The 54,337-nt window shown below is 68.4% G+C and carries 56 protein-coding genes and 1 tRNA gene (2 of these 57 cut by a window edge); 28 read left to right on the top strand and 29 right to left on the bottom strand.

Features of this window, described 5'->3' with window-relative positions; genetic code table 11:
* Positions 1-1,765, bottom strand: the 5' portion of a protein-coding gene (locus ACZ5V4_RS10440) for a molybdopterin-dependent oxidoreductase (RefSeq protein ID WP_464314794.1). It extends 194 nt beyond the left edge of the window; the window shows 1,765 of its 1,959 coding nt (coding positions 1-1,765); it begins with the start codon at positions 1,763-1,765; the stop codon falls past the left edge of the window.
* Between the two features lie 173 nt (positions 1,766-1,938).
* Here ACZ5V4_RS10440 and ACZ5V4_RS10435 point away from each other — a divergent pair, with 173 nt between their 5' ends.
* The 4 genes from ACZ5V4_RS10435 (at position 1,939) to ACZ5V4_RS10420 (ending at position 4,087) form a co-directional block, all read left to right on the top strand.
* Complete coding sequence (locus ACZ5V4_RS10435; RefSeq protein ID WP_464314793.1) at positions 1,939-2,646, top strand: AzlC family ABC transporter permease; 708 nt, start codon at positions 1,939-1,941, stop codon at positions 2,644-2,646.
* A gap of 111 nt (positions 2,647-2,757) precedes the next feature.
* Entirely contained in the window at positions 2,758-3,081 is a 324-nt protein-coding gene (locus tag ACZ5V4_RS10430; RefSeq protein ID WP_464314792.1) for an AzlD domain-containing protein, read from the top strand.
* Between the two features lie 78 nt (positions 3,082-3,159).
* Positions 3,160-3,357: a hypothetical protein gene (locus ACZ5V4_RS10425; protein WP_464314791.1), complete on the top strand. Its 198-nt coding sequence runs from the start codon at positions 3,160-3,162 to the stop codon at positions 3,355-3,357.
* Between the two features lie 40 nt (positions 3,358-3,397).
* Positions 3,398-4,087 (top strand): hypothetical protein, encoded by a 690-nt coding sequence (locus ACZ5V4_RS10420; protein WP_464314790.1) that lies wholly within the window; start codon positions 3,398-3,400, stop codon positions 4,085-4,087.
* A gap of 69 nt (positions 4,088-4,156) precedes the next feature.
* On the opposite strand, the gene ACZ5V4_RS10415 is transcribed toward ACZ5V4_RS10420, so the two are convergent.
* The 6 genes from ACZ5V4_RS10415 to ACZ5V4_RS10390 all read right to left on the bottom strand — a co-directional run bounded on the left by ACZ5V4_RS10415 (position 4,157) and on the right by ACZ5V4_RS10390 (position 11,875).
* Positions 4,157-5,077 carry a MerR family transcriptional regulator gene (locus ACZ5V4_RS10415; RefSeq protein WP_464314789.1) on the bottom strand — a complete coding sequence of 307 codons (921 nt, stop codon included), beginning with the start codon at positions 5,075-5,077 and terminating at the stop codon, positions 4,157-4,159.
* A gap of 2 nt (positions 5,078-5,079) precedes the next feature.
* Entirely contained in the window at positions 5,080-5,595 is a 516-nt protein-coding gene (locus ACZ5V4_RS10410; protein WP_464314788.1) for a cyclic nucleotide-binding domain-containing protein, read from the bottom strand.
* Complete coding sequence (locus ACZ5V4_RS10405) at positions 5,592-6,740, bottom strand: potassium channel family protein (protein ID WP_464314787.1); 1,149 nt, start codon at positions 6,738-6,740, stop codon at positions 5,592-5,594. Before ACZ5V4_RS10405 ends, ACZ5V4_RS10410 begins: the two co-directional genes overlap by 4 nt.
* Positions 6,712-8,541 carry a triose-phosphate isomerase gene (locus ACZ5V4_RS10400; RefSeq protein ID WP_464314786.1) on the bottom strand — a complete coding sequence of 610 codons (1,830 nt, stop codon included), beginning with the start codon at positions 8,539-8,541 and terminating at the stop codon, positions 6,712-6,714. The genes ACZ5V4_RS10405 and ACZ5V4_RS10400 overlap by 29 nt, the downstream gene beginning before the upstream one ends.
* A 51-nt stretch (positions 8,542-8,592) precedes the next feature.
* Positions 8,593-9,363 (bottom strand): hypothetical protein, encoded by a 771-nt coding sequence (locus ACZ5V4_RS10395; protein ID WP_464314785.1) that lies wholly within the window; start codon positions 9,361-9,363, stop codon positions 8,593-8,595.
* Positions 9,364-9,460: 97 nt separating this feature from the next.
* Positions 9,461-11,875, bottom strand: a complete 2,415-nt coding sequence (locus ACZ5V4_RS10390) for a Lon protease family protein (protein WP_464314784.1) — start codon at positions 11,873-11,875, stop codon at positions 9,461-9,463.
* Positions 11,876-12,029: 154 nt separating this feature from the next.
* Between ACZ5V4_RS10390 and ACZ5V4_RS10385 the strand changes: the two genes are divergently transcribed.
* From ACZ5V4_RS10385 to ACZ5V4_RS10355, 7 genes are all read left to right on the top strand, one after another.
* On the top strand, positions 12,030-12,707 hold the full coding sequence (locus ACZ5V4_RS10385) for a CBS and ACT domain-containing protein (RefSeq protein WP_464314783.1): 678 nt from the start codon (positions 12,030-12,032) through the stop codon (positions 12,705-12,707).
* 124 nt (positions 12,708-12,831) lie between these two features.
* The gene (locus ACZ5V4_RS10380) at positions 12,832-13,077 is read left to right on the top strand and encodes a hypothetical protein (RefSeq protein ID WP_464314782.1); all 246 of its coding nucleotides are present in this window, start codon (positions 12,832-12,834) and stop codon (positions 13,075-13,077) included.
* Between the two features lie 173 nt (positions 13,078-13,250).
* Positions 13,251-13,838 (top strand): manganese efflux pump MntP, encoded by a 588-nt coding sequence (locus tag ACZ5V4_RS10375; protein ID WP_464314781.1) that lies wholly within the window; start codon positions 13,251-13,253, stop codon positions 13,836-13,838.
* Positions 13,839-13,866: 28 nt separating this feature from the next.
* Positions 13,867-14,784, top strand: coding sequence for a DUF475 domain-containing protein (locus ACZ5V4_RS10370; protein WP_464314780.1), 918 nt, complete (start codon positions 13,867-13,869; stop codon positions 14,782-14,784).
* A gap of 80 nt (positions 14,785-14,864) precedes the next feature.
* A complete protein-coding gene (locus ACZ5V4_RS10365; protein ID WP_464314779.1) occupies positions 14,865-15,182 on the top strand; it encodes an EF-hand domain-containing protein in 318 nt (105 codons plus the stop codon).
* Between the two features lie 56 nt (positions 15,183-15,238).
* Positions 15,239-15,655: a response regulator gene (locus ACZ5V4_RS10360; RefSeq protein ID WP_464314778.1), complete on the top strand. Its 417-nt coding sequence runs from the start codon at positions 15,239-15,241 to the stop codon at positions 15,653-15,655.
* A 96-nt stretch (positions 15,656-15,751) separates the two neighbouring features.
* Positions 15,752-16,660 carry an ADP-ribosylglycohydrolase family protein gene (locus ACZ5V4_RS10355; RefSeq protein ID WP_464314777.1) on the top strand — a complete coding sequence of 303 codons (909 nt, stop codon included), beginning with the start codon at positions 15,752-15,754 and terminating at the stop codon, positions 16,658-16,660.
* Between the two features lie 12 nt (positions 16,661-16,672).
* Here the strand turns inward: ACZ5V4_RS10355 and ACZ5V4_RS10350 are convergent, their stop codons facing one another.
* Together ACZ5V4_RS10350 and ACZ5V4_RS10345 are read right to left on the bottom strand one after the other, a co-directional pair.
* Positions 16,673-17,449 carry a TIGR03943 family putative permease subunit gene (locus ACZ5V4_RS10350; RefSeq protein WP_464314776.1) on the bottom strand — a complete coding sequence of 259 codons (777 nt, stop codon included), beginning with the start codon at positions 17,447-17,449 and terminating at the stop codon, positions 16,673-16,675.
* Positions 17,446-18,408, bottom strand: a complete 963-nt coding sequence (locus ACZ5V4_RS10345; RefSeq protein WP_464314775.1) for a permease — start codon at positions 18,406-18,408, stop codon at positions 17,446-17,448. Before ACZ5V4_RS10345 ends, ACZ5V4_RS10350 begins: the two co-directional genes overlap by 4 nt.
* A 132-nt stretch (positions 18,409-18,540) precedes the next feature.
* Here ACZ5V4_RS10345 and ACZ5V4_RS10340 point away from each other — a divergent pair, with 132 nt between their 5' ends.
* Genes ACZ5V4_RS10340 through ACZ5V4_RS10330 form a run of 3 tightly spaced genes read left to right on the top strand, consistent with a single transcriptional unit; the run spans position 18,541 to position 21,108 of the window.
* On the top strand, positions 18,541-19,074 hold the full coding sequence (locus ACZ5V4_RS10340; protein WP_464314774.1) for an anthranilate synthase component II: 534 nt from the start codon (positions 18,541-18,543) through the stop codon (positions 19,072-19,074).
* Positions 19,043-20,326: a chorismate-binding protein gene (locus ACZ5V4_RS10335; RefSeq protein WP_464314773.1), complete on the top strand. Its 1,284-nt coding sequence runs from the start codon at positions 19,043-19,045 to the stop codon at positions 20,324-20,326. The genes ACZ5V4_RS10340 and ACZ5V4_RS10335 overlap by 32 nt, the downstream gene beginning before the upstream one ends.
* On the top strand, positions 20,323-21,108 hold the full coding sequence (locus tag ACZ5V4_RS10330; RefSeq protein WP_464314772.1) for an aminotransferase class IV: 786 nt from the start codon (positions 20,323-20,325) through the stop codon (positions 21,106-21,108). The genes ACZ5V4_RS10335 and ACZ5V4_RS10330 overlap by 4 nt, the downstream gene beginning before the upstream one ends.
* A 46-nt stretch (positions 21,109-21,154) precedes the next feature.
* Here ACZ5V4_RS10330 and ACZ5V4_RS10325 read toward each other — a convergent pair whose 3' ends face one another.
* The 4 genes from ACZ5V4_RS10325 to ACZ5V4_RS10310 all read right to left on the bottom strand — a co-directional run bounded on the left by ACZ5V4_RS10325 (position 21,155) and on the right by ACZ5V4_RS10310 (position 26,544).
* A complete protein-coding gene (locus ACZ5V4_RS10325) occupies positions 21,155-21,724 on the bottom strand; it encodes a hypothetical protein (protein ID WP_464314771.1) in 570 nt (189 codons plus the stop codon).
* 160 nt (positions 21,725-21,884) lie between these two features.
* On the bottom strand, positions 21,885-23,198 hold the full coding sequence (locus ACZ5V4_RS10320) for an ABC transporter ATP-binding protein (protein ID WP_464314770.1): 1,314 nt from the start codon (positions 23,196-23,198) through the stop codon (positions 21,885-21,887).
* A 3-nt stretch (positions 23,199-23,201) separates the two neighbouring features.
* Entirely contained in the window at positions 23,202-24,911 is a 1,710-nt protein-coding gene (locus ACZ5V4_RS10315) for an ABC transporter permease (protein ID WP_464314769.1), read from the bottom strand.
* An 85-nt stretch (positions 24,912-24,996) separates the two neighbouring features.
* Entirely contained in the window at positions 24,997-26,544 is a 1,548-nt protein-coding gene (locus ACZ5V4_RS10310; protein ID WP_464314768.1) for an SDR family oxidoreductase, read from the bottom strand.
* Positions 26,545-26,743: 199 nt separating this feature from the next.
* On the opposite strand from ACZ5V4_RS10310, the gene ACZ5V4_RS10305 reads away from it, so the two are divergent.
* Positions 26,744-26,820 (top strand) — tRNA-Pro (locus ACZ5V4_RS10305).
* Positions 26,821-27,052: 232 nt separating this feature from the next.
* Positions 27,053-28,957, top strand: a complete 1,905-nt coding sequence (locus tag ACZ5V4_RS10300) for an autotransporter outer membrane beta-barrel domain-containing protein (protein ID WP_464314767.1) — start codon at positions 27,053-27,055, stop codon at positions 28,955-28,957.
* Between the two features lie 634 nt (positions 28,958-29,591).
* Here the strand turns inward: ACZ5V4_RS10300 and ACZ5V4_RS10295 are convergent.
* A complete protein-coding gene (locus tag ACZ5V4_RS10295) occupies positions 29,592-31,649 on the bottom strand; it encodes a PAS domain-containing hybrid sensor histidine kinase/response regulator (RefSeq protein ID WP_464314766.1) in 2,058 nt (685 codons plus the stop codon).
* A gap of 373 nt (positions 31,650-32,022) precedes the next feature.
* On the bottom strand, positions 32,023-33,297 hold the full coding sequence (locus tag ACZ5V4_RS10290; RefSeq protein WP_464314765.1) for a chloride channel protein: 1,275 nt from the start codon (positions 33,295-33,297) through the stop codon (positions 32,023-32,025).
* Positions 33,298-33,830: 533 nt separating this feature from the next.
* Here ACZ5V4_RS10290 and ACZ5V4_RS10285 point away from each other — a divergent pair.
* From ACZ5V4_RS10285 to ACZ5V4_RS10260, 6 genes are all read left to right on the top strand, one after another.
* Entirely contained in the window at positions 33,831-35,717 is a 1,887-nt protein-coding gene (locus tag ACZ5V4_RS10285) for a CHASE2 domain-containing protein (protein ID WP_464314764.1), read from the top strand.
* Positions 35,714-36,406, top strand: coding sequence for a hypothetical protein (locus ACZ5V4_RS10280; RefSeq protein ID WP_464314763.1), 693 nt, complete (start codon positions 35,714-35,716; stop codon positions 36,404-36,406). Before ACZ5V4_RS10285 ends, ACZ5V4_RS10280 begins: the two co-directional genes overlap by 4 nt.
* 161 nt (positions 36,407-36,567) lie before the next feature.
* Complete coding sequence (locus ACZ5V4_RS10275; RefSeq protein ID WP_464314762.1) at positions 36,568-37,563, top strand: DUF4384 domain-containing protein; 996 nt, start codon at positions 36,568-36,570, stop codon at positions 37,561-37,563.
* A 38-nt stretch (positions 37,564-37,601) separates the two neighbouring features.
* Positions 37,602-38,075: an OmpA family protein gene (locus ACZ5V4_RS10270; protein WP_464314761.1), complete on the top strand. Its 474-nt coding sequence runs from the start codon at positions 37,602-37,604 to the stop codon at positions 38,073-38,075.
* Entirely contained in the window at positions 38,072-39,424 is a 1,353-nt protein-coding gene (locus ACZ5V4_RS10265) for a caspase family protein (protein WP_464314760.1), read from the top strand. Before ACZ5V4_RS10270 ends, ACZ5V4_RS10265 begins: the two co-directional genes overlap by 4 nt.
* 50 nt (positions 39,425-39,474) lie before the next feature.
* On the top strand, positions 39,475-40,074 hold the full coding sequence (locus ACZ5V4_RS10260; protein ID WP_464314759.1) for an Lcl domain-containing protein: 600 nt from the start codon (positions 39,475-39,477) through the stop codon (positions 40,072-40,074).
* Positions 40,075-40,087: 13 nt separating this feature from the next.
* Here the strand turns inward: ACZ5V4_RS10260 and ACZ5V4_RS10255 are convergent, their stop codons facing one another.
* From ACZ5V4_RS10255 to ACZ5V4_RS10240, 4 genes are all read right to left on the bottom strand, one after another.
* Entirely contained in the window at positions 40,088-40,651 is a 564-nt protein-coding gene (locus ACZ5V4_RS10255) for a DUF2085 domain-containing protein (RefSeq protein ID WP_464314758.1), read from the bottom strand.
* A 6-nt stretch (positions 40,652-40,657) separates the two neighbouring features.
* On the bottom strand, positions 40,658-41,413 hold the full coding sequence (locus ACZ5V4_RS10250) for a hypothetical protein (RefSeq protein WP_464314757.1): 756 nt from the start codon (positions 41,411-41,413) through the stop codon (positions 40,658-40,660).
* Positions 41,414-41,718: 305 nt separating this feature from the next.
* Complete coding sequence (locus ACZ5V4_RS10245; RefSeq protein WP_464314756.1) at positions 41,719-42,786, bottom strand: iron-containing alcohol dehydrogenase family protein; 1,068 nt, start codon at positions 42,784-42,786, stop codon at positions 41,719-41,721.
* 78 nt (positions 42,787-42,864) lie between these two features.
* Positions 42,865-43,446, bottom strand: a complete 582-nt coding sequence (locus ACZ5V4_RS10240; RefSeq protein ID WP_464314755.1) for an HAD-IB family phosphatase — start codon at positions 43,444-43,446, stop codon at positions 42,865-42,867.
* A gap of 118 nt (positions 43,447-43,564) precedes the next feature.
* Here ACZ5V4_RS10240 and ACZ5V4_RS10235 point away from each other — a divergent pair, with 118 nt between their 5' ends.
* Positions 43,565-43,852: a hypothetical protein gene (locus tag ACZ5V4_RS10235; RefSeq protein ID WP_464314754.1), complete on the top strand. Its 288-nt coding sequence runs from the start codon at positions 43,565-43,567 to the stop codon at positions 43,850-43,852.
* Here ACZ5V4_RS10235 and ACZ5V4_RS10230 read toward each other — a convergent pair.
* From ACZ5V4_RS10230 to ACZ5V4_RS10205, 6 genes are all read right to left on the bottom strand, one after another.
* Positions 43,849-44,244: a type II toxin-antitoxin system VapC family toxin gene (locus ACZ5V4_RS10230; RefSeq protein WP_464314753.1), complete on the bottom strand. Its 396-nt coding sequence runs from the start codon at positions 44,242-44,244 to the stop codon at positions 43,849-43,851. The genes ACZ5V4_RS10235 and ACZ5V4_RS10230 overlap by 4 nt on opposite strands.
* On the bottom strand, positions 44,241-44,498 hold the full coding sequence (locus tag ACZ5V4_RS10225) for a type II toxin-antitoxin system Phd/YefM family antitoxin (RefSeq protein WP_464314752.1): 258 nt from the start codon (positions 44,496-44,498) through the stop codon (positions 44,241-44,243). Before ACZ5V4_RS10225 ends, ACZ5V4_RS10230 begins: the two co-directional genes overlap by 4 nt.
* A gap of 107 nt (positions 44,499-44,605) precedes the next feature.
* Entirely contained in the window at positions 44,606-45,346 is a 741-nt protein-coding gene (locus tag ACZ5V4_RS10220; protein WP_464314751.1) for a hydrogenase iron-sulfur subunit, read from the bottom strand.
* The gene (locus ACZ5V4_RS10215; protein ID WP_464314750.1) at positions 45,343-45,912 is read right to left on the bottom strand and encodes a hydrogenase maturation protease; all 570 of its coding nucleotides are present in this window, start codon (positions 45,910-45,912) and stop codon (positions 45,343-45,345) included. The genes ACZ5V4_RS10220 and ACZ5V4_RS10215 overlap by 4 nt, the downstream gene beginning before the upstream one ends.
* A 100-nt stretch (positions 45,913-46,012) precedes the next feature.
* Positions 46,013-47,365 carry a Ni/Fe hydrogenase subunit alpha gene (locus tag ACZ5V4_RS10210; protein ID WP_464314749.1) on the bottom strand — a complete coding sequence of 451 codons (1,353 nt, stop codon included), beginning with the start codon at positions 47,363-47,365 and terminating at the stop codon, positions 46,013-46,015.
* Positions 47,366-47,370: 5 nt separating this feature from the next.
* Positions 47,371-48,303 carry an NADH-quinone oxidoreductase subunit B family protein gene (locus ACZ5V4_RS10205; protein WP_464314748.1) on the bottom strand — a complete coding sequence of 311 codons (933 nt, stop codon included), beginning with the start codon at positions 48,301-48,303 and terminating at the stop codon, positions 47,371-47,373.
* A 397-nt stretch (positions 48,304-48,700) separates the two neighbouring features.
* On the opposite strand from ACZ5V4_RS10205, the gene ACZ5V4_RS10200 reads away from it, so the two are divergent.
* Both ACZ5V4_RS10200 and ACZ5V4_RS10195 read left to right on the top strand, forming a co-directional pair.
* Positions 48,701-49,165, top strand: coding sequence for a DinB family protein (locus tag ACZ5V4_RS10200; protein WP_464314747.1), 465 nt, complete (start codon positions 48,701-48,703; stop codon positions 49,163-49,165).
* A gap of 19 nt (positions 49,166-49,184) precedes the next feature.
* A complete protein-coding gene (locus tag ACZ5V4_RS10195) occupies positions 49,185-49,649 on the top strand; it encodes an EVE domain-containing protein (protein ID WP_464314746.1) in 465 nt (154 codons plus the stop codon).
* A 70-nt stretch (positions 49,650-49,719) separates the two neighbouring features.
* Here the strand turns inward: ACZ5V4_RS10195 and ACZ5V4_RS10190 are convergent, their stop codons facing one another.
* The gene (locus tag ACZ5V4_RS10190) at positions 49,720-50,052 is read right to left on the bottom strand and encodes a hypothetical protein (RefSeq protein ID WP_464314745.1); all 333 of its coding nucleotides are present in this window, start codon (positions 50,050-50,052) and stop codon (positions 49,720-49,722) included.
* A gap of 142 nt (positions 50,053-50,194) precedes the next feature.
* On the opposite strand from ACZ5V4_RS10190, the gene ACZ5V4_RS10185 reads away from it, so the two are divergent.
* Positions 50,195-51,388 (top strand): anaerobic nitric oxide reductase flavorubredoxin, encoded by a 1,194-nt coding sequence (locus tag ACZ5V4_RS10185; RefSeq protein ID WP_464314744.1) that lies wholly within the window; start codon positions 50,195-50,197, stop codon positions 51,386-51,388.
* A gap of 62 nt (positions 51,389-51,450) precedes the next feature.
* Here ACZ5V4_RS10185 and ACZ5V4_RS10180 read toward each other — a convergent pair whose 3' ends face one another.
* Positions 51,451-51,732 carry a hypothetical protein gene (locus tag ACZ5V4_RS10180; RefSeq protein WP_464314743.1) on the bottom strand — a complete coding sequence of 94 codons (282 nt, stop codon included), beginning with the start codon at positions 51,730-51,732 and terminating at the stop codon, positions 51,451-51,453.
* A gap of 146 nt (positions 51,733-51,878) precedes the next feature.
* Between ACZ5V4_RS10180 and ACZ5V4_RS10175 the strand changes: the two genes are divergently transcribed.
* Together ACZ5V4_RS10175 and ACZ5V4_RS10170 are read left to right on the top strand one after the other, a co-directional pair.
* The gene (locus ACZ5V4_RS10175; RefSeq protein ID WP_464314742.1) at positions 51,879-52,331 is read left to right on the top strand and encodes an NfeD family protein; all 453 of its coding nucleotides are present in this window, start codon (positions 51,879-51,881) and stop codon (positions 52,329-52,331) included.
* A gap of 18 nt (positions 52,332-52,349) precedes the next feature.
* Positions 52,350-53,258, top strand: coding sequence for an SPFH domain-containing protein (locus ACZ5V4_RS10170; RefSeq protein ID WP_464314741.1), 909 nt, complete (start codon positions 52,350-52,352; stop codon positions 53,256-53,258).
* A 12-nt stretch (positions 53,259-53,270) separates the two neighbouring features.
* Here the strand turns inward: ACZ5V4_RS10170 and ACZ5V4_RS10165 are convergent, their stop codons facing one another.
* Together ACZ5V4_RS10165 and ACZ5V4_RS10160 are read right to left on the bottom strand one after the other, a co-directional pair.
* Complete coding sequence (locus ACZ5V4_RS10165; protein ID WP_464314740.1) at positions 53,271-53,687, bottom strand: Fur family transcriptional regulator; 417 nt, start codon at positions 53,685-53,687, stop codon at positions 53,271-53,273.
* Positions 53,688-54,337, bottom strand: partial view of a metal ABC transporter permease gene (locus tag ACZ5V4_RS10160; protein WP_464314739.1) — the 3' portion only. Its footprint extends 154 nt past the window's final position; the window shows 650 of its 804 coding nt (coding positions 155-804); its start codon lies beyond the right edge, outside the window — the gene reads right to left on this strand; it ends in the stop codon at positions 53,688-53,690.

Here is a 54,337-nt window from a genome sequence, read left to right as displayed (position 1 = left end):
TCTCGAGCCACGCCGGGGCGTCGTCCAGGAGACCCATGGAGCGCCCGGTGTCCGGGTGTACGCGGGCCTCGGCCAGGGGGGTATGCTCGGCCAGGGTCAGCTCCGAGCAGAGGTGCGCGGGGCTGCCCGTGGTGAGAAGGCGCAGGGGGTAGCCGCCGTCGCCCCCGGCCCGGGCCTGGGGCAGGGCCTCGCCGTCCGAGCCCAGGAAGCGGAAGCGGCCCGAGGGAGTCGGGAACGCGCCCTGCGCCCAGGGGACCATGGGCGCGTCCGGGTCGCGCAGGGGGCCGCGCCGGATGTCGTCCAGGGTGAACCCCTTGTCCAGGAGCGGCTTGCAGATGACCTCCAGCCACTGCTCGAGGGGCTTCACGTACTCCCCCGCGAAGGGGAAGCGCCGGGCCAGGTCCTGGTAGATGTCGAACTGGGAGCGGCACAGGCCCAGGGGTTCCATGGCCTTGTTCACCGGCCCCACGTAGTGGTGGCCGTAGGAGGCCGCCACGTCGTCCTCCTCCAGGAAGGTGGCGCAGGGCAGAAACAGGTGCGAAAGCCTCGCCGTGTCGTCCATGAAGTGGCCCATGTAGGCTACGAACTCCCGCGAGGCCACTGCCCGGGCCACGGCGTCGCTGTCCGGGGCCATGCACGCGGGGTTGGCCGCGCTGACCACCATCACGCGCACGGGCGGATCGGAAGCGCCCTCCAGGCCTTCGGCGATGCGCGCCATGGAGAGTTTGCGCCTGGGCGGGTGGAGGTCCTCGCCCCAGACGGACTGGTCGTAGGGGCCGTACTCCTCGAAGCCCTGGCTCACGCCGCCGCCGGGCACGCCGATGTTGCCGCTTACGGCGCAGAGCGCGTCGATGGCCCGCACGCCAATGTCCGCGTGCACGTGGCGGTGCAGGCCCCAGCCGAGCAGGATCGCGGCCGGGGTCTCGCGGCAGAGCGCCTTGGCCAGGGTTGCGGGCACGCCCGGGTCCACCCCGGCCAACTGGGCGTGCCCGGCCACGGTGCTCGAAAAGGCCAGCTGCCGCAAACCCTCGAAGCCCTCGGTGCGCGAGGCGATGAATTTCCTGTCCTCCCAGCCGTTCTCCAGGGCGGCCCGGATGGCCCCGAGGGCCAGGTGAACGTCCGCGCCGGGCCTTACCTGGACGTAGCGGTCGCAGAGCGCCAGGCTCTCGCTGGCCACGGGGTCGACGAGCCAGATGCGCCCGCCGTCCTTGCGCACCTTGGCCAGGATGCGCGTCAAGCCGAACTGGGTGGCCGCCGGGTTGCGGCCCCAGAGCACGACGGTGCTGGCGTTCAGGTGGTCGAGCGGGTCGTGGGACACGCGCCCGCCGAAGTCCCGGGCCATGGCCGCGAAGGCCGTGCCGCTGCACAGCGACCCGGCAAGCCCGGTGACCCCGCCCAGGAGCGCGTAGAAGCGGGCGTTAAGGAGCTTGAGCGCCGTGCGCTCGCCGTAGCCCTGGTAGTGCAGGACGGACTCGGGGCCGGACCGGGCCACGGCGTCCTTGAGCCTGTCCGCAAGCAGGTCCAGGGCCTGGCCCCAGCCGATGGGCCGCCAGGAGGAGCCCTCGCGCAGCATGGGGGAGAGCACGCGCTCCGGGCTGTGCACCCGGCGCAGATAGTCCTTCATCTTGACGCAACACCCGCCCTTGTTGACCGGGTGCGCGGGGTTGCCGCGCAACCCCGTGACGCGGCCGCCCTCCACGCAGGCCACGAGGCCGCAGGCGCTGGGGCAGTCCCGGGTGCAGGTGGTGACGATCTCGCTTTTCACTGTGATTCTCCAAATTTGTAATTTCCATACACCAAGTCCGTGCGGATCGCCAGCCTTGCCGCGCGAGGTACTTGCCCTGGACCAGCCGGGGGCGGGTGTCCGCCCCGGACCCGTCATTTAGCTTCGCTGGCTTCACCCTTGACCCTCCCACGGCTTGGGAGTAGCCACGCCGGATGCCTGAAACCCCTCGCCAGGAACGCTCGGCCCTGAGCCAGGCCCTGCCCATCGTGCTCGGATACCTGCCCGTGGGCTTCGCCTACGGCGTGCTGGCCGTGAAGGCCGGGCTGTCGCTGGCCAACACCGGGCTCATGTCCGTGCTGGTCTTCGCGGGCTCTGCCCAGCTCATCGGCGTGGACATGATCGGCGCGGGCGCGCCGCCCTTGTCCGTGATCGCCACGACGTTCATCGTGAACCTGCGCCATCTGCTCTTCTCGGCCGCGCTCTCGCCCTACCTTGCGGGCTGGCCCAGGCGGCGCATCGCGCGCTTCTGCTACCAGCTGACGGACGAGACCTTCGCCCTGCACGCCACCAGGTTCAACAATCAGCAACGATCCGTGACGAAGACCCTGGCCATCAACGCCCTGACCCACTCGGCCTGGGTGGCGGGCAGCGTCGCGGGCGCGGTGGCCGGCGGGTTCGTTCCGGACGTGAAGCCGCTCGGGCTCGATTTCGCCCTGCCCGCCATGTTCGCGGTGCTCCTGGTTGGGCAGCTTCTTAGCCCGGCGCACGTGCTGGCAGCCGTGCTGGGTGCGGGGCTGGCCCTTGTCCTCTCCCAGACCCCGGCCGCGCCCTGGGCCGTGCTCACGGCGGCCGTGGTTGCCGCCGGGGTGGCCTCGCTCACGCCCTGGACGCGCGCCAAGGGCGCCCAGGCCGGCCGGTAGGCGTCGCCCCGGCTCCCGGCCTCCGGGCGCAAAGAACGCGCGGACAACTGCCCGGCGGGAGGCGAACTCGCCGATTCGCGGCGGCGCGGTTGGCCCGCCAAAGGACTCACCATGGACCAAGGCACGATCTTTCTGACCATCCTCGGCATGATGGCCGTGACGTACATCCCCAGGCTCGTCCCGGCGCTTTTCTTCTCCTCGCGGCCCATGCCCGAGCCCTTGCGGCGCTTCCTCTCGGTTGTGCCCCCGGCGGTGCTGGGCGCGCTTCTGGCGCAGTCGGTGCTCCTGGACGGCGGGCGGCTTCACCTGAGCGCGGACAACGTCTTCTTCTGGGCCGCGCTGCTCACGGGCTTTCTGGCCTGGCGCTTCAAGGGGTTCTTCGGCCCGGTGCTGGCCGGGATGGCCCTGGTGGCCGGGGTCAGGCTTCTTTTCTAGACTCTTCTTCTCCCACTGTTGCGCGCCCCGGCCGGCCTCGTGTAGGATGGCCTCGAATCTTCCAGGAGGACCCAGCCCATGAGCATGGACCAGTTCACGCAGACGGTGGTCATTCGCGGCGATGAGTGCATGTACGACCCGGTGGCGGGCGTGGCCCTCATCCAGTGCGAGAAGTGCGGGCACATGAACCACGTGGAGGTGGAGGTGGTGGACGGCGAGGCCCGGTTCTACGGCTTTTCCTGCGAGAATTGCGGCACGTTCAATTCGCCCGACTGACACCCTTGCGGAGCGCCCCGCGCCGGGGTATCGCCCGGGCATGACCCACGAGGCTCACGCGACCGGGCGCGCTCCGCGCGTCCCACCGGGGTATCCAAAGGGCGAAGCCTTTTGGCCGCCGGAGGCTTCCCCTGCCTCGCGCCCCCGCGAACCGGGCGAACGGCGCGGCGAAGCCGCGCGCTCGAGCCCCCTTGCCCGTTCTCCGCGCGTCATCCCCGCCCTGCTCGCCGCCCTGGCCCTTCTCCTGTGCGCCTGCGCGCCCCCGCCCGAGGAGCGCCTGAAGCGCACGCGCATCCCCGCCGACCCCGCGCGCACCCTGGCGGAAATCTTCACGGCCTACCCCTTCTTCTCCACCGTCACCTGGACCTCGTATCCGCGCGACGGCGTGACCATGGCCCGGGTCACGGGCATCTTCGACCTGGACGCCCTGGTGCGCAAGACGTCGGGCACGCGGGTGTTCGCGGCCCGGGACCGCGCCGCGTTCGAAAAGGCCGGGGCCAACCTGGGTTTCGTGATGGAGTTCGCCTTGGAGAAGGGCGGCGAGCCCGCGCGCACGCTCATGAAGGCGCGCATCGCGGCCATGGGCTGGGAGCGTCCGGCGGAGCTTCCGGACGAGGCCGTGCTCATGGAGATCGTGCGGGGAGTGGCCGGGGAGGCCACCATGAAGGTGGTGCTGGACGCGGCGGACTACTGCCGCGAGTACGCGCCCACACGCCCCGGGCGCAACTGACCCCACGGCTCCCACGGGCTCCGCGTGCGCGACGCGATGCAGCCGCGTGCAGACCCGGGAAAAGGCGGGTCAGCGCGCGAAGGCGTCCTTGACCAGGCGCAGGAAGGCCTGGAGTGCGGCCTCGGTGGCGCGCTCGCCGTCCACCGTGAGCGAGGCCAGCCGGGCCACCGTGTTGCCGCGCGGGGTCGCGGCCTGGAGGAAGCGGTACTGCCTGGCCTGGCCGCCCGCCTCCACGGTGAGTTCCCACTCCCCCCCGTCGCGGGTCCAGCGCGCCGTGCGCCCCGGCCCGCCGAGCCCGGCGAGGTGGCGCTCGAAGCGCGCGAGGTTCAGGGCGCCCGAACCCGGAACCGTGACCCCCAAAAATTCCCCGTCTGCCGAAAGCACGGCCACCGGCAGGTCCAGAAGCGCCGCCGGAGGCCGTTCGCCGCCGGGCAACGGGGCGGGCTCGCCGAGCGCCGTTGTCACGGCCTTGTCCAGGCGGGGGCGCTCGACCCTCCGAGCCTGGGCGGCGGAAGGCCTGGGGGCGGGCGCGCGCGGCGCGGCCGCCGCCGGCCCAGCCTCGGCCATGCGGTCGGCCAGGGTGTCCAGCTTGGCCACCAGCTCGGCCAGCAGGGAGTGCGTCCTGTTCTGGAGCGAGAAAAGCCCCTCCATCAGGTGCTCCATGCGCGCAAGCGCGTCGGGCTGGGGATCGCGGGGCGGGAGCGGCGCGGCCCCCGTCCGCGCGGCAGGAACCTCGGGCGGGGGCGCGGCCTCGAACTCCTCCGACAGGCGGGCGCGCACGGCCTCCACGGAGAGCCCGCGCCCGAAGTGGTGCTTGATGCGCCTGCACAGTTCCAGGGAATCCGGCGCGAAGCGCATGGGCCTGCCCTGGCTGGCCACGCGCCAGAACTCCGGGAACTTGCGCCGGTAGCTCTTGATGGTGGTCACGGTGACGCCGAGCGCCTTGGCCAGGAGCTTGTGGGTCAGGGTGGGATCGGGCGGGGAGGCCATGGTCAACGCTTGTCGGCCAGCAGCAGGGCCAGGGCGGTGGTCAGCTTGACCACCTCGGAGTTGGAGGAGCGCACCATGTCCGCCAGGCGCGCGCACAGCGCGGTCAGGAGCTTGCAGCCGAGCGCGGGCTCGCGCGCCGCCAGGGAGAAGAAGGCGTCGCGGTCCGCCACGAGGAACGAGGACTCGGCCAGGGCCTCCACCGTGGCCGAGCGGGGGCAGTCCGACACCAGGCTCATCTCGCCGAACACGGGGCAGTTCTCCCCGGTGAGCGTGGCCAGCACCTTGCGGGCGTCGCGCGTGCCCAGGGCCTCCGCGTCCAGCCCGGGCAGGAGCATGGACTTGACCACGCGCACCCTGCCCGAGACCAGCACGAACATCTCCCGGCCGGGCTCGCCCTCGGCCACCACCACCGTGCCCGCCGGGTAGGAGCGCAGGGCGAAGAGCGCCTTGGCCAGCCCGGCCTCGCGGCCGTCCAGCCTCTCGAAGAGGCTTATGGATTCCCAGCGCACCTGGCTCATGGCGCGCGGTCCATGAAGAGGACCCCGTCGTAGCCGGAGAGGTCCTCCCCGGGGCCGGGGTTGAGCACCACCCTGTGGCCCTGCCTGCCCACGGCCGCGTCGCGCCCGGCGGCCTGGAAGAGCTCCATGATGTAGGCGTCCAGCGCCTGGGAAGCGTCCAGCACGTCCGAGAGGCGCAGCTCGCGCGGCAGCCTGCACACGGCCAGGGGCAATTCGCCCCCGCGCTCCATGCTCACGCGCACCAGGTCAGGCCAGCGCATGGCCTTTTCCTCGGCGGTGAGCGGCTTGAAGCGCACGAGCGAGCCGCCCTCCGCCCCGCCCGAGAGCAATCTGCCCAGCAGGTCGTGCATCACGGGGTGCGCGGCCATGAAGGCCAGAGCCTTTCCGGCCAGGTCCTCGCGGTCCATGACCCTGGTCGCGCCCGCGCGCAGCAGGTGCTCGCGGCTCGATTCGCGCAGGGATTCGGCGTAGAGGGTCACGCGCGGGGCCAGGCCCCGGAAGGTCAGGGCCGTGAGCACGCTGGCGTTGTCGGCCTCCTCGGGGTCGGCACCCTCGGAGGCCAGAATGTAGGCGATGCGGGCCTTGGCGGGGTTGGCGCGCTCAAGCGTGGCCCGGTGGGCCGGGTTGCCGCGCACGAAGGAGAGGTCTGGGCCAAGCCCAAGGGCCTCGGCCAGCTGCTCGAAGGCGGCGGGCTCCATGTCGGCCGCCAGCACCACCGGAGCCCGGGCGAACTCGGGCCTGCGCCTGAGCCGCTCCAGGAACGTGGCCCCGTGGCCGTTCCAGCCCATCACCAGCACGTGGCCTTCGGCTTTCACCGGCAAGAGCCCCCGCCTTTTCTTGAAACGACGTTCCACCATGGCCGAGGCCATGGAGCCCGTGATGGTGGACACCAACCCGATGCCGCTGGCCATGACCGCCATGCCCAGGAGCCTCCCCGGCACGGTGCGGGGCGCGAAGTCGCCGTAGCCCACCGTGAACAGGGTGACCATGGCCCACCACAGCCCCTCGAAGAACCCCACCGGCTCGGGCTGCATGCCCGCCTCGAAGCGGGCGAACCCCAGCGCGGAAAGCGCCAGGATCACCGCCATCAGCCCGAGCGGGAGGGCGAAGGGCTTCTCACTCCATCTCGACCAGATCGCTCTCATAGCCCAGTTCGTTCTGGCGCTTCATGAGCTCCTCGAAGCGGATGTCCGCGCCGAGCACGCCCCGGACTTCGTCGCGCTCGTCGGCCACGGGCAGGGACACCGTGAGGCAGAGCTTGCCCGTGAAGGTGGAGGTGTAGAAGTCGGTGATGTGCAGCTTGCCGTTCTCCATGGGCTTGATGAACCACTCGCGCCCGGAGAGGTCGATGCCCTCCACCATGGTCGCGAACTTGGGCCGGTCGGCCGGGTTGGCCACCTTGCGGGCCACCAGCCTGCCCTCGGTGTCGGTCAGGTACATGAACTGGATGAACGGGTACTCGCCCAGGAAGCGCTCCATGCAGTAGGAGGCGTCCTCGGTGACGAGCTGGCGGATGCAGGGTTCCTCGGCCAGCTTGAGCACCAGTTGCGCGGCCAGGGTGTGGGCCACCTTCTTCAGGTGGTCGAACTCGGACACGAAGAGCTCGGGCATGTAGCGCTTCACCAGGGCGCGCATCTCCTGGTTGGAGAAGGACGTGTTGCGCCCGGCCTCGTAGGCCTTCATGATCTTGTTGTAGATCTTGTCCACGGCCGGGTGGCGCTTGTCGACCTTGTCGTCGCCCGCCAGGCCCAGGGTGTGGTTGATCCAGTAGCTCACGCCCGCCTTGCCGGACTTGTCCGTGATGATGATGGGCACGGGGCGGCCCAGGATCTTGTGGGTGTCGAAGATGTTGTAGATCTCTTCGTTCTTGGCCAGGCCGTCCACGTGGATGCCCGCCGAGGTGGCGTTGAAGTCGCGGCCCGCGAAGGGGTAGTTGGGCGGGATGGCGTAGCCGAGCTCGTCCTCGAAGTAGCGGGCGATCTCGGAAATGACCTCGGTGTTGGCCGCGTCGTCCTCGCCGGTGAGCGAGATGTACTCGACCACCAGGGCCTCCAGGGGCGCGTTGCCCGTGCGCTCGCCGAAGCCCAGGAGCGTGCCGTTGGCCCCGGAGCAGCCCGAGAGCCAGGCCGTGGCCGCGTTGACCAGCACCTTGTGGAAGTCGTTGTGGCCGTGCCACTCCAGCCATTCGCTGGGCACCTCAGCCTCGTCGGTGAAGGCGCGCACCAGCTTGGCCACGCTGCGCGGCAGGGCCGCGCCCGCGTAGGGCACGCCGTAGCCCATGGTGTCGCACAGGCGGATCTTCACGGGCACGCCGGCCTGGCGCGAGCGCTCCATGAGCTTCTGGGCGAACGGCAGGCAGAAGCCCCAGATGTCGGCTCGGGTCAGGTCCTCGAAGTGGCAGCGGGGGATGATGCCCCACTCCAGAGCCTGGTCCACCACTTCGAGGTAGCTGGCCAGGGCGTGCTCGCGGTCTTTGCCCAGCTTCAGGTGGATGTGGTAGTCCGAGACCGACGTGAGCATGCCGGTCTCCTTGATGCCCATCTCCTTGACGAGCTTCAGGTCGTTCTTGTTGGCCCTGATCCAGCCGGTGATCTCGGGGAAGCGGAAGTCCATGTTCCGGCAGGCTTCCACGGCCTTGCGGTCCTTCTCGGAGTACAGGAAGAACTCGCTGGCCCTGATCAGCCCGGACTGCCCGCCCAGCTTGTGCAGAAGCTCGAAGATGCGCGCGATCTGCTTCACCGTGTAGGGCGGCCTGGCCTGCTGGCCGTCACGGAAGGTGGTGTCCGTGATGAACATCTTCTCGGCCGGGCGGGGCATGGCGATGGTATCGTCGAAGGCCACGCGGCAGACCTTCGTATATGGGAAAAGCTCGCGGTAGAGTTCCGGCTTGTCCGGGTTCTCCATGCGAAGGCGGGGCATGGTACGGTTGAGGTGCATCAGGGTCATGCCGGTGGGTCCTCCTTGGGGAAAAGGCGCTGGTGGGGCTTGCAAGCGGGATCAGGCCTTGATTCTCTCGCTCCAGGTATCAACGATTTGTTTTTCCCGCAACACACGCGGATTCGAGGGGTTGACGGCAAAAGCCCGGCGCGCGGCCTCCTCTGCGTGGGTCATCCAGCCGCCCTGCCTGAGGCTCTGGGAGGCGGCCACGAACATCATCTCGGGCTGGTCGCCGTAGATGGCCGCGATGAGCGCGTCGTAGTCCTGGCCGAAGATCTTGCGCACCAGCGGGTTCTGGTCGAACAGGAAGCGCCCGAGGAGCGGGTTCTCGTCCTGGCCGCGCAGGTACTCCACCAGGAGCAGGCGGCACTTGCCGAAGAAGAAGCGCACCCTGGCGATCTCGCGCCGGATGGACTCGTTGGTCTGGAGCACCACCTGGAAGAGCTCGCGCGAGACCACGTGCTCGGAATCGGGCAGCTCGCGGTCCATGAGGTCGCGGAACCAGGGGCCGTAGTTCTGCTGCTGGTAGGCGTCCTCCTTGAGCTTCATGGTCTCGTGGAAGATGTAGCCGACGCACCAGTCCAGGAACTGCCCGGAGAGGCCCTCCTTGCCGTCGTTGCGGAAGAGGTGGTGCGCGGTGTCCTTGAGCCTCCAGAGCAGGCCCTTGTTCATCTCCTCGCCAACCAGGTCGTGGAAGACCTCGAAGCTGACCTGGTTGGTCTGGTCGAACATGGTGAACTGGCTCTCCAGGATGTCCGCCGAAAGGCAGAAGTCGCGCAGCATGTCGCGCACGAACTCGGGCAGTTTCTCGACTATCCAGGCCTTGGACATGGTCGTCTCCGTGCTTTGGGTCCGTGCCGGAGCAGGAACCAGCCGAAACCAATTATTTGAATTTTGAAAACATGTTCATGTTATCAAAAACGGGTCGCTAGCGCGGCGCGTTCATCTGCCACTGCCTGGCCAGGGAGGCCAGCGCGAGGATGCGCTCGTCCACGAGCCCGAAGGTCGAGCCCTTGGGGTACTTGCCGGCCTTGCCCCTGCGCCCGGCGGGCTTGCCCGTGAGCAGCTCCATGGCCTCCTCGATGTGCGTCACCGGATGCACCGAGAACAGGCCCTGCCTGACCGCCTGGAGCACGTCCTCCTTGAGCATCAGGTTCACGGCGTTGTCCTTGGGGATGAGCACCCCCTGCTTGCCCGTGAGCCCCCTGCGGCGGCAGACCTCGAAGAAGCCCTCGATCTTCTGGTTCACCCCGCCCACGGCCATGATCGCGCCCGAGGAGCTCACCGCGCCGGTGAAGGCGAGCGAGAGGTCGATGGGCGCGCCCGAGAGCGCGGAGAGGAGCGCGGCCAGCTCGGCCCCGGAGGCGGAGTCGCCCTCCACCTCGGCGTAGCTCTGCTCGAAGCAGAGGCTGCCTGTGAGCACGAGGGGCTTGTCCTGGGCGAACTGGCTGATCAGGTAGCTCTTCAGGATCATCATGCCCTTGGTGTGGATGGGCCCGCCGAGTTCGGCCTCGCGCTCCAGGTCCAGGATGCCGCCGTGGCCCACGCCCACGGTGCAGGCGATCTGGTGCGGCAGGCCGAAGGCCAGGTCGCCGTAGGAGCGCACCGAGAGCCCGTTGGCCCGGCCCACGGCCGAGCCGGTGGTGGCCACCTTGATGATCTCCCTGTCGTACTCGGCCAAGAACTCCTCCTCCAGCAGGTTGGCCCTAAACACCCTGGCGTCGCGCGCGGCGCGCAGGGTGGCCCCGTCCACGGCGTCCAGGCCCCGGTTGCCCGCCAGGGCCGAGGCCTCGCACATGAGCTCGCGCAAGAGGGGCAGGCGAAGCGTGAGCTTGGTCTGGTCGTCGCAGAGGGTGGAGGCGTGCTCCACGAGCCCGGCCAGGGCCGCGCGCCCGAAGGGCTTGAGCCCGCTCTCGCGGATGATGTTGCCCATGAGCCCGAGTAGGCGCAGCTCGTTTTCGGCCGTGCGCGGGATGTGGTCCTGCAGGTGGGCCTTCAGCTTGAAGAGCTTCTGGAAGCGCTCGTCGCCGTAGAGGAGCATCTCGTAGACGTCGTCCGAGCCCACCAGGATCACCTTGGCCGTGAGGGGCACGGGCTGGGGCTCGATGGTCCTGGTGCGCACCTGGTCGCCCTCGCTGGGGTCCTCGATGCGGCACAGCCCGGAGCGCAGCGCGCGCAGGAGCCCTTCCCAGGCCTGGCCGCCGTGGGCTAGGTCGTCGATGCGCAGGATCAGGAAACCGCCCAGGGCTTTGTGCAAGGACCCGGCCTTGATCAGAGTGTGGTCGGTGTAGAGCGCGCCGAAGTCGGACTCGCGCTCCACGCAGCCCAGGAGGTTCGCGTGGTTGGGGTGGTCCTCGATGATCACGGGCGCGCCGCTTAAGCGGGAGTTGTCCACGAAGAGGTTGACCTCGTAGCGGTCGGCCAGGGCGTCGGCGGAGGTGCCCTGGTCCTGCTGGGGCCCGGGCTGGGGAGCCGGGGCGTCCTTCACCAGGAAGCTCTCGTAGTTCTCCACGATGTCGCCGCGCACTTCGTCGAGGAAACCCTTGACCTCGGCGTGGGTCTCGAAGGCCGCCATGAGTTCGGCCAGGTGGAAGTCCGCCACCTCGGCGGCGGTCTCCTGGTCGAGCTTCTTTTCGCCCTCGCGGTAGGAGCGGTCGTCGGCGGAGAGCTTGCGCAGATACCCGCCCATGTCGCTCATGACCTCGTCGCCCTGGCTCTTGAGCATGCGCCGGGTGTCGGGGTCCATGCGCTCGTAGTCCTCGTCGCTTATGACCTTGCCCTCCACCAGCGGGTAGAGCGTGAGCCCGCCCTGGTCGTCCACCTCCAGGTTGAAGCCCTGGTCCTGGGCGCGCTCCTCCATCTCGTGGAAGAGCGTCTCCCGGGTTTCCTGGAAGGAGCGGGCCAGGCCCTGGCGGCGGGCCAGGTGGGCCTCCTGCTCGAAGCGCAGGGGCAACTCCTCGCGGATGGCGGCCACGGCCTTGGCCAGGTCGGCCTTGAGCCGCCGCCCCTGCCCCGGGGGGAGCTTCATGGCCGTGGGGCGGTCCTGGTCGTCGAAGTTGTGCACGTAGACGACGTCCGGGGGCGTTTGGGCCTTGGCCGCCACCGGGGCCAGGAAGCTTTTGAGGAAATAGGTGCGGCCCTGGTAGGGGTCGCCCGCCAGGTAGATGTTGTATTCGCGGCCGGTGAGCGAGATGCCGAGCTCCAGCGCGGAAAGCGCGCGCGGCTGGAACGCGGCCGTGGAAGCGTCCCCGGCCGGTATTTCGGTGCTGTCGCGGTAGGGGACGGAGCCTTCGGGGCAGGTAGCGCGCAGTTTTTCGACTGCAAGCGCGTGGGGTTTGGGCATGAGCGGTCCTGTTTGGTGTCTTTGCAAGGGATTCTAGCCCGTGGCGCGCGGGCGATCAAGTGGCCCGGGAGGCCGTCCCCCCGTTGCCGTCCGGCGAATAATTCAGTAACGATGACAAACGGCTGGTTGCGCCGCCCAACAAAGAGAGGAACGTATGCTTATTCGCGACTGGATGACCAAGGACGTGATCACCGTGGGGCCGGAGACCTCCATGATGAAGGCCTCCAAGCTCATGCGCGAGCACAAGATCAGCAGGCTTCCGGTGGTGGACGACTCGGGACGGCTGCTGGGCATCGTCTCGGACCGCGACCTCAAGGAGGCCTCGCCCTCCAAGGCCACGTCGCTGGACATGCACGAGCTCTACTACCTGCTCTCCGAGATCAAGGTCAAAGACATCATGACCAAGGCCCCCCTGGCGGTGAAGCCCTCGGAGACCGTGGAAAAGGCCGCCGTGCTCATGATGAACAACGATTTCGGCGGCATGCCCGTGGTGGACGAGAACCTGAAGGTGGTGGGCATCATCACCGACTCCGACGTGTTCAAGGTGCTCGTGGAGATCACCGGCGTCACCGAGGGCGGCGTGCAGCTGGCCTTCAGCCTGCCCAACGCCGAGGGCTCGCTCAAGCGGGTGCTGGACGACCTCAAGGAATACGACGTGCGCATCATCAGCGTGCTCACCTCGTTCTCCCACGCGGACGAAGGCCACAGGATGGTCTACATCCGCCTGCAGGACCCGGACAAGGCCGTGCTCAACGACATGGTGGAGAAGCTCTCCGCCAAGCACAGCCTGCTCTACTGGGTTCGCGACAGCCTGAACCCCATCATTCCCTAGCGAAAAAAGACAAACCATCCGGCCGCCCCGGGCGGGGCGGCCGGCCTTGACAGCAGGCCCCGCGTGCCTACCTTCTGGGGCACGCGCGGCAAAGCGCGCCCAAAGATACCGCAAGGAGCCCGTCATGTCCGAAAAACGCTGCTGCCCGCACTGCGGCGTGGAGCTCGCCGCCTGGGTCGGCCCCCCCGAATCAGGGTGGGGCGAGATCCTGGTGTGCAACAACAACGAGTGCGTCTACTTCAAGGGATCCCCCGGGACCATCCGCCACGCCGAGGAGGGCCAGCCCCTGGGCACCCGTTACGCGGAAGACCCCGACAACAACTACACCCCCTTCAGCTTGGTCTCCTGGCACGGGACACCGCGCGACTAGCAGCCGGCCCTTGATTTCCCGCTGCTGCGCCCGCCTTTCTCCTGGAAGGCGGGCGCGCGTTTTTCCCGCCCCTCTTCCCGTAGGGCCGGGCGCGTCTTGAGCAATCGGGCCGCGCCTGATAGGTTCCGCCTTCCCGCGCGGTCCGCCGCGACGCGTCAACTCCGAGGACCACAATGCCTTTCCTCACCTTGCTGGCCATCGCCGTGGCCCTGGCCATGGACGCCTTCGCCGTGTCGCTGGCCACGGGCATCTGCCTGCGCCAGGCGAAATCGGCCCAGGTGCTGCGCATGGCCGCGGCCTTCGGCTTCTTCCAGGCGGCCATGCCCGTGGCGGGCTGGCTTCTGGGCCTGACCTTCCGCTCCCGCATCGAGGCCTTCGACCACTGGGCCGCCTTCGGGCTTTTGGCCTTGATCGGCGGCAAGATGGTCTTCGAGGGCCTGAAGGGCGAGGACGCCGGCGAGCACTGCGCCCCCAAGGACCCCACCAGGGGCGCTCAACTGTTGGTGCTGGCCGTGGCCACGAGCATCGACGCCTTGGCCGTGGGCCTCTCCTTCGCGGTGCTGGGCGAGCCCATCTGGTTCCCGGCGCTGGTCATCGGCGTGGTCTGCTTCGCCATCACGTCCGTGGGCGTGGTGGCAGGCTGCCGCATCGGGCACGTCTCCGTGGTCAGCCGCTACGCCGAGGTGCTGGGCGGGCTCACGCTCATCGCCATCGGGCTGAAGATCCTGGCCGAGCACCAGGCGCTTCCATTCTTGTCGTAACCCTCTCCATGCGCTAGCGCTCTGCCCCATGGACATCTTCACCGCGACCCTGACCATCGCCGGGCTCTGCCTGTTCGAAACGGTCAGCTCCATCGACAACGCGATCATCAACGCGGAAGTGCTCTCCACCATGCGCCCCAAGTACCGGCGCTGGTTTCTGGTCTGGGGCATCCTCATCGCGGTGTTCGGGGTCAGGGGCCTTCTGCCCTGGCTCATCGTCTGGCTGGTCACGCCCGGCATCGGCCTCTTCGAGGCCCTCACGGCCACCTTCTCCTCCGACCCCAGGGTGATCGAGGCCATCGACCGCTCCTCGCCGCTTCTGCTCATGGGCGGCGGGATGTTCCTGGTGCTGCTCTTCTTCCACTGGGTGTTCATGGAGGAGAAGCACTACGGCCTGCCGGGCGAGCGCTTCCTGCACCGCCAGGGGGTGTGGTTCTACGCCGTGGCCTCGGCCCTGCTCACGGTGGTGGTCTGGTACGCCATGCGCAAGGACCCCATGCTGGCCTTCGGCGCGGTGGTGGGCTCGACCACGTTCTTCATCACCCACGGGTTCAAGCAGAACGCCGAGCAGAGCGAGCGCGAGCTCATGCACTCGCACCGCTCGGACATAGCCAAGATCCTCTACCTCGAGGTCATCGACGCCACCTTCTCCATCGACGGGGTGCTGGGCGCGTTCGCCTTCACCATGTCCGTGCCGCTGATCCTCCTGGGCAACGGGCTGGGGGCCTTCGTGGTGCGCGAGCTCACAGTGCGCAACGTGGAGACCATCAAGAAGTACCTCTACCTGAAAAACGGGGCCATGTACTCGGTGCTGGTGCTGGGCGCGATCATGATGCTGGACGGCTTCGGGGCGCACATCCCGCACTGGTTCTCGCCGCTGGTGACCTTCGTGGTGGTGGCGTATTTCTTCGGCAAGTCGAAGGCGGCCATCAAGCGCGCCAGATAATCCCCCTGGTGGTGCTGCTTTTTCTGGACATGCCCGGTCCGGATTCCTATAAACGCGTAAACATTCGCAAGGAGTGCCTCATGAAGCGCGTTCTCGCTTTCGTGTCCGTCATGGTTCTGGTGCTGGGCCTGGCTGGTTTCGCCGCGGCCCAGGACGACGCCCAGCCCAAGGGCGACAAGGGCTTCAAGATGCTCGACGCCAACGGCGACGGCAAGGTGACCAAGGAAGAATTCCTGGCCGCCTCCCAGAAGCGCGCCGAGGCCCGCTGGGCCAAGATGGACTCCGCCCAGAAGGGCTACCTGACCAAGGAAGACTTCTCGGCCGTGCGCGAAAAGGCCAAGGAAAAGGCCCAGGCCCGCAAGGCCAAGGCCGCCGAAAAGGCTCCGGCCGCGCAGTAGCGTTCGCGGGGAGGCGGCGCGCGCCACCTCCCCTTCATCCCCCGGAGTGCCGCCCCATGCCCGCAAACGAGCCGCCCCCGACACCGCGCCGCACAAGATGCGCAGGCCTGCGCATCCTCGTGGCCGACGACGACCCGGTGAACCGCAGGCTCTACTCCATGCTCCTGGGCAAGTCCGGGCACGAGGCCCATGTGGTTGAGGACGGCAAGGACGCCCTGGAGGCCCTGGCCGGGGAGCGCTTCGACCTGGTCATCCTTGATTACTCCATGCCTGGCCTGGACGGCCCGGAAACCGCCCGGCGCATCCGGCGCGGCGACGCCGGGCAGGACGGCGCGGGCCTGACCATCCTGGCCGTCACCGGCTACGCGGACGGCCCCGAGCACCAGGTCTGCCTGGACGCGGGCATGGACGGCGTGCTGGTCAAGCCCCTGACCCTCACCGACCTGGAGCCCTGGCTCTCCCGCGAAGCCTGACCCTCACCGCCGCGCCTCCCGCGCTTTTCTCCGCCCGCCCTTGCTCCGGCCCCGCAGCCGGGGTATAAGTGCGGGCAAACACCGAGGAGGCTTGCCGTGAACGACAACGCCGCATCCATGGTCCTGGGCTCTTTCATAGGCGACTCGCTGGCGCTGGGCGTGCACTGGATCTACGACCAGGCCCAGATCAAGCGCGAACACGGCCGGGTCGCGAGCCTCAAGGCCCCAGGCCCCGGCTCCTACCATCCGGGCAAGGGGGCCGGACACCTCACCCACTACGGCGACCAGGCCCTGGTGCTGCTCGAATCCATCGCCTTTTCCGGCCGCTTCGACCTCGCGGACTTCGCGGCGCGCTGGCGGGCCATGTTCGAGGGCGGCTACACGGGCTACGTGGACCGCGCCACGCGCAACACCCTCTCCCAATTGGCGGCCGGGTGGGATTTTTCGGACGCCGGCTCGGTCTCGGACGAGCTCGCCGGGGCCGCGCGTATGGCCCCCGTGGTCTACGCCCTGCGTGCCGACCCCGAGGCCATGGTGGCGGCCTGCCGCGCGCAAACCACGACAACCCACAACAACCAGAAGGTGGCCGACGCCGCCGAATTCTTCGCCCGCACCGCTCAGGCCGCGCTCACGGGCACGCCGCCCGTGGAGGCCATGCGCCAGGCGCTCAAGGGCCGCCTGTACGGCTCGCCCCTGCACGGCTGGTTCGAGGACGCGCTGAACGCGGCCGGTGAGGACAGCGTGACGGCCATCGCCCGCTTCGGCCAGAGCTGCCACATCGACGGGGCCTTCCAGTCCACGGTGCAGCTCATCGCCCGGCACGAGGACGACCCGGCAAGGGCCATGAGCGCCTCGGCCAGCGCCGGGGGAGACTCGGCCGTGCGCAACATGCTCGCGGGCATGGTGCTCTGCGCCTGGAAGGGGATCGGCGGCCTGCCGAAGGAATGGGTCGAGGGTTTGGCCGCGAAGGCCAGGATCGAGGAACTGCTCGCCCGGATAGGCTAGCCTGCCCGGGGATCAGAAGGCGTAGGGCTCCTCGGAGCGCCACTCGTACATCATGCCCGTGCCCGGGGCCTTCTCCGGTTCCAGAAGCCTGGCGGCCAGGGCGTGCGTGGGCTCGACCGAGGCGAACGCCGCGCCGCCGAAGGCGTCCTGGGCGTCCGTTCCCTCAAGGGGCGAGGGCTCCAGGCGGCCGTAGGCCACCACCCATGCCCCGTTCTCGGGCAGGGCCCCGCCCTTGGGCGCACGCACCCTGATGCCCACGGCCGTGGAGTCGGCGTAGCAGCAGTACAGGGCCACGCGGTAGAGCACGAACTCGCCCTTCGCGTCCAGGGACGGGGAGCGGCGCGCGAAGCCGCGCACCGCGTAGTCCTGGCCCATCTTGCCGCGCTGCTCCTTGCCCACGATGTCGAAAAGCTCTCCCAGGTTGATGCGCACGTACTCCACGCCGCCCTTGGACACCCGCGAGGGCAGCGGGGCCTCCTCGGCCTGGGCGGCCTGGTCCAGGCCCTGGCGGTCGAGCATCCGGCGCACCCCGACCTCGCTGGCCAGGCACATCACGATCACCAGCACGTAGAGCCCGGCGCGCATCCAGGTGGCCCCGGCCGGGGGCCTGGCCAGGGAGTACGCCCCGAGCACGGCCAGCACGGCGGCCGCGGCCCAGGAGAGCGCCTGGAAGCGCGGATTCAGGTACATCCAGTAGTTCCCGGCCATCAGCAGGTAGGCCAGGAACCCGGCCAGCGCGAGCAGGCAGGCGGCCTCGACCAGGCCCGGAAGCTTGCGGGGCAACTTCACTGCCAGACCCTCCCGGCCGCGCCCAGGACCATGCAGAAGGCGAAGACCATCACCATGGGCACGACGACCAGCACCCTGACCACGTCGCGCCTGAACACGCCGTTCCACATGAGCACAAGCTTCACGTCCAGCACCGGCCCCAGGGCCAAAAAGGCCACCTTGGCCGCCACGGGGAAGCCCGTGAAGGAGGCGGCCACGAAGGCGTCCGCCTGGGAGCACAGCGAGAGGAGCACGGCCAGGCCCATCATGCCCGTGACCGAGAGGAGCAGGTCCTTCTCCATGAGCGCGACGAGCCCAACGGGCGCCAGGGTCTTGAAGGCCGCGGCGATGGCCGCGCCGATGACGAGGATCTTGAACATCTCCAGGAAGTCCGCCTGGGCGTGGCGCAGGGCATGCTCCATGCGCCCGGCCAGGGGCGGCGCGGCCAGGGCCTGGCCCAGGGGCACGGCGTCCTCCAGCGAGCCGAACAGCGCGGGCCGGGCGTCCCCGCAGCCGCAGGCCGTGGCCAGGGGCCTGGCGTTCTTCGCCAGCAGGTCCTGGGGTTTGTGGTTCCGGAAGGCGAAGCCGATCACGGCGGCGACCAGCGCCACCAGGCCGCAGCGCAGGGTCACCACGGTGGTGTCGCCCTGGAAGGCCACGAAGGTGGAGGCCATGACCACGGGGTTGATCACCGGCCCGGCCAGCATGAAGGTCATGCCCGTGGCGGGCGGCACGCCCTTGGCCAGCAGGCGGCGGATCAAGGGCACGATGCCGCACTCGCAGCAGGGCATGACCATGCCGAGCACCAGCCCGGCCAGCACTCCGGCCACGGCGTTCTTGGGCATCATGCGCTCCAGGGCCTCGCCTGGCACGAAGACCTCGAAGAAGCCCGAGGCCAGCGACCCCAGCAGCAGAAACGGCGCGCCCTCCAGGAGGATCGCCACGCACACCTGGGCGAAGAGTTCGAAATTCTCGACCATGACCTCACTTCCGGCCCTTTTCCGGGCCGCCCGGACATACCTGCCGCTCCCGGCGCGGTCAACACGCCAGCGCCGGCCTCACCGGCCGGACACCCTTGACCGGCGCGGGGAGCCGCACTACCCAAGGCGGCCATGCATACCCTGCTGGTGGACAACCGCGACAGCTTCACCCGCAACCTGGAGCACCTGCTGGTCCGGGCCACGGGCGAGGTTCCCGTGATCGTCCCCTACCCGCGCTTCTCGGCCGGGATGTCCAGGGACTTCGGCCTCACCGTGATCTCCCCGGGGCCGGGCCACCCGCGCGACTACCCCGGGTACGGGCCGCTCCTGGGTTCCGGCATGCCGGTGCTGGGCATCTGCCTGGGCTTGCAGATCGCCAACCTGCACTTCGGCGGGGAGGTCGAACGCCTGCCGGGCTGCGTGCACGGCCGGGCCAGCCGGTTCACGCTTTTCGGCCGTGAGGTCGCGGCCGCGCGCTACCACTCGCTCTTTCTCAGCCGCGTGGCCCCGGACATGGAGGTCCTGGCCCGGTTCCAGGGCGTGCCCATGGCCGCGAGGCACAAGAGCCTGCCCGTGCTCGGGCTCCAGTTCCACCCCGAATCCTTCATGACCCCGCAAGGGGAGGATATCCTGCGTGACTGCCTGCGCCTGCTTCTGCCCGGTTGAGGGTTTCGCCTGGCTCGACGCCCTGGCCCCGCACAGGCCGGACGCCTTTGTCACGCCCGCGCTGCCGGGCGTGGACGCGGGCGGCGCCGTTGGGCTCTGGCCCGTGGCCGAGTGGCGCATGGGCCGGGACGGCGGGCTTGGCGAGCTCAAGCGCTTCTGCTTCTCCACCCCGGGCACGGCGCTGGGGTTTCTCGGCTACCATGCGGGCTTCGAGGGCCTCGGCGTGGAGCTTCCCGTGCCCGCGTTCCCGGCCGGGGTCTTCCGCAAGTACCGCGCCCTGGTGGCCCCCGCCCCGGACGGCAAGACCGTGCGCATCCTCGCCCGGGACGAGGCGGCCCTGCGCGAAGTCCGGCGCGTCCTGGCCGCCGCGCGCGCCGTGCTCCCCTCCCACGCCCCCGGCCCCTTTCTTGGGCCGGTGCGGCAAAGCCTCACCCGCGAGGGCTACGTGCAGGCCGTGCGCCAGGCCCTGGGCCACATCCTGGACGGCGACGTCTACCAGCTGAACCTCTCCATCCGCTTCGACGCCCGATTGGACGCCAAATGGGCCGCGGGCGGCGGCGCGGCCCGCCTGTTCACAAGGCTCCTGCGCGAGAAGCCCGCCCTGTTCTACGCTTTGTATTACGATTCGCCATACGCCATCGTCTCCACCTCGCCGGAGCGCTTCATCCGCGTGTGCGCTGGGCGCGTGCTCAGCCAGCCCATCAAGGGCACGCGCCTGGCCGGGGCCAACCCTGCCAAGTCCTACCGCGCGATCCTCGACTCGGCCAAGGAAGAGGCCGAGCTCTCCATGGTGGTGGACCTGATCCGAAACGACATAAGCCCCCACTGCCGTTACGGGTCCGTGGGCGTCGAAGGGCACCGCTCGGCCTTCCTGGTGGACGGCCTCGTCCAGGCGTACTCCAACGTCACGGGAGAGCTCGCCCCGGGCTCCACCGCCCTGGACCTCCTCTGGGACGCCCTGCCCCCGGGCTCGGTCACGGGCTGCCCCAAGGCCCGGGCCGTGGAGGTCATCGCGGCGCTCGAGCCGCACCACCGCGAGGCCTACTGCGGCTGCCTGGCCATGGTGCACGGCCCGGCCGACCTGGACAGCTCCGTGGTGATCCGCGCGGCCGTGGCCCACGAGGACGCGGGCACGCTCTCGTTTCACGCCGGGAGCGGCATTGTCGTGGATTCGGACCCGGTTTCGGAGTATGAGGAGGCCCTGGCCAAGGCCTCCAAGTTCCTGGCCCTGGCAGGGAGGGGTGCGCGATGATCGTCTGGATCGACGGCAGGCTGGGGAGCGGCGCGGCGAGCCTGGACGTGGCCGGCCCGGCGTTTCGCTGCGGCATGGGCGTGTTCGAGACCATCCTTCTGCGCGGCCACGCCCTGCCCAGGTTCGAGCGCCACCTGGAGCGCCTGCGGGGTAGCCTTTCCGCGCTGCGCATCCGCCACGCCCTGCCCGGGGACGCGGAGCTCAGGGCGGCGGTCATGGAGGTGGCCCGCGCCAACGGCTTAGCCGGGGAGACGGCCCGGGTGAACCTCTTCTGCTACCAGGACGCCCCCGGCGGCGAGGCCAGCCTGTGCGTGGCGGCCGCGCCCTACGAGATCGACCCCGAGGCCGCGTGCGAGCTGGCGATGTATCCCGAGGCGCACGTCTCGCACCTGTGCCGCCACAAGACCATGGCCAACCTGCACCAGCGCCTGGCCTGGGAGCACGCCAGGGCGGCCGGGGCCCACGACGCCCTGCTGACGGACTTTCAGGGGCGCGTGCTGGAGGCGGCCTGCGCCGCGCTCGTCTTCTCGGACGGGCACGGGTTCTACGTCCCGTCCTCGCCCCACAGGCTGCCGAGCCTGACCCTGGAGGCCGCGAGCCGCCATTTGCACATCGAGGAGGCCGAGATCACCCTGGCCGCGCTGCCCGGGTTCCGGCACGCCTACTGGCTGAACAGCCTGGGCGGCATCCGCCCGGTGACGCGCATCGACGCCGCGCGCTTCGAGCCGGACTGGGAGACGTGCCGGCCGCTCCTGCGGGAGCTTCTCGGGCTGGACCTTTAGCAGCCTGTTGAAAAACTCCCGCTTCCTTCACGGGCTGCCGGCGACTTCAGATGAACTTGAGCTCCAGCACGATGCGCGTGCCGCCGTCGCTCAGGCTCATCTCCATGGAGAGCTTGGTCTTTTCCACGGTGTAGGTTTCCAGGGAGCGCACCTTGATCTCGGTGGACTCCTTCCTGGGGATCTTCACTTCCTTGCGCGCCGAGCCCACCTTGAACACGATCTTCATCCCCCCGCCGTACCAGAAGTAATACGAACGCTGCTGGGTGAAGAAATACTCGGGCGTGAGGTCGATCACGTCGCGCTGGAACTTGCGCTTGAAGGTCAGGTCCAGGCGGTAGATGTCCGTGGCAACGGCCGTGATGGAGTGCCCGGCCAGGAAGTAGCGGCCCGAGGACTCGGCGGCCTCGGTGCGGATGTCGGCGTAGCCGCCCTCGATTTTGAAATCGAGCGTGCGCGGGGACTTTTCGGCCTCCTGCCTGAAGAACTCCGTCAGCGCCTGGGCGTCCGGGTCAGGAGCTGGCGCGGGGGCCGGGGCCTTGGCCTTCTGCGCGGCAAGGGCGGGCGCGGCAAGGGCCAGGATCACGATCAGCAGGGCGGCGCGGCGCAAGGCTCTCATGGCGGACTCCCCTTGTGGAAACTTGCCGATTCATAGGCCGAACGAGCCCGATGGGCAAGCGCGCGGCCCATTACGTTGCATCCGGTGAAAGACGCGAAGCTTTCGAGGGTCCAGGGGGATCATCCCCCTGGCCGCCGGAGGCATCTTGAATCCTGCCTTCTTACGCGGCCCGCACGCCCGCCGGTTCCGGCTCCAGGCTCATGATGCCGGTGTCGTCCTCGTAGGCCAGGAGCGTGGCGTAGCGGCCCCAGGTCACGGCGGTGTCCAGCTGCTTCTCGGCCTCGTGGGGCGGGAATTCCAGCTCCAGCGCGGTCTGGACCACCTCCCACTTGAGCTGCTGGCGCTCGGCGTTGCGCAGCAGGGTGAAGAGCCACTGGAAGAAGGGCAGCTTGCGGATGCGGCTGGCGAATATCTCCTTGCGCGCGGCGATGGAGGCCTCGGCGAAGGTCTCGCCGAGCGCGGTGAGCGAGATGTCGCCCTTGCTGACGATGGCCAGGCCCAAAAGCTCGGCGGCCTCCACCAGGGGCAGCACCTCGTCCACTTCCATCTGGAACTCGTCGGCCAGGCGGTAGATGTCCACGGTGTTGCCGGGGCTCGAGTCGATGTGTTCGGCCAGGCCGAAGAGGTCGCCCAGCTCGATGTGCGGCAGGGCGCGGGTCTTGCCGGGCGCGCCGGGCGCGGAGCCGTGCTCGTCGGCCTCGGGCAGGGTCTGGCCCGCCAGGATGGCGAAGACGCGGTCCACGATCTCCAGGAACTGCTTGGACTTGCGGTCGCGCGGGTGCGGGATGTTCACGGAGAGCTCGGCCACGATGCGCCCGGGCTCCTTGTCCATGACCAGGATGCGGTCGCTGACCAGCGCGGCCTCCTCGATGTTGTGCGAGACCATCACCAGGCATTTTGTGGGGATGGCCCCGGTGGTCCAGAGTTCCAGGAGTTCCCCGCGCAGCGATTCGGCCGACAGGGGGTCCAGCGACGAGAACGGCTCGTCCAGGCAGAGGATCTCGGGCTCGATGGACAGGGCGCGCGCGAAGCCGACCTTCTGGCGCATGCCGCCGGAGAGCTCGCGCGGGTAGGCGGTCTCGAAGCCGTCCAGGCCCACGCGGTGGAGCATGTCCAGGGCGCGGGGGGCGCGCAGCTTGGGCGAGACGCCGCGCGCCTTCAGGGCCACCTCCACGTTTTCCTGCACGGTGAGCCAGGGAAAGAGCGCGAAGCTCTGGAAGATGATGGCCGCGCGGGGGTTCACGCCGGTCAGGGGCTTGTCGCGGTAGACCACCTGGCCCTCGGTGGGCTTTTGCAGCCCGGTGACGATGCGCAGGATGGTGCTCTTGCCGCAGCCCGAGGGGCCGAGCAGCGAGACGATCTCCCCCTCCTTGAGGGAGAGGCTCACGTCCTTGATGGCGTGGAACTGGCGGGAACCGGCCCCGTAGACCTGGCTGACCGTGACCAGGCGTTGCAGTTCGGCGCGGGTGTTCATGGTTCACTCCATCACGTAGCGTTCGGCGGCCAGGTTGTAGAGCCTGCGCCAGAAGAAGCGGTTGAAGCCCACCACGGCCAGCACCATGGTCAGGGTGGCGGCCAGGAGCAGCGGGTAGTCACCGGCGGCCGTGGCCTGGGCGATGACCGAGCCCAGGCCCGTGGTGCTCACGTGCTCGCCGCCCGCCAGGGCGTACTCGGCCACGATGGAGGCGTTCCAGGCTCCGCCCGTGGCGTTCACTCCGCCCGTGACCAGGTAGGGGAACAGCGCGGGCAGGTAGAGCGTTTTCAAGCGTTCCACTCCCTTGATGCCGATGGTGTCGCTCATGCTGATGAGCTCGCGCGGGATGGTGGACGCGCCCGCCATCACGTTGAAGAGCATGTACCACACCGAGCCCATGAACATGAGGAACACCGAGGCCACGGCAAGCCCGCCCGGGGCCTGCATCAGAGCCAGGAGCACCACGGGGAAGAGCGCGGTGGACGGGATGGAGGCCATGATCTGCACCAGCGGCAGCCCCACCCGGGCCACGCGCGGGTTGAGCCCGATGGCCAGGCCCAGGGGGAGCGTCAGGGCCAGGGCGATGGCCAGGGCGGTCCAGACCCGGGCCAGGGTGGCGAGCAGGCCCACGAAGATCTCGTACCACTGGCCTGCGGGCACGCGCACGATCATCAACGCGGCGTGGAAAGCCCCGTAGGCGCACGCGCAGGCCAGGGGCACGCCCACTATCCAGGCCCAGGCGTGCCCGCGCCTGGCCGCGCCCTCGCGGCGCTCCAGGGGCAGAAGCCCGGACATGAACGCGTCCACGCGCTCGAGCGCGCCCTCCACCACGGTCTCGATGAACCAGCCGATGAGCCGCGAGGAGCGGGCCGAATCGAGCACCCAGGACGTGGGCGGGTGCTCGGCCTCCATCATCTCCAGCTTGAAGCGCTCGGCCCAGGCCATGAGCGGGCGCCACACGAAGATGTCCAGGATGACGATCACCGCCACAAGCGTGCCCACGCCCCAGGCGATGGCCTCCATGTCGCCCTTGGCCGAGGCCTCCTGGAGAAAGGCCCCGAGCCCGGGCAGGCGGAAGTCCTTCTGGCCCACGGTGAACATCTCCGAGGCCATGAGGAAAAACCAGCCACCGGCCCAGCTCATCATGGAGTTCCACAAAAGGCTTATGGCCGCGAAGGGCAGCTGGAGCACCCGGAACTTGAGCCAGGGGTTCATGCGGAAGATGCGCGCGGCCTCGGAGTATTCCTTGGGGATGGTGATGAGCGACTGGTACCAGCAGTAGGTCATGTTCCAGGCCTGGCTGGTGAAGATGAGCACGATGGCCGAGAGCTCCACGGCGAGCTGCGTGGGCAGTATGGCCGTGAGGCTCAGGATCACCACGGGCAGAAACGACAGGAGCGGAACGCTCTGGAGCACGTCCAGCACGGGCAGCAGCACCGCGCGCGAGCGCGGCCCGGACGCGGCCATGGTGCCGTAGGTGAAGGTGAAGGCCAGGGAGAGCAGGTAGGCCGCGAACATCCTGCCGACCGAGAGCAGCGCGTACCAGGGCAACTCCGAGGGGTCCGAGGAGATGGCCGGGCCGGGAACCTCGGGCGGCGAGGACGCGGCCATGCGCGTGGCCGCGTACACGAGCACGGCCAGCACCGTGAGCACGATGGCGTCGGCCGCGGTGAAGCCCCTCCTGGGCGTTATGGTCTGGTGTATGGCGCGCATTGTTGCCTTTTCCGGTCGGGCATGGCCGGGCTACCCCCAGGGCGGATCGAAATCAAGCCCGGATCACGCTTTCCGGGCGCGCGGGCTACCTTCCTCCCCCAGGCAGGCGGCAGCCCGGGGAGTTTCCCGGCGCGACCCTGCGCGGCCCATCCAGGACGCCCGTCCCGGCCGCGCGGGCAAGGCCCCTGACGAGCCCCGTGAAGAGCACGTGGTGCGGGAAATACATTCCCCACCAGTAGGCGAGCCCGGCAAGGCCCCGGGGCTGGAAGCGCGCCCGCAGCACAAGGCGCGTCCCGCCTGCCGGGGCCGCTTCAAGTTCGATCTCCAGCGCCCCCTCGCCCGGGGACTTCATGGCCGCGAGCAGCACGAGCCTTCGCGGCGGCTCGCAGGCGTGCACGCGCCAGCAGTCCAGGGCGTCGCCCGGCAGCAGGCAGGCCGGGTCGCGCCTGCCGGGCCCCAGGCCCACCCCGCCCATGAGCCGGTCAATGAACCCGCGCAGCTTCCAGAGGACGTCCGCGAAGTACCAGCCCCGCTCCCCGCCGATGGACTCCACCGCGGGCCAGACCGCTTCGGGCGCGGCCGCCAGGCGCGCCTCGTAGCGCATCTCGTAGACCTCGCCCCCAGCGTAGGGCGCATCCCCGCAGACCACCCACTCGGGCGCGCGCACCTGCCCGGCGTCGGCCCAGCAGGTGGGCACGAGGCGGTCCTTCAGCTCGCGGCGCGCGGCCCGGAAGGTCTCCTCGCAGGTCTGAAGCGGCACGGGCACCACCTCCCGGATGCGCGACTCGCGGCAGACGACCTCGTTTCTCAGCCCCTCGATGAGCGGCTGGGCCACCGCCGCCGGGACCGGCGTGACCAGGCGCACCCACAGCGAGGACAGGCGCGGGGTCAGGAACGGCACCGCGATGATGAGGCGGCGGGGCAGGCCCGCGACCCTGGCGTAGAGTTGGAAGAGGTCCTCGTAGGTGAGGATGTCCGGCCCGCCGATGTCGTAGGCCTGGCCTGCGGTCTCGGGGTGCTCCAGGCAGCCCGCCAGGTAGTCCAGCACGTTGCGGATGGAGATGGGCTGGCAGCGCGTGCGCACCCAGCGCGGGGTGATCATCACGGGCAGGCGCTCCGTGAGCGAGCGCATGAGCTCGAAGGAGGCGCTGCCCGCGCCCAGGATTGCGGCCGCGCGCAGAAACGTCACGGGCACCGGGCCGGAAGCCAGGACCCTGGCCGTGTGCAGGCGCGAGCGCAGGTGGTGCGAGAGCCCCGCTTCCTCGTCGCCAAGCCCGCCCAGGTAGATGATGCGCTCCACGCCCGCCTCCGCGCAGGCCGCCGCGAAGTTGCGGGCGGAGTCCTCGTCGGCCTTTGCGAAGCCCTCCCCGGCGGACTGCATGGAGTGCACGAGGTAGAACGCGGCGCGGCATCCCGCCAGGGCCTGGCGCAGGCTTTCGGGGTCCAGCATGTCGGCCCGGGCCAGCTCGCAGCCCGGGTGGAAGGCGAAGGGGCGGCAGGAGAGCTTGTCCAGGGAGCGGGCGACTGCCCGCACTCGGTGGCCGCGCGCGAGGAGGAAGGGAACCAGGCGGCCCCCGACGTAGCCGGTCGCGCCGGTGACGAGCACCGGCCGGGTGTCATCCGTGTTTTGCATTGGCGGGTCCGTGGCCGCGCTGCGGCCGGTTTGCATGGATGCCCCGCCCGGAGGATTCCGGGCGCAACCGCGCATCCTTGCGGGGGAAAGTAGCCTGAAAGGGGGCGGCAGGCAAAGCGCGGGAGCGAAAAAAAGCCGCGCCGGGCAATTTCCGCGTTGACACGGACCGGGCGCGGGGGTAAATGACGGCCCTTCGCGTCGGGATGTAGCGCAGTCTGGGAGCGCACCTGAATGGGGTTCAGGGGGTCGGAGGTTCAAATCCTCTCATCCCGACCAGAATTTCCCCAAGAAAATGGCCGGTTAACTTTCGTTAACCGGCCATTTTTCTTTGTCTCCAGTGTGGCAATTCCCGCGCGCCTCCTCCCGCACGATCCTTCCCCGCCTCTTTGCAGGGCGTCCTCCGAATTATTTACATGTTGAGCTCTTGGCACTAAACGCCTAAGCTAACCCTTCGAAACCTTACGGCCAATTCAGCAGTGCCCCCCTACCCCTAGGAAAGGTTTTCGGCATGAAACGCGTTGTCTCACTCGCCGCCTTGTTGATCCTCACCATTCTCATCGTCTCCGCCCAGGCCGACGCCGCAGGGCAATTCAACCAGCTCATCGGGTTTGGCGACAGCACCCTGGATACAGGGTATTTCCGCTATGCTTCAACGGGAAACGCGTCGGTCAACGCGGCTCTCGTCTCGGCCATCGCTGCCGGGGCCCAGGGCGGGTTCGCCGGGCCGGGCGTGATGACCACCACCATGCTGGGAGGCCGCCTCGGCCTGGGCGCCCAGCCGGTCAGCGCCGGGGGAACCATCTCCGCCAATGGCGCCGCCTATACGACGCTCCTGAGCGCCACCCCCGGCGGCCCCGCCATCCCGGGAAGTCTGCCCGGGAACGTGGCCACGACCCAGCAAATCGCCAATTACCTCGCCTCCGGGGGAGGCGCGGCAAACCCCAACGCCCTGTATGTCGTCAACACCGGCAACAACGACCTGATCTTCGTGCAGAGCCAGAGCGCGGCCTGGATCGCCGCCAACCCCACCTTCCTAAACGGCGTGGCCGTCCAGCTCACTCAAGGCGTGGCCGCCCTGCAAGCGGCCGGAGCCCGCACCATCATGGTGCCCAACACCTTCTACGCTTCAGCCCTGACCGGCCTTGGCGGCGTCGTTCCCGTCGCCAACGCAGAGGCGTACGCCAGGGCCATCGACTACGGGAACACGAAGTGGGCGTATCTTTCGGCTGCGGGCGTGCGCTTCATCCCCGCGGACCTCACCAGCCTGTTCCGGTTCGTGTCCATGCAGCCCGCGCTGTTCGGGTTCACGCCGTCCTCTGTGCTGGCGTCCAACGCCCCTTCCCCGGTGGCAGCCCTGGTGACCAGTTGGGACGACATCACCCCCCTCCAGATGCAGACCTATCTCTTCATCGACGGCAAGCACCTGACCACCGCGGGCCAGCAGATCGAGGCGGATTACGAACACAGCCTGCTCATGGCGCCAAGCCTCATGTCGCTCTTGGCCGAAGGCCCGGTGCAGGGAGGGCTTTCCCGCGCGGCCACCATCCAGGGCCAGATCGACATGTCCGGGCAGCACCGTGGCGACACCGGCATAAACGTCTGGGCCAGCGGCGGGATAAGCTCGCTACAGATCAAGAACTACTCGGGATTTGCGGATGATACCGGTACCCCGTTCGTGGGGAGCGTGGGCGCGGACTACCAGACCTCCTTCGGACTCATCCTGGGCGCGGCCTTCGCCGCCGGAACCCAGACCCAGAACTTCTCGCAAGGCGCGGGGCATTACGATCAGAACGACCAAACCATAAGCCTCTATACCGCCTACAAATACGGCCCGGTGTGGGGCGACGCGACGGCTTCGTACGGCTTTCTCCAGGACAAGACCACCCGCAACGTCCCCCTTGGCCTGTTCATGGACCAGAACAGGGCCGACACCACCGGCTACTCCCTGGGCCTGGCCCTGCGCCTGGGCGGAGACCTCAAATGGGGACCGATCACCACCGGGCCGATGGCTGGCCTGGTGCTGCAACGGGTGACCATCAAGGGCTTCACCGAATCCGGCACAAGCGGCGTCACCGCCCTGTCCTACGGAGAGCAGAAGCGCGAGTCCGCCGTCACCCAACTGGGCTGGCGGGCCCTGGCGGACGTGGGAAGATGGCAGCCCTTCGCTCAGGCCGCGTGGAACCACGAACTGGCCGACACCAAGCGCAAGGTGAAGGCCGCGCTCACATCCACGGCCGCCCCGCCCTTTTCCATGGACGCAGTGCCCGTGAACACCGACTGGGGCACGGCGACGTTCGGCACCTCCTTCAAGGTGAGCGAGCGGGTGATGCTTCGGGCGTCGTTCTCGACCATGTTCTCGAACCCGCAGATGGCAACCTACGGCGGCGAGTTGGGGGTCAACGTCAGCTTCTAATGGCGTTGCGCCTGGCTGTTTTGCTAGAGATACTGGCTTTACCCGCCCCCCGTTGCAGAAAACCTGAAGCCGTCCACCGATGAGGTCTTTGGCAGGTGTCATAATGAACCCAGGGTAAGCAGCCCTTGTTACCATGGAGCATGACACGCCATACCCATCGTGACGAATCCCAATCCATGCTGGCGTGATGCGCCCCATTACCACCTCACCCATGCCCGGCGGCACCGGAAGGCGCTACTCGGACCCGAAGGGCGACTCGATCAACGCGGCAGCCAGAGGGCGTCCATCGGTGGAGCGGAAAATGGTTCCTGTCCGGGTTCTGGCGATTCCAATCGTCTAGTTTTGTACAACAAAGAGGCAAATGATCGCCCCGCAAGGCGCAGTGCGCGTCGAAGGGCAAGAAGTTCAGGCTTGGGATCAGGCTTGGCTTCGACCTTGAACGAAATGGAAGGACAACCGCAGGAAGACCCGGAATGTCCCGGCAAGGGCAAATTTTCTCCGAAGGATGTTGGCTTCAAGCTCAAATAGCGTGCTCTTTCAAATTAATATCGACGACACATGCGTGATGGGTTCAGGGGGGCGGAGGTTCAAATCCCCTCATCCGGGCCACGAATTTCCCCAAGGAAAAGGCCGATCAGCAACGAAAAGCTGACTGCTCTTTTTCTCGTTTTTCAGCGGCCTCCAACATCACCTTGGCGATCACTTCCTTGAGCGCCCCGATGTCCACGGGTTTTGCGATGTAGTCAGTCATGCCTGCCGCGAGGAAGGTTTCCCTGTCCCCGGCCATGGCGTATGCCGTGAGGGCGATGATCGGGATTTCGCGCACCCGCGTGAACCGGTCATCGAAGCGGATGGCCCGCGTGGCTTCAAGCCCGTCCATCTCGGGCATTTGGATATCCATGAGGATCAGGTCGAATTCGTCGCTGTCGAGGACTCTCAGGGCATCCCGCCCATTCACGGCCCCTGACACATGGTGCCCGGCCTTTTCCAGCAGTCTCTTGACCGTGAGCCTGGTCACCGAGTCATCCTCCGCGAAAAGGATGCGCAGCCCGACGCGTTCAAGCCGGGCAACGTATTCCGATGCCGTAACGAGCAATTCCTGATCCTGCTTGGGCATCTTGAAGGGTATGGATACGTAGATGGAGGACCCCTGGCCCGGTTCGCTCTCGATGGCAAGCTCCCCACCCAGGAACCGCACCAGCCGGCTCGCGATGGCAAGCCCCAGTCCGGCCCCCTGGTAACGGCGCGCGTAGGCTTTCTCACCCTGGACGAAGGGCTCGAAGATGCTCTTCATCTGGTCGGCTGGGATTCCAACGCCTGTGTCATGAACGATGAACAGCACATGCGGACAGCCTTCGCGCAGGACCGGGAGCGCGAAGGCTTCGACCCGGACCCCGCCCTTCTGGGTGAATTTGATGGCATTGCCCACCAGGTTGCAGAGAATCTGGCGAACCCTGACCTCGTCGCCCACCAGAACCCGCGAGAGGTGCTCGTCCAGGTCGAATTCGAACGAGAGATCCTTGTCCTTGGCGGCGAGATTGAACAGGTCCAGCACTGCCTCCTTGAGATTGCCCAAATCGAACGCGGCCTCTTGCAGGGCCAGCTTCCTCGCCTCGATCCGCGACAGGTCCAGGATGTCCGACAGCAGGTTGGCCAGCCGCCTTGAGGACCGGATGGCCGTCAGGATGTACTCGCTCTGCTCGCTGTCGTGGGCAGTCGTCTGGAGAAGTTGCAGCATGCCCAGGATCCCATTCAGCGGAGTGCGGATTTCGTGGCTCATGTTGGCCAGGAACTCGCTTTTGGCACGATTCGCGATTTCGGCCGCCTCCTTGGCGTGCCGGAGTTCCTCTTCCATCAGTTTGCGTTCGCTGATGTCCTTGACCACTGAAAGCATGCACGCCTGGTGTCCTATCTCCATGAGATCGACGGAAAGGATCACCGTGCGGACTTCGCCCGACTTCGCCTTGAGCCTGGCTTCCAAATCCCTGACCCTGCCGTCCCTCGCGAGAAGCGCCCTGAAACTGGCCCGTTCCGCCTGGTCGGCCCAGATGCCGAGCTCGGGAACGGTCCTGCCGATGACCTCTTCCCGGGCATAGCCCATGAGTTTGAGGAAGGCCTCGTTCACATCGAGGTAGCGCGCCTCACGCACGGAAACGAGCACCACGGGCTCCGGGTTGGACTCGAAAATCCTCTTGAACTTCTCTTTGCTCTCCCGCAAGTCCTCTTCGGCGAGTTTACGTTCGGTGATGTTCTCGTGGGAAACCACGGCCTTGGCCGGCCCGTCGTCAGGAAAGGGAGTGACCACCGCGCAGAACCAGCGCTTTTCGCCTGGAGAGTGGCACGGGTACTCCAAGGAGAAGTGGGAGGATTCCCCTGCCAGAACCATACGTATCCCCGCAGCAGCGCGCAGCGCCACCGCAGCGTCATCTCCGGTGGCCTGCTCGCAGACTTCGAGGTAGTTCGTTCCTTCGCTCACCTCGCCGGGATCGCTGCCATTTTCCCTGGCGAATCCCCTCCAGGATGCATTGACCATAAGTATGGTGCCGCCTCCATCAAGGATGGCGATGGAGGACGTGAGCCCATAAAATCCGCCGCGCGCGAAATATCCGGCATCAGCCCGCGCCTCGGCGCCGGAAGTGGCCGAGGAAGAACGGCTTTTCCCATGCACTGCTTTTGTTGATCCTGCTGGCATAGAACGGGTATCTCCGAACACCCTTTTGGCTTGGTGGTGCAGTAGACGTTTGAACCTTTCCCCATGGCCGGCAGGACACGCAGGGCCAGGAAACCACACCGGACAAGTACAAATTTCTTGATAAACATACCATAAAACAATGCCGCAAGGAAGCATGTGGCGAACAATCGCCTCCGTGTATCACAGAATGCGAATCACAAGGGCCGCAGACGATTTTGGTAGGGAATGCCCGAGACGTGTGAATGTGCTTGAGAGTCTTTCGACCTGTTCCGGGAAGAGGTCGAAAGCTGGGCTGCCCCCTACTGCCGGCTTCACCTCTGGCGGCGTTGCCACAAACTGTCGGCGGCACCGCGCCAATTGCCCAAAGACCGCTTCAGGCCCTTCGCGTCCCTCTCCGCGCCAGCCAAGTATACACCGCATACGACCCGCAGACCGCCAGGATGAGCGGATACAGAAAGTCGTGGGAGAAGTGCGTGAACTCGTAGACCAGCACCACGGCCGTGACCGGCATGTTCATGGAGGAGGCCAGGAAGGCCCCGGCGCCGACGATGGCCATGCTGGCCGGGTCGATGGCCGGGAAGGCCAGGTTCCACGCCCCGGCGGTCACTGTGGCCAGCATGGCCCCCAGGGCCATGCCCGGCGTGAGCAGCCCGCCCCCGGCCCCGGCGCGCAGGGACGCCGTGACGGCCAGAAGCTTCAGCGCGAACAGCGCCGCGGCGGCCCCCGGCGTCAGTTCATCGTAGAAGCCCAGCTGGATCGGCCCCTTGCCGTTGCCCAGAAGCTCCGGGAACGGCACGGCCAGGAAGCCCAGCGCCAGAAACAGCGTTAGGCACGAAGGGATCATGCGCCTGTCCCGCGGGGCGCGCTCGCGCGCCCAGGCCACGCACCGGACGAAGCCGAACGCCGCCGCGCCGAAGAGCGGCCCGGCAGCCAGGGACCACGCCACCAGCGGGGCGGAGATGGCCTCCGGGGCGAAGGCGTAGGACGGCACGTCGCCAAGCCCGATCCAGGCCACCATGGAGGCGATGCACGACGTGGCCAGGGCCGGGAGCACGGACGAGAAGCGGAACGTGCCGAGCAAACCCTCCAGCGCGAACAGCGCGCCCCCGAGGGGCACGTTGTACACGGCCGCCAGCCCTGCCCCGGCCGCGCTGGCCACCAGGGTCCGCGCCTCCCCGTCCGTGAGCCTCATCGTGCGCGCGAGCCATCCGGCATAGGCCGCCGCGATCTCCCTGGGCGCCCCCTCCCGGCCCAGGGGCGAGCCCAGGCCCACGGTGACGATCTGCAACAGGGCGTGCCAGGTGGTGGCCGCGAGGGGCATCCGGTGGCCTTCGGCGTCGACGGCCTTGCGGACGGAGACCAGCGGAGCCAAGCGCCCCCGCACCAGCCACCAGCCGACCCCCGCCACCAGGCCGCAGGCGCAGAGCGCCGCGACCCGGCGCGCCGGGCTCGCGGCCGAGACCCCCTGAAGGAAGCTCGCACCGCCGTTCAGACGGAACAGGTCGTAGCCGAAGGCCACGTGCTGGACCGCGCGGAGCAGCAGGGCCAGGCCCATACCGGCGACCCCGGCCAGCACGCCCGTGGCCACGGTGGCCACGGCCAGGGCGGCCGGGGAGGACGGGCCTGGGCCGCCGAATCGTTCATTCATGGGACGCCCCTTCGCCTGAGCGGGGTCGGGCCGGCAAGCGCCTGCCTGGCGACCATCCCGCCAGCCTCGCTTCCGAATACGCCAGGGCGGGGCGCGCTGGCAAAGAAATACAGGGACGCGGCTCCCTTTGGACCCGGGACGCCTCGAACCCTTCCGCCCCGGCCACGGATTCCCCCGGGGAAACTAGGCGGCCAGCGGCAAAAAACGCCTCCATTTCTTTTCCCGAGGCCAGCGGCCATGCAACCGGAGCCAGCCAAGACAACGTTTGTAGGTTGCGCACGTCTTCATCTCCCCGTCAGGCCTAGGCACCACGGCAACCCGCCGTTGCAAGCGCCGCACGGTTTATATTTGCGCTTTCAGCTGGATACGGTTACCTGACATCGTCTATATTCTGCTCGCCAGGATTTTGCGGCGTGCCCAACGCCAAGACCGGCGCGACTGCACATTCCCGGCTTGGCTTATTTTCCGGACTCCAGACAAACGGCCGCCCCGCCATGCTGTTCCCGGGGCCTACCCGGCACAGCGAGCGTGTCTTGGAAACAAAACGAATCACCACCCTGGCCCTGGTCGTCCTCGTTTCGTTCGCGGCGGCCTGCATCAGCACGGATTCCGGCGCGCTCCGCAGGGTCGACGACTGGTGCCAGGACGTCTACCACGTCATCGCCGGGAAGAGGCACGACGCGACGCACAGCGTGATAGCCTCGCTTGACGACGCGACCCTCGCGGCCCACCCGGACACGCCGCTGGTGTTCTGGGGCCCGATCTACGCCAAGGCGCTCACTCGGCTGAGGGCCGCCGGAGCCCGGGCCGTGGCCCTGGACATCCACCTCGGCATCACCCCCACCCAATGGCTGCAAACGCTCGGCATCGCCTCGCTGGCGGCCGTCGACCTGCTGGACTACGACCAGGATTTCGACCTCTCCCTTTCGGAGGGCAACGTTGTCCTCGCCGCGAACCTGGTGCGCGTGGGCGCGGAGATCAAGGTCCGGCTTCCGGCGGCGGAGTACATGAACGCCCTGTCCGGCGGCCCCGCCAGCACCGGCCTGACCACCCTGAACCGCGACCCGGACAACCGCGTGCGGAAATTCGTCCTGGATTACGAACTGCTGGACGCCGCGCCCGCTCCCCGGCGCTGGCCCACGTTCGCGGCCGCCGCGGTCCTCAAGGCCCAAGGCGAGGAGGCTGCCTCCCCCTGGCATGACCTGGCGCGCGAACGGCCCATGCCGATCTCCTTTTGCGGCCCCCCGGGCACGATCCCCCGGGTGTCCCTGTCCTCCGTCCTGCGCGAGGGCGGGCTCACGCCGCAGGAAGAGGCCCTGGTGAAGGGCCGAATCGTCTTTGTCGGGGTCGAGTTCGAGGGGGCCTCCGACCGTTTGCCCACGCCGTACTCCCCGAGCTTCGCCGGGTTCGGCCACCGGGACATGAGCAACGTGGAGATCCATGCCAACATCGCGGAAACGCTCCTGAACCCCGGGAGGGTCAGCGCCGCCCCGCTGTGGTTCGCCGGGCTGGTCTGGCTGCCCTTCCTCGCGGCCTCCGCCTTCGCGTGCGACCGCTACACCCCGCTGATGGGCAACGGGGTCAAGCTGTTCGTGATCCTTGCCGGGTGGGCCACCGGGCTCCTGTTCTTCCTCGGCGGGGTGCTCCTTCCGGTGGCCGGGCTCGCCCTGGGCCAGAGCTGCGTGTACATCGGGATCGGCGGGCTCCGGATGACCAGGACCGAACGCGCCCGCGCCCAAATGAAGGCCATCTTCGGGAAATACGTCTCCGCGAGGGCGCTGGAGCAGATCCTGCTGAGCGGCGAAGCGCCCGAGCTCGGCGGGGCCCGCCATCCGGTCACGGTGCTGTTCTCGGACATCCGCGATTTCACCGTCCTGAGCGAGCGGCTCACGCCCGAGGACGTGGTCAGCCTCCTCAACGCCTATCTTCCCGACGTCTGCGGCGTGGTCGAAAAAAACGGCGGCATGGTCAACAAATTCATCGGCGACGCGGTGATGTGCGTCTTCTGCCAGCCCCTGGGCTGCACCGGCCACGCCCGGCAGGCCGTGCTCACGGCGCTCGAACTCCAGGACCTGGCCGCGCGTTTCCGGCAGGACGCCTCGCGACGCTTCCCCGGGCTCGGGCCGGACTCCTTCCGCATCGGGGTCGGCCTGCACACGGGCGAGGCCCTGCTCGGCAACATCGGCTCGCCGGAGAGGATGGAGTTCACCGTCATCGGGGACACCGTCAACACGGCCTCCAGGCTCGAAGGGCTGACCAAGGACCTCGGCTGGGCTATCGTGACCAGCGAGGAGGCGTTCCTGGCCGCCGGGCCGGGCGTCCTCGCCGGGCGCAGGGCCGTCCGGCACGTCAAGGGCAAGAAAGAGGACGTGGCCGTGGTCGAGATAGTCGGGATCGAAAAACACCAGGAGGCCGCGTGAAGAGAGTATCCGCCGCTTTCGCCCTGCTGGCGCTCGTCCAGCTCGTCCTGCTCCGGGCGTCCTTCGCCCAGGGGCCGGTGGCCTGCATCGTGTCCGGGCTGGACGGCGATGTCCTCCTCAAGCGCGAGGCGGGGCAGCCGCAGTCCCTGACCAAGTACAAGAAGCTGCTCGCGGGCGACTCCGTCGAGTTGCCCAAAGGGGCCTTTCTCCGCCTGAGCTATCTGCCGCTGGGGAAGGCCGAGGACTGGCAAGGCCCGGCCAGGCTGAAAATCCAGCCCCACGAGGCCCTGGACCTCGAATCGGCCCAGAAGCCGGTGGTCGTCAGCCTCGGCGTCGACGTGGCCTCAATCAAGGAGTCCCCGCTGCTGCGCGAACAAAAGGAGCTGGTGTCCGGCCAGTTCAACGTGCGCACGCTCAACGCCGGCAAGGGCGCGGACTCAGGGCCCGGCGCGCGCAAGCCCGCCGACGCGCCCCTGGACGGCGCGCAGAGGAAGGAACTCGAGAACCTGAAGCGCCAGTACGCGCTCCTCATGAAGAAGATGCCCGCCGGGGACGCGACACCGCACCTGTATTATCTCGCGGGCCTCCAGCGACTGGACCAGAAGGCCGCCATGGCGGAGCACATCGCCCGGCTGCTCGCCTCCGAGAAGGACAACCCGGGCCTCGCGGCGCTGCTGCGGTCGTTATGATGCGCCACAGAGCCCAACGGCCTTTCCCGGGCGCATGCCGCGCCCCCGGCGGACGGCTCCCCTGGCGGCTGCCCCTGTTCGCGCTCCTCGCGGCGCTCCTGCTCGCCCTCCCCTGCCGCGCCGGAGAGCCTTCCCCTGTCGGGGCGCGGCCGGTGCGGACCATGGCGGTGATGCCCTTCGATTCCCTGGGCGGCCCCGAGGGCGGCGCGACGGGGAGCGGCCTGGGCAGGATGGCCTCTGAATACCTCACGGCCGCCCTGGCGCGCAGCGCGGCCGTGGCCGTGGTGGAGCGCGCGAAGATCGCCCACGTGCTCGACGAGATGGAGTTCGGCCCTTCCGCCAAGGGCGCAGCCGGTGTCGCGCAGAAACTCGGGCTGATGGCCGGGGCCGACGCCGTGGTCGTGGGGTCGGTCTCGAGCCTGCGCGGGGAATTGCGCCTCGATTGCCGCGCCGTCTCCGTGGCCGACGGGGCCGTCCTCGCCTCGGCCTCGGCGTTCTCCGACGCGGGCCTGAAGGGCCTGTCGCGCGCGGCCGACCAGGTCGCGGCCGTGCTCGTCAGGGTCGCCGCGGGGCCGGTCCAGGGAGGGGAGGGCAAGGCGGGCAGCCTGTCGGTCAGCGTGGCCGCCAGGTCCGGCGAGGGTGGGGAACTCGTGAGCGTGATGCCCGGGGACACGCTCCTCTCCGGCACGCAATACAAGGTCGTGCTCACGCCGCATCAGGACGGTTATGCGTATGTATTTCAGGTTGACAGCCACGGGGGGGTGTTTCAACTCTTCCCCATGGAGAGCTTCGGAAACACCCGGCTGGGCAACGCCAATCCGGTGAAGGCCGGGGACACGGCGGTCCTGCCCGCCCGCGACAAGGCCTTCGTCCTGGACTCCTCGCCGGGGCAGGAGCGCATCCTCGTGTACTTCTCCCCCGGCCCCGACCCCCGGCTGGAGGCCATCGGCGCCTCGCTGCGCAAGGGACGCCCCGCGGGCGGCGTCAAACGCGAGCTGCTGCACGGCGCCGTGCGCTCCAGGGGTTTGGGGGCCATCGTCACGGACCAACCGCTGGACATCTCCTGGACCGGCGGCGCCCCCCTCCCGCTGAAGGCCAAGAGCTTCGGCCTGGAGCCCGGCCGGGGGGCCTTCATGCTCGATTTCAACCACCAATGAACGTCCCTGCGTGGTGCTTCCTTCTCCAGGCGGCGCTCGTGCTGTCCGCCTGCGACGCCGCGGCGCGGGAGCTCGCCTTCCCCACCACCCCGGAGGAAATCCAGCGGGAGTTCCTGCGCCCGCCGGACAGGGGGCTCAAGTCCGTGGAGCCCGACCGCGCCAGGGTGGGCGCCAGGATACACTTCGAGCACGATTCCGCGTCCATCGGCAAGCAGTCGTGGGCGCTGCTGGACTCGTTCGCGGCCGCGCTCTCCAGCGGCCTCTCCGGGAAACGGTTCCTCGTGGTCGGCCACACGGACAGCACCGGGCCGCCCGCCTACAACCTCGAACTCTCCAGGCGCCGGGCCTCGGCCGTGCGGCAATATCTCGTCCAACGGCACGGCATAGACCCCTCGCGCCTGGCCGCCGAGGGGGCGGGGGCCTCAGAACCCCTGGCCGGCAACGGCTCGGACTCCGGGCGGTCCATGAACCGCCGCGTGGAATTCATCATGAAAAGCGACAGGGAGCCATGACACATCTCCACCGCCTCGGCAGGGCCCTCCTTCTGGGGGCGCTCGCGGCCCTGCTCGCCGCCGGCCCGGCAGCGGCCGAATCCCGGCACGCGCTCGTGATCGGCAACGGCGGCTACAAGGACGCCCCCCTGAAGAACCCGCCCAACGACGCCACGGCCATGGCCAAGGTGCTCCGGGGCCTCGGGTTCGAGGTCATCGAGCTCATCGACGCCAGCCAGGCGCAGATGAAGAAGGGCCTCGCCGCGTTCGGGGAACGGCTCAAGGAGGACAGCGTGGGGCTGTTCTACTACGCAGGGCACGGCGTCCAGGTGAAGGGGGACAACTGGCTCATCCCGGTGGACGCCGACATCTCGACCGAATCCGACGTGGAGTTCGGGGCCTTGTCGGCCTCCCAGGTCATCGGCAAGATGGAGGACAAGCAGAGCTCGGTGAACATCGTCATCCTCGACGCCTGCAGGAACAACCCCTTCTCGCGCGGCTTCCGCTCGGCGCAGCGCGGCCTCGCCCTGATGAACGCGCCCCGGGGCACGCTCATCGTCTACGCCACCGGCCCCGGGCAGGTGGCGTCCGACGGGTCCGGGAGCAACGGGCTGTTCACGCAGTACCTGCTCCAGGAGCTGCCCAAGCGGGGGCAGAGCATCCAGGACACGATCTTAAACGTGCGCGTGCGCGTGATGGACGACACGGGCAAGGCCCAGATCCCCTGGGACGCCTCCTCCATGACCAACAGGTTCTACCCCTCGGGAGAGCTCTCGAGCGACCCCAAGGAGGCCCTGGCGGAGCTGGCCAAGGAGCGTAGCAGGATCGAGGAACTCCAGAGGACCTCGGGGGGCTCGGCCATCCCGGTCGGCGACATGCAGCCCGGCCAGAGATTGTGGGTCGAACCCCGCGCCATGTACCGCGACAAGGAAAAGAAGATGTACCTGCGGCGCGACTCCGTGGCCTCCCTCCAGCCGGGCGCCACGGCCACCATGCTCCTGGAGCGGGGCCCCAAGGGCTTCAAGGCGGACGTCACCCGCTGCGATTACCGGTGGGACGACGTGGAGCGCCGGGGGCCTCAGGACCCCGAGGTGTCCGAGATAGTCTTCTCGCTCGGACCGGCCGAGATGGAGAAGGGCCGGAGGATGTGGACCACCCCGTCCGCGCTGTTCGCGGACTCCAACCGGAAACTCTATCTCAAGGGCGACGCGAAGATGTATCCGGTGCGCCTGACTGACGCGTTCTGCCTGTCGATAGAGCGGACCGCAGGCGGCTTCGCCGCCGACGTCACGGCCTGCCCGAGGAAGTTCCAGATGGACGTGGCCCCGGGCCCGAACGACCTGCCCCTGGCGGACGTCAGGTACAAGTGATACCGGCGCGCCGGTTCCCGACAACCCAAAGCGCAGGAGGTTTCCCGCGTATGACCCGTCTTCTCGCCCTGATCGTCCTTGCGGCCCTGTCCCTGGGAGCCGTCCCCCAGGCCCGCGCGCAGTCCGGGGCCACCCTGCCCCCGGAGTTCTTCCTGAAAAAGGACCAGGACAAGCAAAAGCCCCCCAAGCAGAACGGCGAGGAGAGCGCCCCGGCCAAGCCCCGCACCACGGGCACGAGCTCGGAGGCCACGTCGGCCACGAAGGGAAGGTTCACCCGGGACGGCCAGGGCATCATCACCGACAAGAAGACCGGCCTGCAGTGGTTCGTGGCCGAGGACCAGGACGTCGCCTGGACGCGCGCCCAGGCGTGGGCCCAGGGCCTGAGCGTGGGCGGGGGGGGCTGGCGGCTTCCCACCATGAAGGAGCTGCGCGACATCTACGGCTCCGGCGTCTACGTTCCGTCCGGGAAACGCTACTCGCTGAGGATCGACCCCGCCTTCCAGCTCGGCGGGTGCTGCCCCTGGTCCTCGGAGCTCAAGGACGCCCAATCGGCGCAGTACCTGCTCTTCAACGGCGGAGGGGAGAACGCGGGGAACAGGGAGACGGTCTCTTCGGGCAGCAGGGCCATGGCCGTGCGCTCGAAGCGCTAGGCCCGGACCTGGTCTAACGCTTCCGGCCCGCTAGCCCGAGGAGCAGCGCGGTCAGGTTGCCCGCCAGGAAGAACGCCACCGCGCCGAAGCCGAGGGCCATCACGGACGTCAGCGCCGCCCACGCAACGGCCGTATCGACATAACGCAGGCCGAACGCCGCGCACAGCGCGGCGAGCAGCGTCGTGTGCCATCCGTCCAGCTCCAGCCTCTGCGGCCTGGCGAAACCGGGCAGCGCGAGCGAAAGAAACGCCGGATAGAGCACCAGGCAGAAGCCCCCTCCCAGCAGGATCCCCGTCAGGAAGCGCAGGTGGTTCGAGGGCGCGCGCAACCCGGCCCAGAGCGTGGCCACGTCCAGCACGAACGGGACGCAGAGCAGGGCGTGCAGGGCGAGGACCGGGAGGGAGGGAACAAGGCCGGCGCGGCGGCGGCGCAGGAGCATCCACAGGAGCGCCACGCCGAACCCGGTGTAGATTCCGGCGCAGCGGGCATCCCAGGGTACGGGATGCCCGCCGATATAAATCGCACGATCCGGCGTCCAATGCAGGACGTAGTGCCGGAAGGCCTCCGGAAAATCCATCGGCCCCTAGTATCTCTTCAGCTTGCGGACTTCTTCGGACTTTTCCTTCAGGACCTTGATCTCCTGGACGTCCAGGTATCTCCAGACCGTGTCCATCATGGACGGGTAGAGCTTCTTGATCATGTTCGCCACGGCGTCTTCCGCGCCGTTGTAGGTCACGTCGCCTTCCATGAGGCCGTCACGCGTGTAGACCGCCTCGGAGAGGATCTCGCCCTTCTCCTCCAGGCTGTCCACGGGGATGCTCTTGATCCAGATCTTCTCGGACGAAAGGGGCTCGCGCATGATCAGGCGCACCTGGCCGGAGAGCCGCACCGTGACGGGGGTGTGGATCTTTCCGCCCTTGTAGAACGGCTGGCCCTTGCGCGTTTCTTCCGTGATCACGAATTCGGGGGAAAGCGTCAGGTTGGTGTTCTTCTTGTCCGGGTAGGTCATGAGGTCCAGCGTGTCGAAGTTGCCCATGACCGTCATGCCCTTGGCCACGATGATCTTGTCCAGGTCCGTGGAGAAGGACTTCGCCCAGCCCTGGGAGACCTTCTTGTACTTGCGGCTCAGGTAGGCGTCCCCGTCGGGGTAGAAGGGGGAGACGATGGACAGCGTGATCTTCACCGACGCGGGCGGCTTGGTCTCGGGCGGATCGTAGGAGAAGAGGTAGTCGTGCCAGACGGTGGTGGGGCCGTCGTTGCGGGGGGTGGTGGTTTCCGCGCAACCGAGCATGAAGCAGAGCATCATGCCCAGGGCCGCGAAGGTGACCACGGCCGGCACGGCTTTGCCTTGCGGTAGAACGCGCCTTGTCATCCTCTCGATCATCCTGAACTCCTGGCTGTTTATGGTTTTCCCAATATGACGAATATCGTGACCAATCACGCCGTCGATACGGATGACCGCGCGGGAATGCCTCAGCCGGACAGGAAACAGCTATTGCCCACCTGATTCGTATGTCTTTTGGGATCGTTATCGGAAATGCCGCCGGGAGGCAACATCGGCGGACTGGGATTTCTCGGGCGGCCCCCCCCGGCAGGCTTGCGACTTCCCGGGCGGAACGGACCCGGGGCTTCGGCCGCCCTAGGCTAGGCGAAGCACCCCGCCAGCGCGGGATCGTTATCGATCAGCTCGCGCACCTCGGGCAGGCAGTCGCGCAGGGAGAGCACGGTGAAGAAGCCCTCCTTCACCTGCGGGGCCTGGCGCACCGCGTCCAGCCATTCGTCCCTGGAGAAGGGGTCGGCGCGCACGGCGTCCCAGAAGCCGGTTTCCCGAAACAGCCTGTCCACGGTGGCCGCCGTGTCCAGTTCCGGGGCCTCGCGCTCCTGGAGCCTGGCCGTGACGTAGGTGGCCACTCCCACCTGCAACCCGTGGGGCCGGGGCCTGGCCGAGGAAGCGTCCAGGGCGTGGGAGATCAGATGCTCGCCGCCGCTCGCGGGGCGCGACGAGCCGCAGATCTCCATGGCGATGCCGTTCAGCATGAGCGCGGTGCCGAGCAGGGTCATGCCCTGGGCGTCGAAGAGCGGCCGGGCCAGGAACTGGTGCACCGTGGCGTCCGAGAGCAGGGCCGCCAGGTCGTTCACGGGCTCGCCCGCGTTGTGGAAGGCCAGCTTCCAGTCGAACACCGCCGTGAGCTTGGAGGCCAGGTCGCCCACGCCCGAAAGCCAGAGCAGGCGCGGCGCGGCCAGGCAGACCTCCACGTCGATGACCACCCCCTGGGGCAGGGCCGCGGCCAGGGAACGCCGCCTGCCCGCCATGGTCAGGCTCGACTGCGGGCTGCAGAAGCCGTCGTTGGAGAGCGACGTGGGGGCCGCGAAATAGGGCAGCCTGGCCAGGAAGGCCAGGTACTTGGCCATGTCCAGGGCCTTGCCCCCGCCCAGGCCCACCACGGCCGAGACCTTGCCCGGCATCCCGGCGAAGAGCCGGGCTGCGTCCTCGAAGGAGTTCTCGGCCACCTCGGTCCAGGCGGCGGCCTCCACGCCCTCGGCGGCCAGGCCCGAGCGCGCGGCCTCCGCCACGGACGCAGGCAGGCCCAGGCTGGCCAGCACCAGCACCCGCGCGTGGCCGCCCCGGCGCAGGTAGAGGCCCAGGCGGGCCAGGGCTCCGGGCTTGATGCGCACGAGCCCGGGCACGGAAATGAGCGTGGCTCTGGTCATGTCCCTCCTCCCTGGGCGAGAAGCGCCTCGGCCACGTCGGACCAGACGCCGAACCCACGGTAGGTTTCGCCCTCGCGGTCAAGGGCGTGGGCCAGGTCGGCCCGGGCGAAGCGCAGGGCGGGCGGCGTTTGGAGCGCGGCGGGCAGGTCCGCGAAGCCGTCCCCGGCGAAGGCCACCCTGGCCCCCCCTGCCCTGGTGGAAGCGCACGATGGCCGCCTTGTCCACGCCGGTCTCCAGGCAATGGAAGGGCGAATCGAAGGGCTCGCGCATCTCGAGCGATCCCCCTGGCAGCACGTGCACCCCCGGGTTCGCATGCACGTCCACGTCCACCCCGGCCCAGGCCAGCACCTTGCGGATGTACCAGTCGCACCCGGCCGAGGCGACCACCACCTCCCACCCGGCGGCGCGCAGCCTGGCCACGGACCGGGCGAGCCCCGGGTCCGGGCGCATGTCGCGCGCGATGGCCTCGAGCTCGTCCGGCGTGGCGCGCAGGCTGCCGAAGATGCGTTGAAGGGCCGTGAAATGGGTGATCCCGCCCGCGCGGTAGTCCTTCCAGGGCGAGAGCGCCTCCGGCGGCAGCAGGCGCTCGGCCACGAGCTTGTAGAAGTCGTTGGCGGTCATGGTGCCGTCGAAATCGCTGACCAGCACTGCATCAGCCATGGATGGCCCTCCGGTTGCGGTGAGGCGGCCGGGAAGGCCGCCCCGGTTAGATGGCATATCCGGGTCAGCCGTTCAATAACGAGGCAGGGGAAAAATAAGGCCTGCGCCTCCCCGGCGCGTGGCCTGCACGGCCCACGGCGTCATGGGCCTCCAGGCCGCCGTGCAGGGCGGGCTCGGGGTGTCCATGCTGGGGAAGTCGTTCGTTGGGAGGGATTTGTCGGAAGCCCCGGCAACGCTTAAGCTGCCGTCGCTTCCGGACACGGAGGTCGCCGTGTTCGGCGAAGAAGGAGCGCGGGTGGAACTGGCCGGGTGCCTGGCGGGCTTCCTCACCGACGCGCTCGCGCGGGTGGCTTCGGGGGCGGCCCGGCCGCCCTTTGGGCGCAGGCCCTTCAAGGCGTTCGGCTAGCCCGCGCCGTCAAGCGCGCTTTCCAGGTCGGTCAGCGCGAAATCGCCGCCCACGAACAGCAGGCGGCATTGGTGCTCCTTGGCCACTTCGTAGGCGAAGCAGTCCCCGAAGTTGAGCGCCGCCTGGTGCGCGCCCTTGCCCCAGCGTTCATAGGCCTTGGCTATACGCCGCGCCGAGGCGGGCGTAACGTTGACCACCTCGAAGCCGAGCCCGTCGATCAGACGCTCCATTTCACCGCCGACGTTGCGACGCGACGCGACGATCATCGCCTCGGCCACGGTACCCGCCGAGATCAAGAGGGAATCCTCGGCTTCCAGCACGGCGGCGCAGGCGTCCGCTTCCGGCTCGCCCAGCACGATGGCCATCAGCGCCGACGTATCCACCGCGATCATCGCGGCATCCCGTCGTCGCCGTAGAGAAAGTCCTGGCTGCGGGCCGCGCCCGGCCCGACCACGGCTTTCGCCGCGGCAGCGGCGCGGACCTCTTCGAGCAGCTTGCGGCGCGCCTGCCTGCTCGGTACCGGATTGACCGGCACCAGGCGCACGGCCGCATGGCCGTGCCGCGTCAGGATGACCTCATCCCCGGCCTCGGCCCGCCGGACCAGTTCGGTCAACTGCCCCTTGGCCTCAGTTACGGATACCTGCATGGCGCGCTCCCGTCCGGACCTGACTGCGGTCCAATCTCCTCAACCTTTAGACCATCGTCAGGACCATTTCAACAAGTACGTGCCGAGAGGCCCGGTTAGCCCAGGCGCTAGAACCCCGAAGCCCTGCCCTGGCGGGTCTGGCCGCGCAGGTTGAGCCTGCCGTCGCGGAAGCGGCGGATGGTCCGCTCCACTTCCTGCGGGCTCTGGGGCTGCTCGAAGAGTATCTCCACCCGGACCCCGGCCATGCCGTAGGCCTCGATGAGCGAGCGCAGCCCCTCCACGTGCAGGGCGGCCAGGCAGCCGTCCCCGCCGTATTCGCACTCGTGCGGCGGGCAGGCGAAGATGAGCGCGCCCTTCACCCCGGCCAGCAAAAACGACAAGAGCGTCCTGGCCCCGATGCGCCCGGTGCAGCGCACGTCCACGAGCTTCACCCCCTGGGGCAGCTCCACCAGCGAGAGCTGCGGGGTGAGCCGCGCGGCAATGAGCGGCGCGTTCAGGCCCACCGGGGCGGAGGCGGGCTCCGGGGTGCGCGCCAGGTTCAGCTTGCGGCAAAAGAACACCAGGTGCTCCCACTCGCCGCCGGCCGCCTGTGCGGCCAGGTCCGCGAACTTCTCCTGGCTGATGGCTGCGCTGGCGCACACCGAGCCGCAGCGCCCGCAGTGGATGCAGGAGGATTCGTCCAGGTGCGGCTCGCGGTGCAGGCCGCTGCCCTCCCCGGCCACGCGCTCCACGGTGATGGCCCCCCTGGGGCAGACCTCGCCGCACAGGCCGCAGCCGTGGCAGAGCTTGAAATCGTGGATGAGGCGGTCCATGTCCATGGACAGCGAAGGCGGTGACACGCGGTTCATGCCTGGCTCCTTCCTTGCCCGGCCCGGGCGCTTTTATCGTTTCCGCGAGGCTTGCCGCACGGCGGCTGGCAGAGCCTCAAGATGGCGCGCTTGAGCGGCGGTATCGCCCTGCTGACCGCGAGGCTCAATCCCTGCTCCATGGCCTCGGGGATATGCTCGCCCTGCACGGTGAGCACGCGCACGTCGCATCCCAGGCGGACGCGCGCGGCCTCCAACAGCTCCGGCGTGGGGGCCTGGTGCAGGCTCAGGGCTGTGCCGCAAAGCCCCTCGGCCCCGCCCTTGGGCGCGGGCTCAAGCCTGGCTTCCTCGATGCTGCCCGGCTCGCGGCCGGGCTCCATCACCGCGTCCACCAGCACGATGCGCCTGGGCGACGCGCCGGAGAGCAAGAGGTCCGCAAGCAGCGAGCGGATGGACGTGCCCGCGTCCACGAAGGCCGCGTGCTTCTCGCCCGCGTGTTCCCGGGCCAGCTCGCCCACGGCGGCCGGGGCCACCCCGTCGTCCCCGAAGAGGGTGTTGCCGCAGCCGAACACCACCACGGGCGCGTTGAACATGGCCGACCAGTCCACGCTAGTCCCTCCTCAAGGTGTCCAGGAGTTCGCCCCCGGGGCCGAGCACGCGCACGGTCATGTCGACACCGCCGTCCAGGCGGTGCGTGGCGCAGCTCATTCACGGGTCGTAGGCGCGCAGGCACATCTCCACGGTGTTCAAGAGGCCCTGGTCGTAGCGCCCGCCCTTGATGGCGGTCCTGGCGGCCTGCCTGATGGAGAGGTTCATTCCCGCGTTGTTGTGCGTGGTCCCGGCCAGGAGGTTGGCCGCCGTGACCATGCCCTGGTGGTCGGTCTTGAGGTGGTAGATCAGGCTGCCGCGCGGGGCCTCCACGCAGCCCACGCCCTCGCCCGCGCGGGGCGCGATGGGCTGGGTGCGGATGTCGCGGCCCGTGATCGCGGGGTCCTCCAAAAGCTCCAGGGCGCGCTCGCAGCAGTAGACCAGCTCGATGAGCCTGGCCCAGTGGTAGAGGAACGTCAGGTGCGCCGGGCGGCCGAACTCGCGCCTGAAGATCTCGAGCTCGCCCTGGGCCAGGGGCGTGGCCATGGCCTCGCAGACGTTGACGCGCGCCAGGCAGTTGGTGCGGTACACGCCCACGGGCGCGGCCTCGTCCATTACGAGCCGCCCGGCTTTGCGCATGTAGGGGAACTTCAGGTACGTCCAGGGTTCCACCTTTTCGGCCAGGTGCGCGAGGTAGTCCGCCGGGGCGAACTCCTCCACGCAGCCGTCCTGGTCCATGAGCCGGAACACGCCGTCGTGCAGGGCCAGGTTGCCCGTGGCCGGGTCCACCAGGCCCAGGTAGGCGCTGGGGTATTCGCCCAGCTCCCTGAACAGGGGTACGTACTTGGGAAATATCTGCTCCCTGGCCAGCTTGATGCTCGAAAGGCTGAACTCCAGGGCCTCGCGAGCGAGCGCCGTGAACTCGCGGCGCTCCTCCTCGGAGAGGTGCTTGGAGAACCCGCCCACCAGCACGGCCACGGGGTGGATCACCTTGCCCGCGAAGCGCTCCAGGGCCATCTGGGTGCGGTAGCGCATGAGCGCGGCCTGCTTGGCCAGGTTCGGCGCGGCCCCGGCGAGCCCGGCCACGTTGCGCGCGGCCGGGTCAGCGTCCGGGCCAAGGACGAAGTCCGGCGCGCAGAGAAAGTAGAAGTGCAGGATCTTGTCCGGGATGGTGGCCATCATCTGGCACAGCTCGCGCAGCTTGGAGGCCGTGGGCGTGGGCGCGACGCCCAGGCAGGCCTCGGCCGCCTTGGTGGAGGCCAGGTGGTGCTGCCAGGGGCAGATGCCGCAGATACGCGTGACGATGCGCGGCACCTCCTCCACGGGGCGGCCCATGACGAACTTCTCGAAGCCGCGCAGGCTCATGACGGTCATGCGGGCGTCGGCCACGTCGCCCGCGTCGTCGAGCTGGATGTCCAGGGCCGCGTGCCCCTCGATGCGCGTGAGCGGCGCGATGCGGATGGTTTCAGCCACTTCTCTTACTCCTGTGTCTTGCGCGAAAGAATCCGCGCGCCGTCGAAACGGGAAAGATAGCCCGGCTTGTCCGGCATGGCCGCGTAATTGAGGCCAACAGCCGTGAGCGCGCCCACGTAGTCCACGCAGGGCACGCCGTCCTCGGCCACCGGGCCGTAGCAGCCCCGGCAGGGCACCTTGGCGCTTATGCAGCGCGGCACGCCCTCGTGGCCGCCGCAGCCACGGCGCGTCACCGGCCCCAGGCACATGAAGCCCTGCTCCAGCAGGCACTGCATGCCCTCCGGCCCCTTGAGCGGGTCGTGAAAGGGTTGCTCCAGCATGCGCTTGAGGCCTCCGCCGGTGTTGGTCCCGGTGCGGAAGGTGGGGCAGCCGTCGCACACGGAGCGCCCGGGCAGTTCGGGAGCGCGCCCCGCCAGAAGCGCGGTGATGGCCTCGGCGATCCAGTCCGGGTGCGGGGGGCAGCCGGGCAGGGCCAGGTCCACCTTCACGTGGGCGTCCAGGGCCGTGCAGGAATCAAGGCTCGCCGGGATGTGGTGGGCCTTCGTGTCCGGGTCCGGGCCCGGCACGGTGGAGGGTTGGCCCCTGTAGACCAGCTCGCGCACGCCGGCCATGCCGTAGAGGTTGGTCAGTGCCGGGATGCCGCCCTTGGTGGCGCAGGTGCCGAGAGCTATGAGCACGTCGGTCTTGGCGCGCATCTCATGGAGCACTTCCAGGTGCTCCTCGTTCTGCACGCCGCTGGACACGATGCCCACCCGGGCCTTGGGGATGGTGAGCTTGGAGCGCTCGCCCAGCTGGCCATAATACTTGTGGTCGGCGAGCACGGGGATGTGCACGAAGTCGAGCTCCGGCAGCAGGTCAAGAAGCGCCTCTCCCAGGTTCAGGATGGCGATCTCGCAGCCCGAGCAGGAATTGAGCCATTCTCCAGCGATGGTTACCACGTCGGAAACACCTCTCCCGTCGCCGCCGGTGAAAGCGGATTGAGATGGCAAAACACGTCCCCTCGCGCCGGGTTGGCGCGTTCGGAAGCCTTGGATGCCTTTTATGGTGTCGCGGACCGCTTCCTTTGCCCATTCGCCCCTACGGGCCCGCCCGGCCCGATGCGATGGAAGCGGCTTTTGCAATGGGAGAGGCTGATAGCTGCTTCAGGAAGCCATGGCAAGAATCAATCCGATTATGTTGTTATTTTCACAAATGGCGAAATAAATAGGGAAACAAAGCACAACGCCAACACGCCGGATTCGTGTGCGATCGCTGCCGAAAGAGCGCCGTGCCCTCGCCCCCTCGACATCCCCCCTCCGGCCCTGCTAGCTTCGCGCAAACCCGAAGGAGCCCAGGATGATAGACGTAAGCAGGGCCAGGGACGCCGTATCCGCGTTCCAACGGCTTCTGGACGACACCCCTTCCGGCGTGGCCCACGTGCGCGTGGCCCCCGACGCCTGGACACTCGCGGAGATCGTCGGCCACATGATCGACTCCGCCTCCAACAATCACCAACGATTCGCCCGGCTGCGCCAGGGCGACCTGGACCCTTTCCCGGCCTACGAGGCCCAGGCCTGGGTGGACGCCCAGCGCCACGACGGCTGCCCCTTCGCCACGCTGTGCGCGCTCTGGACGAGCTTCAACGCCTTCCTGCTGCGCCTGGTCGAGACCACTCCCGAGGCCGCCCTCGGCAACGTCTGGGCCTCCCCCGGCGGCCCCGAGACCCTGGAGCACCTGGTCAACGGCTACTTCGAGCACATGGAACGCCACGCCACGCACTACTCCGGCCGCCTGGCCGAGGTCCTGGCAGAGCGCGCCTGAAGACACGGAGACGAACGAGATGGAACGATCGTACTGGCTGATGAAGTCCGAACCCGGGTGCTTCTCCATCGACGACCTGGCTTCAGCGCCTGGCCAGACCACGGCCTGGAGCGGCGTGCGCAACTTCCAGGCCCGCAACTTCATCCGCGACCGCATGGCCCCGGGCGACCTGGCGATCTTCTACCACTCGGTCACGGACCCTTCGGCCGTGGGCGTGATGAGCGTGGTCAGCGCGGCCTACCCGGACAAGACCGCCTGGGACCCGTCGGACGAGCACTTCGACCCCAAATCGCCGCAGGAGAGGCCCCAGTGGTACGTGGTGGACGTGCGTTTCGAGCGCAAGTTCGCGCGCCCCGTGCCCATCAAGGCCATGCGCGAGGAGCCGGAGCTGGCCGGGATGGAGCTTCTGCGCAAGGGATCGCGCCTCTCGGTGATGCCGGTCACGCGCGAGGAGTTCGAGGCCGTCTGCCGCATGGGCGGCTAGCGGGTGCAGGGGGATCATCCCCCTGCCGGGAGAGGCCTGGAGAGGGTGGCGCCCTCTCCAGAAAAACCCGTCATTGCGGATACAGCGTGCGGCAGTACCGCTGGCACCAGTCCGCCCCGGCCTTGACCGTGGCCTGGCAGCGGCCCTGGCGGTTTCGCGCCGAAAGCTTCGCGCGCACGTCCTCGCACCCGGACAGACAGGCCTGGAGGTCCGGCTGCGGCTTGCCCACGGCCGCCAGGTACTCGTCGCACAGGCCAAGGCTGTCGCACCCGCCGTGCCTGGCGTTGGTCGCGGAACAAAAACCCATGAACTCCGAATCGGTCATGGGGCCGCGCAACCCGCAGCCCCAGAGCACGACCACGGCCGCCAACGCCACCCCGGCCCTCACGGCATATCTGCCCATATCCGCTTTCCCCTTGGTTTTCCCCACAATTGGCACAAACTCGGCCCGGAGTCCACGCGAGGCCCCGGCCAAAGCCGCGCCGGGCATTGCCGTGAACGCCCGCATGGGCTAGCATGCCCTGAAAACCCGAGGAGGACAGCACATGCTCAAGCCCGTCACGGAACGCGTCTTCTGGACCGGAAAGATCGACTGGGAATTGCGCCGCTTCCATGGCGAAGAATACAGTACCCACCACGGATCGTCATACAATTCGTACCTGGTGCGCGGTGAGAAGACCGCGCTCATCGACACGGTCTGGTCGCCTTTCGCTGGCGAATTCGTGGAGAACCTGGCGCGCGAGGGCGTGCTCGAATCCATCGACTTCCTGGTCTGCAACCACGCCGAGCCCGACCACAGCGGGGCCATGCCCGAGCTTCTGCGCGCACGGCCCGGCTTGCCGGTCTACTGCACGGCCAACGCGGTCAAATCCATCAAGGGCATGTACCACCAGGACTGGGACCTGCGCGTGGTCAAGACCGGCGACACCCTGGACCTGGGGGCCGGGCTCGCGCTGACCTTCGTGGAAGCCCCCATGCTGCACTGGCCGGACACCATGTTCAGCTACCTCTCGGGCGAGGCGGTGCTCTTCTCCAACGACGCCTTCGGCCAGCACCTGGCCTCGGAGCGGCTCTTCGCGGACACCGTGGACGAGTGCGAACTCTTCCAGGAGGCGCTCAAGTACTACGCCAACATCCTCACGCCCTTCAGCAAGCTCGTGACGAAGAAAATAAACGACGTGCTGGCGCTGAACCTGCCGCTCGAAATGATCTGCCCGAGCCACGGCGTGATCTGGCGCAAGGACCCGGGCCGCATCGTGGAGGCCTACCTGAAGTGGGCGGCGGACTACAGCGAGGACCAGGCAGTGGTGGTCTACGACACCATGTGGAACTCCACCCGGCTCATGGCCGAGGCCATCGCCCAGGGCATGCGCGAGGCCAGGCCGGAGATGACCGTGAAATGCCTGCACGCGGGTAAGAGCGACGTCAACGACCTGATCACCGAGGTGTTCAAGGCGAAGCTCGTGGCCGTTGGCTCGCCCACCTTCAACAAGGGCATCCTGCGCTCCGTGGCCGCCGTGCTCGAGGAGATGCGCGGGCTGGCCTTCAAGGGCAAGAAGGGCGCGGCCTTCGGCTCCTACGGCTGGAGCGGCGAATCCGTGAAGATGATCGAGGAGGGCCTCGCCACGGCTGGGTTCGCCCAGGCCGCGCCCGGGCTCAAGGTGCTCTGGAAGCCCGACGGCGAGGCCTCGGAGCGCTGCCGGGCCTTCGGCAGGGAGGCCGCCGGGACGCTCGGCTGAGGCCCTGGCCTCCCGCTCCGGATCGCTCCGGGAACGCGGGCCGGAAGAAGGCGCGCCGCCGGTCAGCGCGTAAGCGTCCTGCCCGCGTCCTCCATGAGCCGGGTCAGGCCTTCCACGCCGCCGAAGGCCCTCTCGTAGGACTTGAGCAGGGGCACGAGGTGCGAGTAGTTGCGCTGGATGAAATAGTAGTCGTAGACGCGCTGCTCCATGTACTCGAGCAGGAAAGCAATGGTCACCTCGCGCGGGTCGGCTGCCTTGCGCCGTTTCCAGGAGGTGAAGTCGTGCAGCCAGCGGCGAGTCTCCTCGTCGATGGCGTCTAGTTCGGAACGCTTGTACGATTCCATGCCCGAGCCCCGCGAGAGTGGTGTCCCGGCCGCCCGCCCCACACTGCCCAAGCCGCGGCCGGCCCCAGAATGGCACGATTCGCGCCCGCGCGGAAGAGCCCAAGGCGGGCCAAATCCCGCAGGGCGCACGAAAAGGAGCATCGCCCATGTACTGGACCCCGCCCGTGATCTGGACCGTCCTGGGCCTCGCGCTCATCGCCCTGGAAGCGCTGGTGCCCGGGCTGGTGCTCGTGTTCTTCGGCATCGGCGCGCTCATCACGGCCGCGTGCTCCTTCGTCTTCGACCTGGAGGCCTCGCACCAGCTCGTCATTTTCGCCTGCTCGTCGGTGGCCTGCCTGCTCCTCCTGCGCGGCTGGATGCGCACGCTCTTCCACGGCCGCACCCGCCCCGACGAGGAGCAAGTGGAGAAAATCGAGTCGCTGGTGGGCGAGGCGGGCGTGGTCACCGAGGCCATCTCCGAGGGCGGCCTGGGCCGCATCAAGCTGCGCGGAACGTTCTACACGGCCAGGAGCGCCGAGGCCCTGGCCGTGGGCGAGTCCGTGCGCGTCCAGGCCGACCCCAGGGGCGACCACTCCGAACTGGTCGTGGCCAGAATCTGAAAAAGCAGGGAGGCTCCCATGCTCACAGTCGCCTTGTCCTTCGCCGGTCTCGTCTTGTTGCTGGTGGTGCTCTCGGTCACGGTGGTGCCCCAGCAGAGCGCCTTCATCGTGGAGCGCCTGGGCAAGTACAGCCGCACCCTTGAGGCGGGCTTCCACCTGCTTCTGCCGCTCTTCGACAAGGTTGCCTACAAGTTCTCGCTCAAGGAGGAGGTGGTGGACACCCCCTCCCAACCCTGCATCACCAAGGACAACGTCACCGTGCACGTGGACGGGCTCGTGTACATCAAGGTCAACGACCCCAGGCTCTCGGCCTACGGCATCGCCAGCTACCGCACGGCGGCCACGCAGCTGGCCCAGACCTCGCTGCGCTCCTCCATCGGCAAGATCACCCTGGACAAGACCTTCGAGGAGCGCGAGCTGATAAACGCCGAGGTGGTCAAGGCCGTGGACGAGGCGGCCATGGCCTGGGGCGTGAAGGTGATGCGCTTCGAGATCAAGGACATAAGCCCCCCGGAGAGCGTGAAGCAGGCCATGGAGGCCCAGATGACGGCCGAGCGCGAGAAGCGCGCCCAGATCGCCCTGGCCGAGGGTCAGAAGCAGAGCGCCATCAACATTTCCGAAGGCCAGATGCAGCAGGCCATCAACCTCTCCGAGGGCGAGAAGCAGAGCCAGATCAACGTGGCCGAGGGCCGCGCCCGCCAGATCGAGCTGGTGGCCGAGGCCACGGCCAACGGCATCCGCCGCGTGGCCGAGGCCATGACCGCCGAGGGCGGGCTCACGGCCGCCAACCTGCGCGTGGCCGAACAGTACGTGGAGGCCTTTTCGAACATCGCCAAGCAGTCCACCACGATGATCATCCCGCAGAACGCGGCGGACGTGGCCGGGCTCGTGGCCGCGGCCATGCAGGCGGTAAAAAAGGCGGGCTGACGCGGACGGGGATCAGCCCCGGGCTTCGCGGCAGTCGCGGCAGGCCCCTTCCAGGCGCACGCTCACGTGCTCCACTCCCGGAAGGTCCGCCCCCACGGTCACCGCGCCCGGGTCCAGGCAGTACAGGCGCTTGCAGCGCAGGCAGTAGAAGTGGGCATGGTCCGGGTGCGCCGGGCCCGCCAGGCAGTAGCGCACGCTCGCGTCCCCGGCCTCGTGGCGCGAGGCCAGCCCGCTCGCGGCCAAGGTCTCGAGGGTGCGGTAGAGCGTGACCTTGTCCATCCGGCCCTCCTCGCGCAGCGCCGCCAGCAGCGCCTGGGGCGTCATGGCCTCCCCGGCCTCGCGCAAGGCCGAAAGCACCCTGACCCGCTGCGGCGTGGCCTTGAGTCCGGCCGCCTCCAGGAGCTCCCTGGGCTCGCACCCCGTGCACATCTAGGCGCCCCTCCTGCCCAAAAGTTGCGCGCCGAAGAACCACACCGAGGCCACGGCGATGATGCTCGCCCCGGAGGTCAAATCGAACGCGTAGGAGAGCGCCAGCCCGGCCAGGCAGAACCCGGCCGAGTAAAGCCCGGCCCGAAGCATCATGCCCCCGAGCGACCGGCAGCCGCGCTCGGCCAGGTAAGGCGGGATGGTCAAGAGCGCGATCACCAGGATGAGCCCCACCACGCGGATGATCATCACGATGGACACCGCGATCATGGCCAGCATCACGAAGTGCAGGAGCCTGACCGGCACGCCTCGAAGCCCGGCGAACTCGGCATCGAAGCTCATGGCCAGGAAGCCCCGGTAGCAGTAGGCCACCACGGCCAGCAAAAGCGCGTCCAGCCCGGCCATGAGCCAGAGGTCCGTGGCGGGCACCGCCAGGATGGAGCCGAACAAAAAGCTCATCAGGTCCACGTTGTAGCCGTGGGTCAAGTCCACCAGGATGATGCCGAAGGCCATGCCGGCGGCCCAGAGCACGCCCACCACCGTGTCCGCCCGCTCGCCGCGCCCGAAGGTCACGGCGGCCATCACGGCGGCCACGGCCAGGCTGAAGGCGATGGTCGCGGGCAGCACGGGCAGGCCCAGGAAGAACGCCAGCC

This window comes from Fundidesulfovibrio sp. YSD1 (assembly GCF_055397115.1).
Note: the sequence above shows the minus strand (reverse complement) of the source record. Positions and strands in the feature narration are given on the sequence as shown.

Coding starts and splice junctions, on each gene's coding strand:
- ACZ5V4_RS10230 (WP_464314753.1), bottom strand. CDS start 44,244: ATGATCGCGGTGGATACGTCGGCGCTGATGGCCATCGTGCTGGGCGAG.
- ACZ5V4_RS10180 (WP_464314743.1), bottom strand. CDS start 51,732: ATGGAATCGTACAAGCGTTCCGAACTAGACGCCATCGACGAGGAGACT.
- ACZ5V4_RS10245 (WP_464314756.1), bottom strand. CDS start 42,786: ATGACCAGAGCCACGCTCATTTCCGTGCCCGGGCTCGTGCGCATCAAG.
- ACZ5V4_RS10405 (WP_464314787.1), bottom strand. CDS start 6,740: ATGAGAGCGATCTGGTCGAGATGGAGTGAGAAGCCCTTCGCCCTCCCG.
- ACZ5V4_RS10420 (WP_464314790.1), top strand. CDS start 3,398: ATGACCCACGAGGCTCACGCGACCGGGCGCGCTCCGCGCGTCCCACCG.
- ACZ5V4_RS10360 (WP_464314778.1), top strand. CDS start 15,239: ATGCCCGCAAACGAGCCGCCCCCGACACCGCGCCGCACAAGATGCGCA.
- ACZ5V4_RS10200 (WP_464314747.1), top strand. CDS start 48,701: ATGATAGACGTAAGCAGGGCCAGGGACGCCGTATCCGCGTTCCAACGG.
- ACZ5V4_RS10190 (WP_464314745.1), bottom strand. CDS start 50,052: ATGGGCAGATATGCCGTGAGGGCCGGGGTGGCGTTGGCGGCCGTGGTC.
- ACZ5V4_RS10170 (WP_464314741.1), top strand. CDS start 52,350: ATGCTCACAGTCGCCTTGTCCTTCGCCGGTCTCGTCTTGTTGCTGGTG.
- ACZ5V4_RS10340 (WP_464314774.1), top strand. CDS start 18,541: ATGCATACCCTGCTGGTGGACAACCGCGACAGCTTCACCCGCAACCTG.
- ACZ5V4_RS10330 (WP_464314772.1), top strand. CDS start 20,323: ATGATCGTCTGGATCGACGGCAGGCTGGGGAGCGGCGCGGCGAGCCTG.
- ACZ5V4_RS10265 (WP_464314760.1), top strand. CDS start 38,072: ATGACACATCTCCACCGCCTCGGCAGGGCCCTCCTTCTGGGGGCGCTC.
- ACZ5V4_RS10380 (WP_464314782.1), top strand. CDS start 12,832: ATGTCCGAAAAACGCTGCTGCCCGCACTGCGGCGTGGAGCTCGCCGCC.
- ACZ5V4_RS10300 (WP_464314767.1), top strand. CDS start 27,053: ATGAAACGCGTTGTCTCACTCGCCGCCTTGTTGATCCTCACCATTCTC.
- ACZ5V4_RS10165 (WP_464314740.1), bottom strand. CDS start 53,687: ATGTGCACGGGGTGCGAGCCCAGGGAGCTCCTGGAGGCGGCCGGACTC.
- ACZ5V4_RS10345 (WP_464314775.1), bottom strand. CDS start 18,408: ATGGTCGAGAATTTCGAACTCTTCGCCCAGGTGTGCGTGGCGATCCTC.
- ACZ5V4_RS10260 (WP_464314759.1), top strand. CDS start 39,475: ATGACCCGTCTTCTCGCCCTGATCGTCCTTGCGGCCCTGTCCCTGGGA.
- ACZ5V4_RS10175 (WP_464314742.1), top strand. CDS start 51,879: ATGTACTGGACCCCGCCCGTGATCTGGACCGTCCTGGGCCTCGCGCTC.
- ACZ5V4_RS10430 (WP_464314792.1), top strand. CDS start 2,758: ATGGACCAAGGCACGATCTTTCTGACCATCCTCGGCATGATGGCCGTG.
- ACZ5V4_RS10255 (WP_464314758.1), bottom strand. CDS start 40,651: ATGGATTTTCCGGAGGCCTTCCGGCACTACGTCCTGCATTGGACGCCG.
- ACZ5V4_RS10295 (WP_464314766.1), bottom strand. CDS start 31,649: ATGCCAGCAGGATCAACAAAAGCAGTGCATGGGAAAAGCCGTTCTTCC.
- ACZ5V4_RS10310 (WP_464314768.1), bottom strand. CDS start 26,544: ATGCAAAACACGGATGACACCCGGCCGGTGCTCGTCACCGGCGCGACC.
- ACZ5V4_RS10275 (WP_464314762.1), top strand. CDS start 36,568: ATGGCGGTGATGCCCTTCGATTCCCTGGGCGGCCCCGAGGGCGGCGCG.
- ACZ5V4_RS10365 (WP_464314779.1), top strand. CDS start 14,865: ATGAAGCGCGTTCTCGCTTTCGTGTCCGTCATGGTTCTGGTGCTGGGC.
- ACZ5V4_RS10370 (WP_464314780.1), top strand. CDS start 13,867: ATGGACATCTTCACCGCGACCCTGACCATCGCCGGGCTCTGCCTGTTC.
- ACZ5V4_RS10315 (WP_464314769.1), bottom strand. CDS start 24,911: ATGCGCGCCATACACCAGACCATAACGCCCAGGAGGGGCTTCACCGCG.
- ACZ5V4_RS10400 (WP_464314786.1), bottom strand. CDS start 8,541: ATGACCCTGATGCACCTCAACCGTACCATGCCCCGCCTTCGCATGGAG.
- ACZ5V4_RS10220 (WP_464314751.1), bottom strand. CDS start 45,346: ATGAACCGCGTGTCACCGCCTTCGCTGTCCATGGACATGGACCGCCTC.
- ACZ5V4_RS10185 (WP_464314744.1), top strand. CDS start 50,195: ATGCTCAAGCCCGTCACGGAACGCGTCTTCTGGACCGGAAAGATCGAC.
- ACZ5V4_RS10425 (WP_464314791.1), top strand. CDS start 3,160: ATGAGCATGGACCAGTTCACGCAGACGGTGGTCATTCGCGGCGATGAG.
- ACZ5V4_RS10390 (WP_464314784.1), bottom strand. CDS start 11,875: ATGCCCAAACCCCACGCGCTTGCAGTCGAAAAACTGCGCGCTACCTGC.
- ACZ5V4_RS10225 (WP_464314752.1), bottom strand. CDS start 44,498: ATGCAGGTATCCGTAACTGAGGCCAAGGGGCAGTTGACCGAACTGGTC.
- ACZ5V4_RS10435 (WP_464314793.1), top strand. CDS start 1,939: ATGCCTGAAACCCCTCGCCAGGAACGCTCGGCCCTGAGCCAGGCCCTG.
- ACZ5V4_RS10325 (WP_464314771.1), bottom strand. CDS start 21,724: ATGAGAGCCTTGCGCCGCGCCGCCCTGCTGATCGTGATCCTGGCCCTT.
- ACZ5V4_RS10320 (WP_464314770.1), bottom strand. CDS start 23,198: ATGAACACCCGCGCCGAACTGCAACGCCTGGTCACGGTCAGCCAGGTC.
- ACZ5V4_RS10395 (WP_464314785.1), bottom strand. CDS start 9,363: ATGTCCAAGGCCTGGATAGTCGAGAAACTGCCCGAGTTCGTGCGCGAC.
- ACZ5V4_RS10385 (WP_464314783.1), top strand. CDS start 12,030: ATGCTTATTCGCGACTGGATGACCAAGGACGTGATCACCGTGGGGCCG.
- ACZ5V4_RS10290 (WP_464314765.1), bottom strand. CDS start 33,297: ATGAATGAACGATTCGGCGGCCCAGGCCCGTCCTCCCCGGCCGCCCTG.
- ACZ5V4_RS10195 (WP_464314746.1), top strand. CDS start 49,185: ATGGAACGATCGTACTGGCTGATGAAGTCCGAACCCGGGTGCTTCTCC.
- ACZ5V4_RS10240 (WP_464314755.1), bottom strand. CDS start 43,446: ATGGCTGATGCAGTGCTGGTCAGCGATTTCGACGGCACCATGACCGCC.
- ACZ5V4_RS10375 (WP_464314781.1), top strand. CDS start 13,251: ATGCCTTTCCTCACCTTGCTGGCCATCGCCGTGGCCCTGGCCATGGAC.
- ACZ5V4_RS10410 (WP_464314788.1), bottom strand. CDS start 5,595: ATGAGCCAGGTGCGCTGGGAATCCATAAGCCTCTTCGAGAGGCTGGAC.
- ACZ5V4_RS10415 (WP_464314789.1), bottom strand. CDS start 5,077: ATGGCCTCCCCGCCCGATCCCACCCTGACCCACAAGCTCCTGGCCAAG.